Origin of the sequence: Ensifer sp. (genome assembly GCF_035999185.1) — a bacterium.
In the GTDB taxonomy this organism is placed as follows: Bacteria; Pseudomonadota; Alphaproteobacteria; order Rhizobiales; family Rhizobiaceae; genus Ensifer.
In genome coordinates this window covers 1-56944 of record NZ_DASYHB010000207.1, presented here as the reverse complement: position 1 = coordinate 56944, position 56944 = coordinate 1, and the positions used below count along the sequence as shown (strand labels likewise).

Annotated in this window: 51 protein-coding genes and 2 pseudogenes (1 of these 53 cut by a window edge); 32 read left to right on the top strand and 21 right to left on the bottom strand. The window is 62.6% G+C overall.

Annotated features, from left to right (window positions below; translation table 11 throughout):
• The 11 genes from VGO04_RS29770 to VGO04_RS29720 all read left to right on the top strand — a co-directional run.
• On the top strand, positions 1–1261 hold the 3' portion of the coding sequence (locus VGO04_RS29770) for a lipopolysaccharide biosynthesis protein (RefSeq protein ID WP_327499579.1). It extends 59 nt beyond the left edge of the window; 1261 of the gene's 1320 nt are visible here — the last part of the coding sequence; its start codon lies off the left edge, out of view; the stop codon is at positions 1259–1261.
• 46 nt (positions 1262–1307) lie between these two features.
• The gene (locus VGO04_RS29765) at positions 1308–2396 is read left to right on the top strand and encodes a GNAT family N-acetyltransferase (protein WP_327499578.1); all 1089 of its coding nucleotides are present in this window, start codon (positions 1308–1310) and stop codon (positions 2394–2396) included.
• 127 nt (positions 2397–2523) lie between these two features.
• Complete coding sequence (locus VGO04_RS29760; protein ID WP_327499577.1) at positions 2524–4140, top strand: GumC family protein; 1617 nt, start codon at positions 2524–2526, stop codon at positions 4138–4140.
• Positions 4141–4153: 13 nt separating this feature from the next.
• Positions 4154–5485 carry an O-antigen ligase gene (locus VGO04_RS29755; RefSeq protein WP_327499576.1) on the top strand — a complete coding sequence of 444 codons (1332 nt, stop codon included), beginning with the start codon at positions 4154–4156 and terminating at the stop codon, positions 5483–5485.
• A complete protein-coding gene (locus tag VGO04_RS29750; protein ID WP_414650626.1) occupies positions 5478–6248 on the top strand; it encodes a polysaccharide deacetylase family protein in 771 nt (256 codons plus the stop codon). The genes VGO04_RS29755 and VGO04_RS29750 overlap by 8 nt, the downstream gene beginning before the upstream one ends.
• A gap of 8 nt (positions 6249–6256) precedes the next feature.
• Positions 6257–7501: a glycosyltransferase family 4 protein gene (locus tag VGO04_RS29745; RefSeq protein WP_327499575.1), complete on the top strand. Its 1245-nt coding sequence runs from the start codon at positions 6257–6259 to the stop codon at positions 7499–7501.
• A gap of 339 nt (positions 7502–7840) precedes the next feature.
• Entirely contained in the window at positions 7841–8941 is a 1101-nt protein-coding gene (locus VGO04_RS29740; protein ID WP_327499653.1) for a glycosyltransferase family 4 protein, read from the top strand.
• A 190-nt stretch (positions 8942–9131) separates the two neighbouring features.
• Positions 9132–9521: a VanZ family protein gene (locus VGO04_RS29735; RefSeq protein WP_327499574.1), complete on the top strand. Its 390-nt coding sequence runs from the start codon at positions 9132–9134 to the stop codon at positions 9519–9521.
• A 49-nt stretch (positions 9522–9570) separates the two neighbouring features.
• On the top strand, positions 9571–10569 hold the full coding sequence (locus tag VGO04_RS29730; protein ID WP_327499573.1) for a glycosyltransferase: 999 nt from the start codon (positions 9571–9573) through the stop codon (positions 10567–10569).
• The gene (locus tag VGO04_RS29725; protein WP_327499572.1) at positions 10566–12734 is read left to right on the top strand and encodes a glycoside hydrolase; all 2169 of its coding nucleotides are present in this window, start codon (positions 10566–10568) and stop codon (positions 12732–12734) included. Before VGO04_RS29730 ends, VGO04_RS29725 begins: the two co-directional genes overlap by 4 nt.
• Before the next feature lie 89 nt (positions 12735–12823).
• Positions 12824–13243, top strand: a complete 420-nt coding sequence (locus VGO04_RS29720; protein WP_327499571.1) for a CBS domain-containing protein — start codon at positions 12824–12826, stop codon at positions 13241–13243.
• A gap of 84 nt (positions 13244–13327) precedes the next feature.
• On the opposite strand, the gene VGO04_RS29715 is transcribed toward VGO04_RS29720, so the two are convergent.
• The 6 genes from VGO04_RS29715 to VGO04_RS29690 form a co-directional block, all read right to left on the bottom strand.
• Entirely contained in the window at positions 13328–14035 is a 708-nt protein-coding gene (locus tag VGO04_RS29715) for an OmpW/AlkL family protein (protein ID WP_414650625.1), read from the bottom strand.
• 193 nt (positions 14036–14228) lie between these two features.
• Complete coding sequence (locus VGO04_RS29710; protein WP_327499651.1) at positions 14229–14975, bottom strand: ABC transporter ATP-binding protein; 747 nt, start codon at positions 14973–14975, stop codon at positions 14229–14231.
• Entirely contained in the window at positions 14969–15781 is an 813-nt protein-coding gene (locus VGO04_RS29705; RefSeq protein ID WP_327499570.1) for an ABC transporter ATP-binding protein, read from the bottom strand. Before VGO04_RS29705 ends, VGO04_RS29710 begins: the two co-directional genes overlap by 7 nt.
• Entirely contained in the window at positions 15778–16629 is an 852-nt protein-coding gene (locus VGO04_RS29700) for an ABC transporter permease (RefSeq protein WP_327499569.1), read from the bottom strand. The genes VGO04_RS29705 and VGO04_RS29700 overlap by 4 nt, the downstream gene beginning before the upstream one ends.
• Entirely contained in the window at positions 16626–17591 is a 966-nt protein-coding gene (locus VGO04_RS29695; protein ID WP_327499650.1) for an ABC transporter permease, read from the bottom strand. The genes VGO04_RS29700 and VGO04_RS29695 overlap by 4 nt, the downstream gene beginning before the upstream one ends.
• Before the next feature lie 215 nt (positions 17592–17806).
• The gene (locus VGO04_RS29690; RefSeq protein WP_327499568.1) at positions 17807–19351 is read right to left on the bottom strand and encodes an ABC transporter substrate-binding protein; all 1545 of its coding nucleotides are present in this window, start codon (positions 19349–19351) and stop codon (positions 17807–17809) included.
• A gap of 486 nt (positions 19352–19837) precedes the next feature.
• Here VGO04_RS29690 and VGO04_RS29685 point away from each other — a divergent pair, with 486 nt between their 5' ends.
• The 7 genes from VGO04_RS29685 (at position 19838) to VGO04_RS29655 (ending at position 27370) form a co-directional block, all read left to right on the top strand.
• A complete protein-coding gene (locus tag VGO04_RS29685) occupies positions 19838–20917 on the top strand; it encodes a LacI family DNA-binding transcriptional regulator (RefSeq protein WP_327499567.1) in 1080 nt (359 codons plus the stop codon).
• Positions 20914–21936 carry an ABC transporter substrate-binding protein gene (locus VGO04_RS29680; RefSeq protein WP_327499566.1) on the top strand — a complete coding sequence of 341 codons (1023 nt, stop codon included), beginning with the start codon at positions 20914–20916 and terminating at the stop codon, positions 21934–21936. The genes VGO04_RS29685 and VGO04_RS29680 overlap by 4 nt, the downstream gene beginning before the upstream one ends.
• A 101-nt stretch (positions 21937–22037) precedes the next feature.
• Positions 22038–22865 carry an ABC transporter permease gene (locus tag VGO04_RS29675; RefSeq protein ID WP_327499565.1) on the top strand — a complete coding sequence of 276 codons (828 nt, stop codon included), beginning with the start codon at positions 22038–22040 and terminating at the stop codon, positions 22863–22865.
• On the top strand, positions 22862–23641 hold the full coding sequence (locus VGO04_RS29670) for an ABC transporter permease (RefSeq protein WP_327499564.1): 780 nt from the start codon (positions 22862–22864) through the stop codon (positions 23639–23641). Before VGO04_RS29675 ends, VGO04_RS29670 begins: the two co-directional genes overlap by 4 nt.
• On the top strand, positions 23634–24662 hold the full coding sequence (locus VGO04_RS29665) for an ABC transporter ATP-binding protein (protein WP_327499563.1): 1029 nt from the start codon (positions 23634–23636) through the stop codon (positions 24660–24662). The genes VGO04_RS29670 and VGO04_RS29665 overlap by 8 nt, the downstream gene beginning before the upstream one ends.
• A gap of 6 nt (positions 24663–24668) precedes the next feature.
• Positions 24669–25589, top strand: coding sequence for a nucleoside hydrolase (locus tag VGO04_RS29660; RefSeq protein ID WP_327499562.1), 921 nt, complete (start codon positions 24669–24671; stop codon positions 25587–25589).
• Positions 25590–25612: 23 nt separating this feature from the next.
• Positions 25613–27370 carry an adenine deaminase gene (locus VGO04_RS29655; protein WP_327499649.1) on the top strand — a complete coding sequence of 586 codons (1758 nt, stop codon included), beginning with the start codon at positions 25613–25615 and terminating at the stop codon, positions 27368–27370.
• Between the two features lie 139 nt (positions 27371–27509).
• Here VGO04_RS29655 and VGO04_RS29650 read toward each other — a convergent pair whose 3' ends face one another.
• Positions 27510–28685, bottom strand: coding sequence for a M20 aminoacylase family protein (locus VGO04_RS29650; protein WP_327499560.1), 1176 nt, complete (start codon positions 28683–28685; stop codon positions 27510–27512).
• Positions 28686–28862: 177 nt separating this feature from the next.
• Here VGO04_RS29650 and VGO04_RS29645 point away from each other — a divergent pair.
• Positions 28863–29558 (top strand): annotated as a pseudogene (locus VGO04_RS29645) (phosphoribosyltransferase); the annotation flags it as partial.
• A 142-nt stretch (positions 29559–29700) separates the two neighbouring features.
• Positions 29701–30096: pseudogene (locus tag VGO04_RS29640) on the top strand (VOC family protein).
• Between the two features lie 138 nt (positions 30097–30234).
• On the opposite strand, the gene VGO04_RS29635 reads toward VGO04_RS29640, so the two are convergent.
• From VGO04_RS29635 to VGO04_RS29585, 11 genes are all read right to left on the bottom strand, one after another.
• Positions 30235–30696, bottom strand: coding sequence for a DUF411 domain-containing protein (locus tag VGO04_RS29635; protein WP_327499559.1), 462 nt, complete (start codon positions 30694–30696; stop codon positions 30235–30237).
• Between the two features lie 81 nt (positions 30697–30777).
• Entirely contained in the window at positions 30778–31071 is a 294-nt protein-coding gene (locus VGO04_RS29630) for a copper-binding protein (RefSeq protein ID WP_327499558.1), read from the bottom strand.
• Positions 31072–31099: 28 nt separating this feature from the next.
• The gene (locus tag VGO04_RS29625) at positions 31100–31585 is read right to left on the bottom strand and encodes a cupredoxin domain-containing protein (protein WP_327499557.1); all 486 of its coding nucleotides are present in this window, start codon (positions 31583–31585) and stop codon (positions 31100–31102) included.
• A gap of 50 nt (positions 31586–31635) precedes the next feature.
• Complete coding sequence (locus tag VGO04_RS29620) at positions 31636–32973, bottom strand: copper oxidase (protein WP_327499556.1); 1338 nt, start codon at positions 32971–32973, stop codon at positions 31636–31638.
• Positions 32974–32987: 14 nt separating this feature from the next.
• Positions 32988–34454, bottom strand: coding sequence for a TolC family protein (locus tag VGO04_RS29615; protein ID WP_327499555.1), 1467 nt, complete (start codon positions 34452–34454; stop codon positions 32988–32990).
• A complete protein-coding gene (locus tag VGO04_RS29610; RefSeq protein WP_327499554.1) occupies positions 34451–34681 on the bottom strand; it encodes a hypothetical protein in 231 nt (76 codons plus the stop codon). Before VGO04_RS29610 ends, VGO04_RS29615 begins: the two co-directional genes overlap by 4 nt.
• 194 nt (positions 34682–34875) lie before the next feature.
• Entirely contained in the window at positions 34876–35268 is a 393-nt protein-coding gene (locus tag VGO04_RS29605) for a hypothetical protein (protein WP_327499553.1), read from the bottom strand.
• Between the two features lie 96 nt (positions 35269–35364).
• Complete coding sequence (gene cueR, locus VGO04_RS29600; protein ID WP_327499552.1) at positions 35365–35835, bottom strand: Cu(I)-responsive transcriptional regulator; 471 nt, start codon at positions 35833–35835, stop codon at positions 35365–35367.
• A 100-nt stretch (positions 35836–35935) separates the two neighbouring features.
• Positions 35936–38368 carry a heavy metal translocating P-type ATPase gene (locus VGO04_RS29595; RefSeq protein ID WP_414650627.1) on the bottom strand — a complete coding sequence of 811 codons (2433 nt, stop codon included), beginning with the start codon at positions 38366–38368 and terminating at the stop codon, positions 35936–35938.
• A 243-nt stretch (positions 38369–38611) separates the two neighbouring features.
• Positions 38612–39568, bottom strand: a complete 957-nt coding sequence (locus tag VGO04_RS29590; protein ID WP_327499550.1) for a TIGR03571 family LLM class oxidoreductase — start codon at positions 39566–39568, stop codon at positions 38612–38614.
• A 109-nt stretch (positions 39569–39677) separates the two neighbouring features.
• Positions 39678–39884 (bottom strand): hypothetical protein, encoded by a 207-nt coding sequence (locus tag VGO04_RS29585; protein WP_327499549.1) that lies wholly within the window; start codon positions 39882–39884, stop codon positions 39678–39680.
• Between the two features lie 140 nt (positions 39885–40024).
• Here VGO04_RS29585 and VGO04_RS29580 point away from each other — a divergent pair, with 140 nt between their 5' ends.
• Positions 40025–41560: a L,D-transpeptidase family protein gene (locus tag VGO04_RS29580; RefSeq protein WP_327499548.1), complete on the top strand. Its 1536-nt coding sequence runs from the start codon at positions 40025–40027 to the stop codon at positions 41558–41560.
• Positions 41561–41613: 53 nt separating this feature from the next.
• Here the strand turns inward: VGO04_RS29580 and VGO04_RS29575 are convergent, their stop codons facing one another.
• Positions 41614–43683 carry an ATP-dependent helicase gene (locus VGO04_RS29575; RefSeq protein ID WP_327499547.1) on the bottom strand — a complete coding sequence of 690 codons (2070 nt, stop codon included), beginning with the start codon at positions 43681–43683 and terminating at the stop codon, positions 41614–41616.
• Between the two features lie 261 nt (positions 43684–43944).
• Here VGO04_RS29575 and VGO04_RS29570 point away from each other — a divergent pair, with 261 nt between their 5' ends.
• From VGO04_RS29570 to VGO04_RS29555, 4 genes are all read left to right on the top strand, one after another.
• Positions 43945–44880 carry an MYG1 family protein gene (locus tag VGO04_RS29570; RefSeq protein ID WP_327499546.1) on the top strand — a complete coding sequence of 312 codons (936 nt, stop codon included), beginning with the start codon at positions 43945–43947 and terminating at the stop codon, positions 44878–44880.
• Between the two features lie 169 nt (positions 44881–45049).
• Positions 45050–45856 (top strand): phosphate/phosphite/phosphonate ABC transporter substrate-binding protein, encoded by an 807-nt coding sequence (locus VGO04_RS29565; protein ID WP_327499545.1) that lies wholly within the window; start codon positions 45050–45052, stop codon positions 45854–45856.
• Between the two features lie 287 nt (positions 45857–46143).
• Positions 46144–47157: a fatty acid desaturase gene (locus tag VGO04_RS29560; protein WP_327499544.1), complete on the top strand. Its 1014-nt coding sequence runs from the start codon at positions 46144–46146 to the stop codon at positions 47155–47157.
• Between the two features lie 130 nt (positions 47158–47287).
• Entirely contained in the window at positions 47288–47500 is a 213-nt protein-coding gene (locus VGO04_RS29555) for a hypothetical protein (protein WP_327499543.1), read from the top strand.
• Positions 47501–47581: 81 nt separating this feature from the next.
• On the opposite strand, the gene VGO04_RS29550 is transcribed toward VGO04_RS29555, so the two are convergent.
• On the bottom strand, positions 47582–48604 hold the full coding sequence (locus VGO04_RS29550) for a LacI family DNA-binding transcriptional regulator (protein WP_327499542.1): 1023 nt from the start codon (positions 48602–48604) through the stop codon (positions 47582–47584).
• 257 nt (positions 48605–48861) lie between these two features.
• Between VGO04_RS29550 and VGO04_RS29545 the strand changes: the two genes are divergently transcribed.
• The 7 genes from VGO04_RS29545 (at position 48862) to VGO04_RS29515 (ending at position 56142) form a co-directional block, all read left to right on the top strand.
• A complete protein-coding gene (locus VGO04_RS29545) occupies positions 48862–50196 on the top strand; it encodes an ABC transporter substrate-binding protein (protein WP_327499648.1) in 1335 nt (444 codons plus the stop codon).
• A gap of 103 nt (positions 50197–50299) precedes the next feature.
• Complete coding sequence (locus VGO04_RS29540; RefSeq protein WP_327499541.1) at positions 50300–51247, top strand: sugar ABC transporter permease; 948 nt, start codon at positions 50300–50302, stop codon at positions 51245–51247.
• Positions 51244–52185: a carbohydrate ABC transporter permease gene (locus tag VGO04_RS29535; protein ID WP_327499539.1), complete on the top strand. Its 942-nt coding sequence runs from the start codon at positions 51244–51246 to the stop codon at positions 52183–52185. Before VGO04_RS29540 ends, VGO04_RS29535 begins: the two co-directional genes overlap by 4 nt.
• The gene (locus VGO04_RS29530) at positions 52182–52370 is read left to right on the top strand and encodes a hypothetical protein (RefSeq protein WP_327499538.1); all 189 of its coding nucleotides are present in this window, start codon (positions 52182–52184) and stop codon (positions 52368–52370) included. Before VGO04_RS29535 ends, VGO04_RS29530 begins: the two co-directional genes overlap by 4 nt.
• Positions 52371–52375: 5 nt before the next feature.
• On the top strand, positions 52376–53473 hold the full coding sequence (locus tag VGO04_RS29525) for an ABC transporter ATP-binding protein (RefSeq protein ID WP_327499537.1): 1098 nt from the start codon (positions 52376–52378) through the stop codon (positions 53471–53473).
• Positions 53466–54461, top strand: coding sequence for an ABC transporter ATP-binding protein (locus VGO04_RS29520; protein WP_327499536.1), 996 nt, complete (start codon positions 53466–53468; stop codon positions 54459–54461). The genes VGO04_RS29525 and VGO04_RS29520 overlap by 8 nt, the downstream gene beginning before the upstream one ends.
• Positions 54462–54471: 10 nt before the next feature.
• Positions 54472–56142, top strand: a complete 1671-nt coding sequence (locus VGO04_RS29515) for a dihydroxyacetone kinase subunit DhaK (protein ID WP_327499535.1) — start codon at positions 54472–54474, stop codon at positions 56140–56142.
• Positions 56143–56226: 84 nt separating this feature from the next.
• On the opposite strand, the gene VGO04_RS29510 is transcribed toward VGO04_RS29515, so the two are convergent.
• Positions 56227–56424: a heavy-metal-associated domain-containing protein gene (locus VGO04_RS29510; protein WP_327499534.1), complete on the bottom strand. Its 198-nt coding sequence runs from the start codon at positions 56422–56424 to the stop codon at positions 56227–56229.
• Between the last annotated feature and the right edge of the window lie 520 nt (positions 56425–56944).

The window sequence follows — 56944 nt, the reverse complement described above, 5'->3', positions numbered from 1 at the left end:
CTATGCAGCATCCGGCGGCAGCCTTGTCATCGGATCCGCCGCCCAGCTCTTGACCTTTGCGATCCTTGCGCGCTGGCTCGGCGTGCACGAATTCAGCGTCTTCGTCGCCATCACCGCCGTCGCCAATATTGCCGTGCACCTGTGTGGCCTGGGCGCCATGGAGTGCCTTGTGCGTCGGGTCGCGCGCGATCGCAGCATGTATTCGCGCATGCTCGGCCACAATGTCATTCTGACGGCCATTAGCGGCGTGCTTCTGGTCTTGCTCGGCGCCGTGGTGCTGCCGTTCTTCTTCACGCTGTCGCCCGATCCCGTGACCAATGTCGCCATGATCACCCTGATGCTGATTACCAACGTGATCTTCGTCCGGGTCATCGTGCTTTGCGAGCAGATCTTCCTGGCTCACTCCAATTTTGCCTCGGCAAACAAGGTTGTCGTCGGGTTTGCACTGGCGCGCACGATCGCCGCCGCTCTCGCCTGCATCGTCTTTGGCGTCGCGACCGTCGCGTCCTGGGCGGTGTGGCAGTTCGTGTGCCACGTGCTGGTGGCGATGGGCTGCTGGCGGGCCGTCAAGGGGTTGGGGCGGCCGACCTATGGCATTGTGCGGGAGGAACTGCCGCAGGGCCTCTATTTCAGCGTGCCGTTCATCCTGCGCGCCGTCAGGCAGAATGCTGACCTGCTCGTGCTGAGCCTCGTGGCGACCGCCGAAGTGATGTCGAGCTATTCTGTTGCGCGCCGGATGCTCGAGAGCAGCTATCTGTCCGTCGAAGCCCTGAACCGGCTGATCTACCCGGGTTCGGCAAAGGCGACGGCAGCCGGTCTGCATCATGCGTTCGAGCGTGTCCGCAAGGTGCTTTTCGCGGCGACTTCGATCAGCATTGCCGCGGCCGCGGCCGTCTATCTGCTGGCTCCGGTCCTGCCCTATCTCTTCGGCAAGGACTACGTTTCTCTCGTTTCCTTTGTCCGCACCTTGTGTTGGGTTGTCGTGCCGCTTGCCATGTGGTCGGTGGCGATGGAGGCGCTCGGCGCGTCCGGCCACCATCCGGCGCGTGCGTCGGTGATGGGGCTTGGAAGCGTGCTCGGCGCCGCGCTGACGGCCTGGGCCACCTGGTACGCGCCGCCGACCGGAACGTTCATCTCCTTCTATGCCATCGAAATTGCGATGGTCATCGTTTCCTGGGCGGTTTTCCTGCGGTTTGTGCGTCGCGACAGGGCGCAGGCGAGCCATGCACCATTGCCGACGGGGATGGCCCATGAAGGCTGAGGGCAACATTCAGGCTGCAAGGCCGATTGGGCGGGAAATGCCCCGCATGAGCAACGTGCGGGCGATGGAGCCACGGGATATCCCGGCCGTCAGCGGCATGTTCAACCGGATCTTTCGCAAGCGCACGCATGAGGCGAGCGAGGAGCTTCGGCAGTACATAGAGACAACCTTCTTCGGCAGCCCGCTTTATTCTCCGGAGAACGGCAGCATCGTCTACGATGACGGGGCGGGCAGTATCGGCAGCGCCATCCTGGCACTTCCGATGGAGTTCACGGTCAACGGTCGCCGAACCGTGGCGAAACTGCTGTGTGCCTTCATGTCGGAGGGCAAGGCCGGCGCAGTGGGCGCGGCGTGCCTTGCCCGCGCCATGCGCGCCACAAGACAGGACATGTGCTTTTCGGACAATTCCTCACCGGTGAGTGCGGATCACTGGGTTGCCGGCGGCGGCATCGTGCTTCCGATACAGAGCCTCGACTGGCGGCGATCCTTCCGACCGTTTAAGGCCTGGGCGCTGACGGTCGGGCGGCACGCGCGAATCCTTCGATCGCCTGTGGTGACCGGGCCGCTTGCGCTTTTCGACGGGTTCCTGCGGCAGCGTCGCCCCAAGACCAAGCCGGGCGCGGCGGCCGGTTGCACAACACATGCCATCGACCCCGCAGCTTTTGTGGGCCTCGCCGAGCCCATGCTGCAGCGCTTTTCAGTCAGGCCCGTCTGGTCCCCGGCCGAATTCGAGTGGCTGTTGTCGGTTGCGGCTCTGAACAAGCCGCTGGGGGACCTCCTGTGCCGTGAGGTGCGCGAGGAAAGCGGGCGGGTAATCGGCGCATATCTCTATTTCGGCAAGGCCCGCGAGACGGCGACAGTACTCAACATCGTTTGCGCGGCGGGTCGCGAATTCGACGTCACAAAGCAGATGTTTCATGCACTCGATGCCGAGGGCTATGCGCTTGCCGTCGGCAGCGCGCAGCCGTTCCTGATGAACGCGATCTCGCGTCAAAGGTGGCTTTCCTTCCATCATCGCGGCTACTTTTGCATGGTGACCCGCCATGGTGATCTGAAGGAAGCGGCGTTGCGCAACGATATCTACGTCGGTGGCCTTGCCTCGGAAAGCTGGAGCCGGTTGCTGACCGACTTCTGATTGTCAAGCGTTAATCTGCTATCCTGCCGTTTAACGGAATATTCACCTTACAACCTTAATTCTGCGCTAGAGGCAGCTCGCGAGGTCACGATCTTCGCGTCTTGATGGGCGTGCGTGAGGGATGCTTATGTATAGGCCGGACGAGGCCGGAAAACAGAAGCCCAGTCAGCCGGTGCGCGATCAGCGTGTTCCGGTGGAGCGCGGCTCGTTGCTCGATCTGCTGTCACCGGACCTTCTCGAGACGGAGCGCCCAGGCGAACAGCCCGAATCTGCCCGCAAGCAAGCTGACGACCTCCCGAAAGCCTCGGAGCGCAGGCCCGATGTTGCGCCGCCGCTGGTGCATGCGCAACGCGGCCGATACGTTCCCGGTCTGAGCGACCTTAGCAAAGTCGGTGTCGACGATATCATCGGTTGGCTGCGTGACGGACTGCTGTGGATCATCGCAGCGGTGATCCTCTGTGTTGCGGCCGCGCTCCTTTATGCGATGACGGCGACGCCGCGCTATGCGGTCTACACCGACATCGTCGTTGACCCCTCCAACCTCAATGTCGTCAGCGATGACGTGTTCACGAGCAATCCGCAGCGCGACGCGCAATTGCTCGAGGTCGAAAGCAAGCTGCGCATCCTGACGTCGCGCAACGTGTTGTCGCGCGTGATCGCAGAACTGCGCCTCACCGAAGATCCGGAGTTCGTGAAACCTTCGGCTTTCGGCTCACTGAAAAGCCTGTTTTCGACAAAGGCCGAGCAGCGCACGGGCGACGAGCTTGCCGCAATGCGGGCTCTTTCGGAGCGGGTGGAGGCTCGGCGCGAGGAACGGTCCTTTGTCGTTGTGATGAAGGTCTGGAGCGAGGACGCGGCCAAGGCCGTCAAGTTGTCCGACGCCATCGTCGCGGCCTTCGAACAGGAGTTGTTCCAGTCCGCCGCCGAGAGCGCGGGTCGCGTTGCCCAGAACCTCAACGCACGCCTTGACGAGTTGCGCCACAACGTCACCGAGGCCGAGCGGGCCGTCGAGGACTTCCGCCGCAAGAACGGCTTGCAGGCGACGAACGACGGACAGCTCGTCAGCAACCAACTTTCGACGGAGCTGAACACGCAGGTGCTCGATGCCCAACAGCGCTTCATCCAGGCGGAGACGCGCTACAGGCAGATGAGCGACGCAATCCAGCAAGGACGGACCGCGAGCGCGTCAGAATTTGAATCCGTCAACATGACGAACCTGCGCGAACAGTACAATCTGCTGCAACAGCAGATCGCATCGATGCAGCGGACCTATGGCGAGCGCCACCCGCGCCTCGTCAATGCCCGTTCCGAGCGCACGACGCTCGAAGGCGCAATGGCCGACGAGGCGCGCCGGATCCTCGATCGCGCCAAGGCCGATACGGATCGTGAGCAGCAGGCCTTTGCCGCCTTGCGCGCCAAGGCGAGCGACGAGAAGTCGAATGTGTTTTCGGATAACGAGGCCCAGGTTCAGCTTCGCGACCTCGAACGCGATGCGCGCGCCAAGGCTGCCATCTACGAGACGCATCTGGCACGTGCGCAGCAGATCACCGAGCGCCAGCAGATCGATACCACCAATGTCCGCGTGATCTCGCGCGCCCTGCCGCCGAACGCGCGCAGTTGGCCGCCGCGGACAGTGGTTCTCCTGGCCGGCGGCGCCGCCCTGGGGCTCATGCTCGGTATCTCCCTTGCGCTGGCACTCGGTCTGTGGAGGTACATTCGTCATCCGCAGCCTTCGGCCCCTTGAGTGGGCCGCGACCGTGCCCGACGTCAGCGGTAAAGCGTCCACGTCTGCCGAAACCTTGAGGATCCGTATCGGAACCTTCCTGTTTCTGGCCATAGCCATTTATTACTGGGTTCCCTTCCATTCCTTCGTCGACCTGACCACGGAAAGCCTGCTGGAACCCGGCAATGATAACTCCAGCCGTCTGAACCAGATCGTCGCCCTCCTCCTGTTCGCAGGCGCCTCCTGTTATGGTCTGCTGCACCCGATGCGAAGCGGGCTCTTGCAGCCGCGCGCGCTGCTGGCGGTCCTGCTTTTGTGGGTTCTGTTTGTCTGCCTGGTCTCGGCCCATCCCGCCAACGGCGTGAAGGCGATCATCCTGACGACGATGGTGGCGGTAAATGCCAACGTCTATCTGCTGTTGCCGGCGAACGAACGGCACTTCGCCAAGATGCTCGCCATATCGACCCTGGTCATGCTCGCGGTTGCCTATTATGGGGTTCTGTTCAAGCCGCTGCTGTCCATTCACCAGGCCAACGAAGTGCTCGAGCCGATGCATGCCGGCCTGTGGCGCGGTCACTTCCGGCACAAGAACGAAGCGGCCGTCGGCATGGTGCTTGCCTCGTTCTTTGGGCTCTTCGTCCTGCGCAGATGGTCAAGGCTCGTCGGCCTGACGATCGTCGGCCTCTCCTTCTTCTTCCTCATCCATACGGGCGGCAAGACGTCGACGGCGATGCTGCCCGGCATCCTGATATTGGCGTGGCTCTTCGAGCGTGTGCGTCTCTTGCGCATTCCGATTGCCGTCGGCGGCGTCGCCTTGTTCAACCTGTTCGCAGTCGGCTCCGCCGTCATCCGGCCGCTCGGAGAATTTGTCTCCTCGCTCGGCATCGATGCAACGTTCACAAACCGCGCCGATGTCTGGCGTTTTGCTTTCACTGTCATAGCCGAGCAGCCGTTTATCGGGCGTGGCCTCAAGGCGTTCTGGCAGACCGAAGAAGTGGTTTTCAGTGGCGGCAATATCGAGACCTGGGCCGTGCGTGCGGCCCATGCACACAATTCCTATCTCGAAACCCTCCTGGTCATCGGCATTCCCGGACTGCTGCTCACGCTTTTGTGGCTGGTGGTGCTGCCCCTCTATCATATCTCGCGCATTCCGCCGGCCAGGGAACACAGCGATCTCACGCGGTTGTTTTTGCGGATCTGGCTCTACGCCATTTATAGCGCCAGCCTCGAGGCCTTCTTTTTCGATGGCCCGAATGTGCTTTGGTTTTCTCTGCTCTTTGCGATTTGCGGTTTGCGCCTGCAGTCATCGGCAGCGCTTGCAACGGAACCACGCCAGCTTGAACAAAGGATGGTGGCGCATGCCTAGCATTTCTCAGGCTCTGTCGAAGGTCGACGGCCTTGTTGACCGTGTCGCCAACCGGCTGATCTGGCGCTTTGCCGCAAAACCGCGCGATGTCACGACCGATGTGCCGCTCGTTTCCTTCACGTTCGACGATGTTCCCGATAGCGCGCTCCTGAACGGCGCTGCAATCCTCGAAAGCCATGGCGTGCGCGGGACTTTCTATATCGCCGGCGGGCTGTCGGGACGGGTCGAGAGCGACCGAACGCTGATCTCGCCTGAGGGCTGTGCCGAGCTTGCCGGCCGCGGTCACGAGATCGGCTGCCATACCTATGCGCACGAAAAGATCCGGCGCCTGGGCAGTGCGGGACTTGCCGCAGACCTCGACCGCAACGCCGGCTATCTGAAGCAGAGCGGCGTCGATGCGACCACGACGAACTTCGCCTTCCCCTACAATGCCGCCTGGCCGTTGGCGCGCCGTGAACTGGGGCGGCGCTATCGCACCTGTCGCGCCGCCGGCGAGAGCATCAATCGCACGTCTGTCGATCCGCTGATGCTGAAGGCGGTGGAGATCCGGCAGCCCGAGGCGGAGGCGAAGGCGCTGACCGGTTGGATCGACGATGTGGTCGGTCGGCCGGGCTGGCTGGTGTTCTTCACCCATGACATCGCCGCTCGCCCGACGCCCTATGGCTGCACGCCAGAGACGTTCGAGCACCTGGTCGGATATGCGGTCGCCAAGGGTTGCGTCGTTCTGCCGGTCGAGCGGGTCCTCGACAGGCTTGGCTGGTAGGAGGGGGCATGGCGGGGCAAGGGAGCGGCAACAGCAGGCTGCTGGCAATCAACAATTACTTCTACCGCCGTGGCGGCGCGGAGGCGGTCTTCTTCGATCACATGAAGATGTTCGGGGACATCGGCTGGGATGTCGTGCCATTTGCCATGCAACATGAGGACAACGAGCCGTCGCCGTGGTCCGACTATTTCGTATCCGAGATCGAGTACGGCCGGCGCACCAGCCCGTTGCGCAAGGTCGTGCAGGCGGCAAGCGTCATCTATTCGCGGGAGGCGCAGCGTAGCGTCGGCCGGCTGATCCAGCGCGTGCGGCCCTCGATCGCCCATGCGCACAACGTCTACCATCACCTGTCGCCGGCAATATTCTCGACGTTGAAGTCGGCCGGCATTCCCGTTGTCATGACGGCGCATGATCTGAAACTCGCCTGCCCGTCCTACAAGATGCTGCGCGATGGCGCGGTCTGCGAGGACTGTCGCGGCGGTCACGTCTACAATGTGCTGCGGCATCGCTGCATCAAAGGGGAACTGGCGCTCAGCGCCGTCGTCCTGGCGGAAACTGTAGTCCACCGCGCACTTGGCCTTTACCGCAACCAGGTGGATCGCGTCGTCGTCCCGAGCAAATTCTACGTCGAGAAGCTCGTCGAATGGGGGTGGCCGCGCGAGCGGATGGCCCATATTCCGAACTTCGTCGACGTCGAAGCCTATTCTGACAAATGGAGCGAGGGCGACTATTTCGTCTTTGCCGGCCGGCTGGCACCGGAGAAGGGACTGGCAACGCTGGTGAGAGCCGCCAAAGCGTCCAACCAGCGCCTGGTGATCGCCGGAACCGGCCCCGAAGAGGCGGGGCTTCGCCAACTCGTGGCCGAGACCGGCGCCGATGTCACATTTGCCGGTTACCTCTCAGGCCAGGCCCTGCATCGCCTGATCGGAGAATCGCGCGCCCTGATCCTGCCGTCGGAATGGTACGAGAACGCGCCGATCAGCGTGCTCGAAGCCTACGCCCTGGGGCGACCCGTGATCGGCGCGGCGATTGGCGGTATTCCGGAGATGATCCGCGAGGGCGAGACCGGGATGACCGCCATATCCGGTGACGTCGAGGATCTGGCGCGGGCGCTCGCAAGGATGGCGGCGCTGCCGGTTGCCGCGCGTGCATCGATGGGCGCTCAGGGCAGGCGCTGGATTGCCAGCGAGTTCTCGGCTGCCGCCTATCGCGAACGCACGCTCCAGCTCTATGCCGCACTGGGTGCCACCTGACCGCTTGCGCATTAACGTTACGATGCAATTTGTAGTAATGTGGGCTCGCGCTATGGTATTGGGTCATTTATATAAGTGGTCAATGAAATATCCGGGCAGTTGGTAAGCATTTCGTCGTGAGGCCGGGACGGACAACCTTCGAGGCGACGCATGAGCAGGAAGTCTGATGTTTCGCGAGATCATCGCACGCGACAGCCGGTGATTGCGCAGGAAATGGCCGGGCTGTCGGAGGGAAGTGGCCACTTGCCGCGCAGCCGTGGCGCGACCTTCTCGACCCAGCAGCGCGGCCTGTCCGCTCAAGGCGCAGCCATCGCCGCTAGAGGCGAGCGCAAGCGTGTGATGATGCTGGGTCTGCGCGGCATCCCGAATGTTCAAGGCGGGGTCGAAAAGCACGTTGAGATGCTCGCCGGTAAACTGCTGGCCAATGGTTGGGACGTTGAGGTCGTCGGGCGCCGGGGTTACCTCGAAAGCGGCGATCGCTTTGCCTGGAACGGCGTCGAGGTCCTTCCTCTTTGGGCACCGAGACGGATGGCCCTCGAGGCGATCGTTCATACCTTCCTCGGTGTCTGCCTTGCAGCCTGGCGGCGTCCCGACGTGCTGCACATTCACGCCATTGGCCCGGCACTGATGACGCCCCTTGCCCGCATGCTCGGGCTCAAGGTTGTCGTCACCCATCATGGCTACGACTACGATCGGCAAAAATGGGGCGGGTTTGCGCGCCGGACACTGAAGCTCGGCGAGTTCCTGGGTATGCGGTTTTCCAACGGGCGTGTTGCGATCTCGAGGGATATCGCCCAGACGATGCGCGCTCGGCATCATGTCTCCATGACGCTGGTGCCGAACGGTGTCGGGATCACGCCACCGAGCGGCAATACCGGAATCCTTGCAGAGTTCGGCCTGGAGCGCCGGCACTACATCCTGCTTGCCGCACGGATCGTTCCGGAGAAGCGTCAGCTCGATCTCATCCGCGCCTTTGCGAAATGCAATCTTGCCGGCACCAAGCTCGTTCTTGCCGGCGGGGCGGAATTCGAGAGCCCATATGTTGCCGAGGTAAAGGCGCTGGCGCGCGAGACACCCGGCGTGGTGCTCACCGATTTCCAGTCGGGCGATCGGCTGGCGGAACTCTTCGCCAATGCGGCGCTGTTCGTGCTGCCGTCAAGCCACGAGGGCATGCCGATCGCGCTGCTTGAGGCGATGGCCTATGGCCTGCCGGTGCTTGCAAGTGACATCGTCGCCAACCAGGAGCTGGATCTCGCGCCGGACGAGTATTTTCACCTGGGTGACATCGATGCGCTGGCCGCCGGTATCACCCAAAAATTGGCAGCGCCACTGAGCGACGAGGAGATGCGCGAGCGTGCGGCCCACGCTGAAGCCACCTACAGTTGGACAAACGTGGCGCAAAAGACCGCAGCGGTGTATAGCGCACTGCTGGCGAAATAGGGTGCGCGTCGACTGTGTCGCCGTCATCCGATGCCGCCATTCAAACTGCTACAGCGATCTTTGCGCGCCTGAAAAGACGCGCGGCGCAGTGGTCAAATTACGACGGCGTCCGCGCACCTCGAACGATGCGCGGTCGCGGATCGCCCAATGATTGCCGTGCCTTGCACGCCGCCTGGAAGATAAGCCGACAATGAACCTCAAACGCGCCGCCGGCCTGCTCGCATGGGTCCTGTTTGCCGTGATTGCCTATTCGACGATGTCTCCGCTCGATCTGCGTCCCCGCATAGGGCACCTCGTCCACATCGAGCGGTTCGGGGCTTTCGGCCTGCTTGGACTTCTCTTCGCGCTCGCCTATCCGAAGCGGCTCGGCCGCGTGCTGGTTCTCGTGCTTGCGACCGCGATCGGCTTTGAGTTGCTTCAGATGATTTCGGCGGACCGCCACGCGCGGGTAACGGATGTCGCGGTCAAGCTTATGGGCGGTGCCTGCGGTGTCTTTTCCGGCTGGATCATCGCCCGCTACCGTTCGCAGTTTGTGGCCTGGCTCGGACGGATAAACGAAAACGCAAAATGTCGCAGCTAGGATTGGCGCCAACGCGGTAGCGAACGCTCCGCTGATATTGGGGGATCGCGTGGCAGTATCCGTCATCATCAAGACGCTGAACGAAGAAAAGCGTATTGCCGCCACCATCGAGAGCGCGCTCAAGGCGCTCGAAATCGTGGGTGGCGAGGTCATCGTTGCCGACAGCGGCTCCTCCGACAGGACCGTGGAGGTTGCCTCGGGCTATCCTATTGTCATTGCCCAGATCCGTGCGCCGGCACTGCCGAGTTGCGGGATCGGCCCTCAGCTCGGTTTTCAGTATTCCCGCCACGACCATATCTGTCTGCTGGACGGAGACATGCTGCTCGACGGCGATTTCCTCGAGGTTGCATCGGCGTTTCTGGCCGACAATCCCGAGGTCGCCGGCGTGACCGGGCATGTCCAGGAGATGCTCACCTCCAATCTCGAATTTTCCCGACGGGTCACGCGCAATGCGCCGGAAAACAGGATCGGCGCGATCGATCGCATGAATGGCGGTGGCCTCTATCGTCGCTCGGCCATCGAGGCGGTCGGCTATCTCTCTGACCGCAATCTGCATGGCTATGAAGAGTTCGATCTCGGCATCAGGCTCAGAAGCGCCGGCTGGAAGCTGCACCGCCTCGACCGCCGTTTCGTCCAGCACTTTGGTCACACAGACAATTCCTACCGGCTGCTGGTGAGGCGCTGGAAGAGCAAGTATCTGTTCGGTATCGGCGAGTTGCTGCGCGCTTCGATCGGGCAGCCCTATTTTTTCCAGCTCATCCGGGAGCTGCCGGAGCTCAAGCTTTGGGCACTGGTCTATCTCTGGTGGGTGATCTCCCTCGGTCTGCTGCTGTTCATGCCCGACACGCTGCTTGCCCTTGGCATCGTCCTTGCGGTCCTCGTTGGCGTCGTCGGGCTGATGAGCCTGCGCAAGGGCGGCTTCAGCATGGGCCTCTATACTGTCGTCGCCTGGTTCTTCCATGCGGCGGCCCTGCCGGTCGGCTTCTTCAGGACGCGTCGCAAGCCCGACGCTCCGATCGAGAGCAAGCTTCTCGGAGCACCGGCATGACACGGCGGATTGGGCTTGCAGCGGTCGCGGCGCTTCTGAGCCTCTGCCCGACCGCCAAGGCAGCGGATCAATGGTTGCCGGTGCGCGAAATTTCGCTCGAGCTTCAGCCGGGCAGTCCGCTCGACTTTTCGTCGCTCCTGCCCAATGCGACGATCGACGCCGATCACCGTCTGGTCGCTGGCGCCAACGGGCGCCTTGCCTTCGCGGCGGCGCCGGAGAAGCCCTTGAGGATGCTGTGCGCGTCCCTGGCCTGGAGCCCGGCCTCTGGTGGTTTTCCGGACCACGCGACGGCGGACCGGTACGCGCGGCAGGTTGCGATGCACGGGTACAACATCGCACGCCTGCACTTTGTCGATGCCAGCCTGATGTATGCCCGCGACAAGGACTTCGACTACGATCCTGAAACGCTCGATCGCGTCTACTACCTGCTGGCCGCGCTGAAGCGCAACGGCATCTACTGGATGATCGACGGTCTGTCGTCGCAGCGCGGCGCCTATGGCGGTTTCGACGACCGCTGGGATAGCGGCGGCAATCTGAAGCTGGCGCTCTACCTGGACGACGAAGCCTTCGACCACTGGACGCGCATGCAGGAAACGATCCTTGGGCGGGTGAATCCCTATACGGGCGTGGCGCCGATCCGCGACGACGCCCTGGCGTTGGTCATCCTCGCCAACGAAAACAGCATCGAATTTGACGGCGTCGTGCACGACCAGCCGGGAAAGGCACCTTACGACCCGGCGCTTGCTAAACCCTTCAATGACTGGCTGGCGAAACGGTATGGCTCGACCGAAGCGCTGGCAGGGGCCTGGCCAGACCTGCGCGCCGATGAAACGATCGAGGCGCGATCGATCGACCTGCCTTCCGATCGCTACGTCGACAGCGCGCGCCTGCGCGACCTCCAGGCGTTTTTCATCGACACGGAACGCACCACGGCGACGCGCATGAGCGACGTGCTGCGTGGACTTGGCTATCGCGGGCTCATCAGCACCTACAACAACTGGCCGACGGTCCAGGCGGCCCTGAGCCGGCGCGATCTCGAAGCGGTGACGATGAACACCTATCACGACTGGGTCAGCGGCTACGCGCCGGGGAGCAAAACCACCCAGACCAGTTCGATCGCCGATGGCGTGAACTATATCCGCATGAACGCCGCCACCCGCTGGCTCGGCAAGCCGTTCGTGGTCAGCGAATATGATCACCTGTTCTGGAACCGTTACCGATACGAGGCAGGACTGGCCATGCCCGCCTATGCGGCGCTGCAGGGGTGGGACGCGCTGTGCCGCCACGGCCATGGGCCGATCGCGCTGGCCTATGGCGAGCCGTTTCCACACAAGAGGGCGATGTTGCCCTACGCCATCGCGCTGGACCCGATCGCCCGTGCTGGAGAGACACTCTCAGCCCTTCTCTATCGGCGCGGAGATGTCGCGACATCCGGCATGACGGTTCCATTCGCCGTGCGTGGTGAGGAGGACCTGTCCGAGGACATGCAGGCGCGTGAGCCCGAATACCTCACGGATCTCGCACTGATCGGCCGGATCGGCCTTGAAGACGCAAACCAGCCCGGTGACACGCTCGCGGTTGTCGAGCCGCGACATGAAAACACCGAGGAGATCCTCAACCGGCTGCGCGCGCAAAGGACCGTTCCGAGCGAAAACCGCACGGACATCGATACCGGTCTTTACCAGAGCAGCACGGGTGAAATCCTGCTCAACCGGTTTTCCGGGCAATTGCGCGTATCGACTGTTGCAACGGAGGCTGCCGCCTTCTCGTCGCTACGCGAGCCTGTCGACCTCGGCGTCATGCGTGTCGAGAGGGCCGACGGTGACGGGCTTGTCGCGCTCTCGGCACTCGATGCCGACGCGTCACTCAAAAAAAGCCGTCGCCTGCTGCTGATCTTTGCGACCGATGCGCAAAACACCAACATGACCTTTCGCGACAGCGAGGAGAAGGTGATCGAGGATTTCGGAGAGTTGCCGGTCCGGATCCGCAAGGGCTATGTCGATCTTTCGATTGCGCGAACCGTGAAGTCATGGAGGTTGTCGCCGGTCGGCCTGGATGGCACGGTCGGACCGCCTGTTGTCAAGGGCAAGGGCCCCGTCGGCTTCCGCCTCAGCAACGACACCCCATCGGGACCAACCACCTACTTCCTCCTCGAACTCCTCTAGGAGCGGCCGATAGCGGCCCATACGACGAGATCAATGAATGGCCATGATCCAGGCCTATTCTCGCGCGCATCCGTTCAAGGGAGGATGCCATGAGAATCTCCGAAGCCATGCACCCCGGCGCGCGCTGGATATCCCCGGATACCGACCTCAAGACGATCGCGCGCATCATGAGGGACGAGGACATCGGTGCCTTGCCAGTCGGCGAAAACGATCGCCTGATCGGCATGGTCACGGACCGTGACCTCGCCCTACGTGCCTTTGCCAACGGGCGCGATCCTGCCACGATGACGGCACGCGACGTGATGACGAGGGATATCGTCTATTGCCGCACGGACGAGACGATCGAGCATGCGGCGCATCTGATGGAAGCAAAGCAGGTCCGACGGTTGCCGGTCATCGACCAAGCCAAGCGCATGGTCGGCATGCTGTCGCTCGGCGACGTATCGCATGCGACCAGCCGGGAGCTGTCGGGCGAGCTTGCCAGAGCCGTCACGGCGCATCACGCCTGAGACGACCAGCCATTGAGCTGAGCTGTTGCGGCGCCGTCAGGCGGCGCCGCAGTACAAGTCCAGTCGCCCTGGGCGAGGTGCGGATCAGAAGCGGTAGCTGATGCCGGTGCCGATCAGCCACGGGTCGAGCTTGACCTTGCCGCTGACGGCGCCTGCACCGGGCAGCGTCGCGTTGACCTCCGGCTCCAGAAACAGCTTCTTCACGTCGAAGTTCAAGCCCCAGTGTTCGTCGAGCTTGATGTCGACGCCCGCCTGTAGTGCCACGCCGAAGGTGTTCTTCATGTTGAAGCTCGAGAAATCGCCGCGCGGCTTCTCGTTGTAGAACATCGTGTAGTTCACACCGGCGCCGACATAGGGCTTGATCGTCTCCGTCGCGTTGAAATGGTATTGCAGCGTCAGCGTTGGCGGCAGCAGCCAGGCCTTGCCGATTTCGCCGAGGCCGGCGATCGAGCCGCTGCCGCGCGCCGTGTGCGGCGTCGTTCCGAGGATGAGTTCTGCGGCGATGTTGTCGGTGAAGAAGTAGGTGATATCGAGTTCCGGCACGACGGAATTGCTGACGCCAACCTTTTCGCCGTCAAGTGCCGTACCGTTCAGATAGAGCGAACCTTTGTCGTCAGGCAGGACGGCGAGCGCGCGGGCGCGGATCATCCACGGGCCGGGCTCGCTGGCGAGTGGCATTTCCGGTGCTGCCATGGTGCTCGGTTCGGAAAGATCCGCCGCCGTCGCGATCGCGAGCGGCGCCGCAAGGGCGGCGAGGAAGACGGCAGATGGCAGAATAGCGCGCGTAGGCATGATGATCGGGACCCCGAGAAGACGTTGAGCACCGCCCGTCGGGGCGTGCGGCCACGGAACTCCGTGGCCGGCGGCACCATGCTCAAGGCAGGCGTCTTTAGGGTTGTCCTGGATCAATGCGCTGACGAATCGCCAAGTCCTTGTGGACGAATGCGGATTCGCCTGTCCCGGAAGTTTCCTCCCGAGCGCCTGCCTACGCGGGCATACGCGGGATACTGGCAAGCAGGCGCTGCGTATAAGGATGCGTAGGGGATGCCAATATGTCGCGGGTCTTGCCGCTCTCGACCACCTGTCCGCGCTCCAGGATGACCATCTCTTCGCAAAGGGCTGCGACGACGCCGAGGTCGTGGGAGACGAAAACCAGCGTCAGCTTTTCCGAAAGCGTCTTGAAGAGTTCGACGATGCGAATGCGGGTCGAAAGGTCCAGTGCGCTGACCGCCTCGTCCGCAAGCACGATCTGCGGGCCGGCGACGATGGCGCGGGCAATGGCGATGCGCTGGCGCTGGCCACCGGAAAACTCGTGCGGATAGCGGCGCATCGCATCAAGCGGCAGGCCGACCGCTTCAAGTGCATCTGCGACCGCCTGGGTGCGATCGCCGGGGATGCGCAGCGACCTGAGCGGTTCGGCGATGATGTCGACGACCCGCTGGCGCGGATCGAGGGACGAATAGGGATCCTGGAAGACCGGCTGCACGGAACGGCGATAGCGCTGCATGAAGGTGCCATTGCCGGGGTCGAGGTTCTGGTCGCCGAAGCGAATGGTGCCGCTGGTCGGGCGAACGAGACCGAGCATCAGCCTGAGGAGCGTCGTCTTGCCGGAGCCGGACTCGCCGACGAGGCCGACGCTGACGCCGGGGCGCACCGAGAGCGAGACGTTGTTGAGCGTGGTCTGTTGGCGGGAATAGCCGAAGCTGACATTTTGAAGATCGAGGATCATGATCCGGTTGCCCCCAGCGCTTCATCGAACAGGCGGGCGGCCTCGACCAGGGATCTTGTGTAGACGTGTTGCGGGTTGCCGAAGACCGTGTTGACGGCCCCCTCTTCGACGGCAACGCCGTTCTTCAGTACGATCACGCGCTCGACCACTTGGGAAACGACGGGCAGGTCGTGGCTGATGAACAGGAGCGCCATGCCGGTCTCACGCACCAACTGGTCCAGCAGCTTGAGGATTTCCGCCTGCGTCGTCACGTCGAGTGCGGTCGTCGGTTCGTCCGCGATGAGCAGTTTCGGGCGGCAGGCGAGCGCCATGGCGATGGCGACGCGCTGGCGTTGGCCGCCGGACACTTCGTGCGGATAGGAATTGATGATGCGCTCCGGCTGCGGCAGCGCCACCTTGTCGATGAGGTCGCGGACTTCGCGGCTGATGGCGTCCTTCGAGACCTTGCCACCCTCACGCTCCAGCCGCCGGCGAACCGGTTCGGCGATCTGCCGACCAATCTTCATCAGCGGGTCGAGCGCGGTCAGCGGCTCCTGGAAGACGACGGCAGCGGCAGCGCCGCGCAATCGGTTCATCGTCTTGTCCGGCGCGCCGACGACCTGCTGGCCGTCGAGTTCGATCGAACCGGTTACGCGGATCGAGGTCGGCAGCAGGCCGGTCGCCGCCATGGCGGTCATCGACTTGCCCGAGCCGGATTCGCCGATCAGGCCGATGCGCTCGCCGGGACGGATCGACAAGGAAAGGCCGGATACCAGCGGCTTGTCGCCGGCGCGGATATCGAGGCCCTGGATGGTAAGAAGCGCTGTCATCGCGATCTCCCGTGTGTCGGGTCGGCAATGTCACGCAAGCCGTCGGCCAGAAGGTTCATGCCGATGACAAGCGCGACGAGGGCGATGCCGGGCGCGATCGCGCCGATCGGCGCCGTGTAGACGGTCCCTTGGGCTTCCTGCAGCAGCCGGCCCCAGGAGGCGTTCGGGGGTGGCGCGCCAAGGCCGAGATAGGAGAGCGACGCTTCGGCGATGACGGCGAGGCCGAACTGCAGCGCGAAGTTGACGGAGAGCGTCGGCCAGATGTTGGGCAGCACGTGGCGGAAGACCACGCCCGGCCAGGACGTTCCCGACGTGCGCGAGGCGACGATATAGTCCAGCCGCAGCACCCGCTTGGCAAGGATACGCGTCAACCGCGCGACGATGGCGGAAATAGCAAGCCCGAGCGCAAGGATTGCCGTCCAGAGGCTGGCACTATCGCTTGCGGCCACCACCAGCATCGCCAGAAGTAGCGTCGGGAAGGCGATCAGGATATCGAGCGTGGCGGCCATCACGTCGTCGGCAAGCCGGGTGGCAAACGCAGCGAGGATACCGAGGCTGACGCCGATGGCGGCGCCGATCGCCACCGCGCCGGTGCCGACGAGGAGCGCCGTGCGGGCGCCGATCATCAGTTGGGTGAGCAGGTCACGCCCGAGCCGGTCGGTTCCAAGCCAGTGCAGGAGGGATGGTGCTTCCAGCCGTCCGCCTGATGCGTTCAGCGGATCATAAGGTGTCCAGAATAGCGTCAGGACCGCGACGGCGAGATTGAGGGCGACGAGAGCAAGGCCAACGGTGAGGGCGAGCGAATGCCGGCGCTCTCGCGTAGACGCGGACGTTTCGATCGGGCTCATGTGTTGCCTCCAACTGCCCGTTCGCGCAGGCGCGGATCGATCAGCCGCTGGGTGAGATCGGCGGCAAAACCGATCAATAGCACCAGCAGCGTCGAGATGAACAACACGCCCTGGACATTCGGATAATCGCGCTGCTCGATTGCAAGCAGCAGCATCGAGCCGAGCCCCGGCAGCGCGAAGACGCGCTCGATGACGACGGCGCCGAGCAACGTTGTCGCGAGTTCGATGCCGAGGATGGAGACGATCGGCACGGCGCCGTTGCGGATACCGTGGCGGACGAGCGCTTGCGGGAAGCTGGCGCCAAGGGCGCGCGCGGTGCGCAGGTAGTCGCTGCCGAGAACATCCTGGGTGGCGGAGCGGACATAGCGCAAGAGCGATGCGCCCATGACGAGCCCGATGGTCAGCACGGGCAGCGCCAGCGCATAGAGCGCCTGTCCCTCGTTCTGCCAGCCGCGGCGCGGAAATCCGCCTGACGGGAAGAGCCGGAACGTGACGGCAAAGACGGTGACGAGCAGGATGCCGACCCAGAAGACCGGAATGGCGATGCCGAGCTGCGAGACCGTCGAAATCAACCCGCCATACCAGCGGTCGGCCTTGACGGCCGAGAGGATGCCGAGCGGCACGGCGATCAGAATGGACAGCAGGAAGCCCATCAGCGCCAGCGGCACTGTGACGGTCAGTCGCGCGGCGATCTCCTCGATCACCGGCTTGCCGCTGACAAAGGAGGTGCCGAGATCGAAGCTTGCAAGGCTGCCGGCAAAACGAAGGAACTGCTGCCAGAGAGGCAGGTTCGAGCCGACCTGTTCGCGGGCCTTTTCGATCTGCTGGGCATCGGCGCCGACGGACAGAAGCGCATTGGCGGGGTCGCCGGGGAGCAGGCGCAGGAGAACAAACAGCACCACTGCGGCGATCAGCAGCGACAGGATGAGAATGGCAAAGCGGCGAAGGAGATAGGTGAGAATGGCTGCATTCCTTTCTTCTCACGGGGCGCCGCGATCAGAGAAGTTGGCTTTTGCATCAAAACGGGGAGGGAGGCTAGAGCGGAGGGGCTACTTTAGCACGTCCTTAGTCGCGCCGGCCGAAACGGCTCGGTCGCAACCAGGCCATGATCGTGGAACGCGGAAGCCCCTGGATCCGATCCAGGGGCTTCTGTTGCTGCGAAACGAGGTCGTTTCGCTTACTGCTCGCTCTTCTTGATGCCATAGGCGAAGAATTGTGAGTTCAGTCCGTTGACCGGGTAGCCGGTCACAGCGGAGCTCGAAACGACGATCTGCGGGTAGAGGTAGAGCCAGTTGCTGGCAGCATCCTCGGCGATGATCGTGTTGGCTTCCTTGAGCTTGGCGGTCTGCTCGTCGGTATTGGCGGCCGCTTCCGAGGCCTTGATCAGGTCAACGACCTCAGGGTTGTTGTAGCCCCAGTAGAAGTCCGGGTTGCCGTAGAAGACGATATCGCGGTGATTGACGTGCTCCTGCAGCGTCGCCTGGAAGTCATGCGCCTTGTAGACCTTGGTGTACCACTCGTTGGCGGTGATCACGTTGATCTCGACCTTGATATTGACCTTGGCAAGCTCGCTCTGGATGAACTGCGCGACGATCGGGTGCGGATCATAGTTCGGCGTGTCGAGCTTGAAGGTGAAGCCGTCGGCAAAGCCCGCTTCCTTCAAAAGTGCCTTGGCGCTCTCGACGTCATAGGCGTCGACGGCGGTGAGGTCCACGTACCACGGATCGGTCGGCGGCACGAAGGAGCCGATAAGCGTGCCATACTCGCCCCAGATCGAGGTCAAGAGCTTCTTGTCGTCGATGGCCCGAGCGATCGCCTTGCGAACCTTCACGTTGTCGAAGGGGGCGACGCGATCGTTGAAGGCGAGCAGCTCCTTGGTGGTCGACTGGCCGGCAGTGACGGTGAAGTCCGGATTGTCCTTGAACTGGGCGATCGAATCCGGGCTCTGGACGCTGGTGATGATATCGACGGCGCCGGTCAGAAGCGCATTGTTGAGCGCGGTCGCATCGGTGAAGTACTGGAAGACCACTTCGCCGTTGGTCGGTGCAGTGCCCCAGTACTTGTCATTGCGGGTCAACGCCAGCGACGAGCCGCGACGCCATTCGTCGAGACGATAGGGGCCGGTGCCGTCTTCGCCGGCGTTCAGATCCTTTGCCGCATCATTGACGATCCAGACGTAGCTCAGATTGTAGGGAAGAGAAATCGAGCGGGCGGAGAGCTTGACGACGACGGTCTGGTCGTCCGGGGCCTCGATCGCGGCAATCGTGGCGAGGCTCTTCTTGCGCGAGCTCTTGGATTGCTCCGCCGTTACGCGCTCGATGCTGTACTTGACGTCGGCAGCCTTCAGCGGGTCGCCGGAGTGGAAGGTAACGCCCGAACGAAGCTTGAAGGTGTAGGTGAGGCCGTCTTCGCTGACGTTCTGTTCGGCAACGAGGCCCGGCTGGACGTCGCCCGCATCGGTCAGCGTGAACAGCGCCTCATAGACATTGCCGTTGAAGGCTTCGTTGATGCCCTGGCCGGCGCCGGCGGTGTTGTCGAGGTTCTGCGGCTCATAGAGCGAACCGATGGTGATCGAGGCGTTGGGGTCGAACTTGGCGTCCTCGGCGAATGCGGCCGTGCTTGTCGACAGCGCGAGCGCCAGTGTGGCGGCGGCGAGGATTGGGCGCGATGCCGTCAGGCTGCGTCCCTTTGATTTGCCAAAGCCGATGATAGTGCCGTTCATTTCCCAAACTCCTGCATGAAACCTGTCACGCGTGTGTCGCGTCACTGCGCCGTCCGATGTATCCCCCGGAGGCTTGCGATGCATCATACTTATTCCCTAGTAATTTAGTGGGAAAATTGGTTTCTTTTGTCAGCCGAAGTTGAAAATTGTACCCCGGCATTGGCCAAGCCGGCGAAGGCGATTTCGGTTTTCAGCGAGATGCGGGTTGCCGAGATATATCAGAGGCCGCAGATGGAGCCGATGGCTCCGTAGGGAAATGCCGTCATCTGACCGAAGACCTTCGCACTCGCGGCAGGTTGCATTCGGCAACCAACCAGCCTGCTCCATCGCGCGCGCTTCAATACCATCCAGCGTGATTGTCTACCGCTAAGAACTTCGCTCGAAAATTGTAAAATGCAACACGTCGACAAAAGGATTCGACAGTCAACGGATTCTGATATATCGCATGATTAATCGTTTAATCACGCGATAGCGGAAACCACTGACTTGGCGCGTTCCGGACCAAAACTGACGAGGATTGCCAGAACGCTGGGCGTCTCCGCGGCGACGGTGTCGAACGCGCTCTCGGGCAAGGGCCGCGTCTCGGCCGAGATGGTCGAAAAGATCCGCGCGACGGCTGCCGAACTTGGCTACGTGCCAAGCCAGGCGGGCAGGGCACTTCGAACCGGGCGCACCGGTGTCCTTGGCCTCGTCCTTCCCGATATCGCCAATCCGCTTTTCCCGCAGATTGCCCAGGCGATCGAGCTTGCCGCGTCGTCATCCGGCTACGGCGTGCTGATCGCGGACTCGCGCGGCGACGTCTCGACCCAGACCAAGGCGATCGAACGGCTGATCGATCGTGACGTCGACGGCCTGGTGATCGTGCCGCGGCGCGGCACACGCATCGCCGATGTCGGCTGTCCCGTCGCCGTTATCGACACACCCTCGACGCCCGGCAACACGGTTGCCGCCGACCATTGGGATGGTGGTCGACAGATTGCCGAACACCTGAAGGCGCTCGGCCACCGCCGCGTGTTGATCATCGGCAACAACCCCGCCTCGAACGTGCAGAACGACCGCGCTGGCGGCATCCGCTCGGTTTTTGGCGAGGGGTGTCATACGGATACGCTCTGGATCGAGCCGCTGGAGAAGGTCGCCGGCAAGGGTTGTCCACTCGGTCTCGCCGAGAAGGTGGCCGAAGGCTACACCGCCTTTGCCTGCATCTCCGATCTGCATGCGCTTCGGGCGCTGACCGAATTGCAGCGCGCGGGCATCAACGTGCCTGAAAAGGCGAGCGTCACCGGTTTCGACGATCTGATCTGGGCGCCGGTCATCACGCCGGCGCTGACCACGGCGCGCATGGACATGACCGAGATCGCGGCGATTGCCGTCGCCGCGCTTGTCAGGGCGATCAGCGAACGCGACCCTTCCGATCCTCAGATCGGCGCCCCCGTTACGGCCGAGACATCCAAGGTGCCGATGCATCTGGTCGTCAGGCAATCGGCCGCCGCACCACCTGCAGCTCATCCCATTCATACCCCCATCACCGCAGCCACATCCGTCACCGAAGGAGGACACCAGCCATGAAGAAGTTCCTGCTTGCCTCGAGCGCGCTCTTGCTCGTCGCCGCCCCTGCCGCATCTGCGCAGGAAAAGACCCTCACCATTTCCGTCTACGGCTTTGCCCAGGACGCCTTCAAGGAACTGGTTTACACGCCGTTCGAACAGAAATGCGGCTGCAAGCTCGTCGTCGAGACCGGCAACAGCGTCGAGCGCCTGGCGAAGATGGAAGCCAACAAGGCAAGCCCGGTCGTCGACATGGCCGTTGTTTCGATGGCCGACGCGCTCTCCGCCACGCGCGCCGATCTGATCGAGAAGATCGACACGTCCAAGCTTTCCAACTTCAACAAGCTCTATGATCTCGCCAAGGACCCGAATGGCGACGGCATGAGCGTCGGCTACACCTTCTATGCGACCTCGATCGTCTATCGCTCGGACAAGATGGAAGTGAATTCCTGGGCCGATCTCTTGAGCGACGAGAACGCCAGCCACGTCGCGTTCCCGAACGTCACCACCAACCAGGGCCCGCCGGCGCTCTACATGGTCGGCGAAGCGCTCGGCAAGAACACGCCGGACCTCAAGGAAGCGATCGCTGCCGTCGGCGCCAAGAAGGACGATATCGTCACCTTCTACGTCAAGTCTTCGCAACTCGTGCAACTGATGCAGCAGGAAGAGATCTGGGCCGCTCCGATCGGCCGCTTCTCCTGGGAAGGTTTCACCAAGCTCGGCCTGCCGATCAAGTGGGCAACGCCCAAGGAAGGCCAGACCGGCGGCATGAACGTCATGGTGCTGACCAAGGGCGGCAAGAACCAGGATCTGGCGCTTCAGTTCATGGACTTCTGGCTCTCGACCGAAATCCAGACGGCACTCGCTGAAAAGCTCGTCGACAGCCCGGCCAACAAGGACGTCAAGGTTTCGCCCGAGATCGCCGAAAACCTCACCTACGGCGAAGAGACGGTGAAGAACCTGAAGCTCATCCCGTCTGCTGTCGCCCTCGACAACCGCGAAGCGTGGCTGTCGGAGTGGAACGCGCAGGTCGGCCAGTAAGCCAAGAGACCGAATGCCACCGGCCGGCTCTGTCGGCCGGTGGACGCTGCGGCGCCTATGACGGGTAGGCCGCGCCAACGAATGCCTTGAAAGGAAGAAGGATGTTCCAGAACCGCGCCGAAGCCCTGGCGCTCGCTCTGCCCGCAGCGGTCTTTGCGGCGATCGTCTTTCTTGTGCCGGTGGTGATCCTGCTGGCGGAAGGCTTTCGCAGTGCCGACAGCTGGTCGTTGTCGGCCTATACGACCTTTTTCTCGGATCCGCTGAACCGCACCGTCTTCCTGCGCACGTTCCGGCTCGGCCTGATGGTCACCGCCGTCTCGGCGGTTATCGGCTACGCCGCGGCCTTTGCCATCGTCAATCTTTCGCCGCGCAACAAGGGGCAGATGATCGGCCTCGTCGTGCTGCCCTTGATGATTTCGTCGGTCGCCCGCACCTATGCCTGGATCGTCATTCTCGGCCGTACCGGCATCGTCAACCAGGCGCTCCAGCTCGTCGGCCTCTCGGATGAGCCGATCCGTTTTCTCTTCACCGAAACGGCCGTGTTCATCGGCCTGTTGCAGCTGTTCCTGCCGCTGATGATCCTGTCGCTGATCAGTGCGCTCGAAAACATGCCGAAGGATGCCATTCCCGCGGCCCGAGTTCTTGGCGCCAACTGGTTCCAGGTGTTCTTCAAGGTGATCCTGCCGCTGACCAAAGAAGGTCTCGTGATCGGCGGAACGCTGGTCTTCACCGGCTCGCTGACGGCCTACATCACGCCGGCGATCCTCGGCGGTTCCAAGGTGCTGATGCTCGAGACGCTGCTCTACCAGCGCGTCACCGTCGCTAATGATTTCGTTGCAGCCAGCGTCATCGCCTTCATCCTGATCGTCATGAGCTTTGCCGCCAATCTTCTCCTGAAACGGCTTGCCACCGCGAGGAACAAGCGATGACCCCGCGCGTCTTTACCCCTCTCGTTCTTTTCCTGGTGATCGGCTTCCTGATCGGGCCGTTCTTCATCATCGTCGCCGCCTCGCTTTCGGGCGGCGAGACGCTGGCCTTCCCGCCGCAGGGCTTCTCGCTCAAGTGGGTCGCCAAGGTCTTCACGGTCGAAAGCTTCCAGGAAAGCTTCGCGATCTCGATGCTGCTGGCGATCGGCGGCACGGCCGCTGCCCTCGTGCTCGGCGTTCCCGCCTCCTACGCCCTGTCGCGCTACAAACTGCCCTTCAGCGAAACCATCCGCACGATCGTCTCGCTTCCGATCATCGTGCCCGGCATCATCGTTGGCCTCGCGCTCCTGCGCTATATCGTCGTGCCTTTCGGCCTCAACATCACGCTGACGCTGTTCCTCGCCCACACGGCGCTGGTTCTGCCCTATGCGGTGCGCGTCGTCTCGGCGAGCCTCAACAACCTGCGCTCCGATATCGAGGAGGCGGCGGTGCTGCTCGGCTCCTCGCGCGCCGGCGCCTTCTTCCGGGTGGTGATGCCGAACATCCGCAGCGGCATTCTCGCCGCCTTCATCCTCGGCTTCGTCACGAGCTTCAACCAGGTGCCGGTGTCGCTCTTCCTTTCCGGTCCCGGCGTGCGCACGCTGCCGATCGACATGCTCTCCTACATGGAGATCACCTACGATCCATCGGTCGCTGCCCTCTCCGCGCTGCTCGCCTTCATGTCCATCGGCATCGTCTTCCTTGCCGAACGCTTCCTGGGATTTTCTCGCTATGTCTGACGCCGCTTTCCTCAACCTTGAAAAACTGACGCTCGCCTATGGCGACACCGTTGCGGTGAAGGATCTCGACCTGTCGATCCGCAAGGGCGAACTGGTGGCGTTCCTCGGTCCGTCCGGTTGCGGCAAGACCACGACGATGCGTTCGATCGCCGGTCTGCTGTCGCCGGCTTCCGGGGCGATCAAGCTCGACGGCGCCGATATCACCCGCGTTTCCGCCAACAAGCGCTCGGTCGGCCTGGTCTTCCAGTCCTATGCGCTGTTCCCGCACTTGACCGTGTTCGAAAACGTCGCCTTCGGCCTGCGGCTGAAGAAGCTGCCGGCATCCGAGATCGAGAGCAAGGTCACGGCCGGGCTGAAGTCGGTCGGTCTTTCGAAGTTCTCCGCCCGCAAGCCGGGCGAACTCTCCGGCGGCCAGCAGCAGCGTGTGGCGCTGGCGCGCTCCATGGTGATGGAGCCGAAGGTGCTGCTTCTCGACGAGCCGCTGTCGAACCTCGACGCCCGCCTTCGCCTCGAAATGCGCACGGAACTGCAGCGGGTGCAGAAGGAAACCGGCGTGACGATGATCTTCGTCACCCACGATCAGGGCGAAGCGCTGTCGCTTGCCGACCGCATCGTCGTCATGCTCAACGGCGCGATCGAGCAGATCGGCACGCCCGAGGATATTTATAACCGCCCGATCTCGCGTTTCGTCGCCGACTTCGTCGGTTTCGAAAACATCTTTGCCGTCGAGGGCGGTAAGCTGAAGGCCGGCAACGGCCCAATCGATCTTTCCGGATCCCTGCCGCCTGACACGGCGGGGCTTGCGTGGCGTCCGCGCATGGTGACCCTTGGTTCAGGTCCTTTCCAAGGCACTGTGCGCGGAGCCTCTTTCTCCGGCAGCACGCGCGAGTATCTGCTCGATACCCCGCTCGGTGCGATCAAGGCCGAGGAAGACGCTGCATTGGCGGCGCGCGAAACCGGTTCTACGATTGCCTTCGACCTGCCGGTCGAAAAGGCCGCGTGCCTCAAGAAGTTCGGTTGACGTCAGATGGGTGTCTGGATCGATACGGACATGGGCTTCGACGACATCGCTGCGGTGCTCGTCGTGCTTCATGCCGGTGAAAAGATCGACGGCGTTTCGCTCGTCTTCGGCAACACGCCGATCGACCAGGTGAAACGCAATGCCGCCAGCGCGGTGCTTTCCTTCGGTTGGGATTTCCCAATCCACGAGGGGCGCGCCTTGCCGGTGCTTGGCAAGCTCGAAACCGCCGAACGCATCCTTGGTGAAGCTGGCATGCCGACCGCCGGGCTGACGCTTCCGGAGGCAGAGGCCCTGCCGGCAAGCGATGCTTTTGCAGCACTTTGCGCCTGGCTCGAAGAGGAAGGGCCGAAGCGCATCCTCGCGCTCGGGCCGCTCACCAACCTTGCCGCCCTTTGCCTTGCGCGCCCGGATCTGGCCGCCCGGATTACCGATCTCACCTGGATGGGCGGCGGCGTCACCAGCGGCAACCACACGGCCTCCGCCGAGTTCAACGCCTTTGCCGACCCCGAGGCGCTTGCGATCGTGCTTGCGCACGGGCTGCCGCTGCGCATGGTCGATCTCGATCTCTGCCGCAAGGTCTTTGCCTATCCGGACGACATTGCGCCAATCCGCTCGGCCGGGGGCGCCAACGCGGTCCTCATCGCCGATCTGCTCGCGGGCTACATCTCGATCGGCACCAGCCGCGGCCGCCCGGGCATGGCGATCTATGACCCTTGCGCTGCCGTTGCCTTCGTCAACCCCGGTGCCATCTCCTTCAAGAATGCCCGCATCGACGTCGAGCTTGGCGGCGCGCTGACCCGCGGCCGCACGGTCGTGGAGACCCGCGCCAGCCATGCGACCTTCAATGCCGAATATGCCGTCGACGTCCATGCCGAGACGACGCGGGCGCAGATCCTTGGCGCGCTGATGAGGGAAGCGCAGAAGTGAGCATCGTGCAGCCTCAAGACCTGATGGATGCGGTCCTTCGCAACCGCGCTGTGGCGGCCGCCCGCGGCGCCGAACCCTTCGACGTATTGATCTCTGGTGGCACGCTGGTCGACGTGGTAACCGGCGAGCTTCGCCCCGCCGATGTTGGTATTGTTGGTCCGTTGATTGCAAGCGTCCACGAACCGGGCACGCGGGCCGATGCGCTTGATGTCATCGACGCAACCGGTGCCTTCATTTCGCCCGGCCTGATCGACACCCATATGCATGTCGAGAGCTCGATGGTGACACCGGCGACCTACGCCAACGCGGTGTTGCCGCGCGGCGTGACGACGGTCGTCTGGGACCCACACGAGTTCGGCAATGTCAGTGGCGTTGCCGGTGTGCGCTGGGCTGCGGATGCCATCGCCGGCTCGCCCTTGCGCACCGTCCTTCTGGCACCCTCCAGCGTGCCTTCCGCGCCGGGGCTGGAACTGGCGGGGGCGGACTTTGACGCGAACGTCCTTGCCGACATGCTGCTCTGGCCGGAAATCGGTGGCATCGCCGAGATGATGAACATGCGTGGCGTCATCGACGGTGAGGCACGCATCAGCGCCATCGTTCAGGCGGGGCTTGCCGCTGGCAAGCCGGTCAATGGTCATGCCCGCAGCCTTGCCGGCGCCGACCTTCAGGCTTTCGTCACGGCCGGAGTCAGCTCCGATCATGAGCTTGTCTCCGGTGAAGATCTGATAGAAAAGCTAAGGGCAGGGCTTTCGATCGAGCTGCGCGGTTCGCACGATCACCTGCTGCCGGAGTTCGTCAAGACGATCAACGCCCTGGGGCATCTTCCTCAGACGATCACTCTGTGCACGGATGACGTCTTCCCCGACGATCTCGCCCGTGCCGGCGGCCTTGATGATGTCGTCCGGCGGCTGGTCGGCTACGGCCTGCCGGCCGAATGGGCACTTCGGGCCGCAACGCTGAACGGCGCTGTCCGGCTGGGCCGGCATGATCTCGGGCTCGTGGCCCCGGGCCGCCGGGCCGATATCGTGGTCTTCGAGGACCTCGTCGCGTTTCGTGCACGTACGGTCATGGTTGACGGCAGGCGCATCGCGGGTGCTGGAGGCATGATCGAGCCGGTGGTCGACATCGATGTCGCGCCGCTGCATGGAACGATGAAGATCGCTGCGCTTTCGGAGAATGACTTCCGCGTTGCTGCCGATGGCAAGAAGGTGCGCGTCGCAACCATCGACCGCCCACGCTTCACCCAGTGGGGGGAGGCCGTGGCCGAAGTGGAGAGCGGCTTCGTCGTGCCGCCCGATGGCACGACCCTGATTGCGGTCGCGCACCGTCATGGACGCGCCGATAGTCGGCCGCGCGTTGGGCTTTTGTCGGGCTGGGGCACCTGGCGTGGCGCGTTCGCGACCACGGTCTCGCATGACAGCCACAACCTCACCGTCTTCGGTGGCAATGCGGCGGATATGGCAGTCGCCGCCAATGCGGTAATAGCCGCCGGGGGTGGCATGGCCGCTGCATCAGGCGGCAAGGTCGATGCGCTCCTGCCGCTTCCGCTTGCAGGGTTGGTCTCCGAAGAGCCGCTTGACGTGGTCGCTTCCGGTTTTGCCGAACTGCGGGATGCCGTTGGGCGCATCGTCGACTGGCAACCGCCCTATCTCGTGTTCAAGGCCTGCTTCGGCGCGACACTGGCCTGCAACGCCGGCCCGCATCAGACCGACCGCGGCATCGCCGACGTTGCCACCGGCAAGCTGTTGGAAAGTCCTGTCCTGGACGTGCTCGAGACGTAACCAAGACTAGCCGCCATCCTGGGCGGCTAGTTCGACAGCATCACGCTAACGCGCGGGCCCACGATGTGTCGGCTCAGCCTCGCCCCCTAAATCGCCAAGTTGCGCGGCGCTGGCGGCCGGCTGCGGTGGAGCCCGCGTTTTACTCGGCGCGCGCCAGCTCCTGTTCCACCAGCGTCGACCAGAAGGCGACGCCCGGGCCGATCGCCGCGTCGTTGAAGTCGTAGGCGGTGTTGTGGTGGAGCGCGCCGTCGATGGCGGGGCCGTTGCCGAGCCAGACATAGCAGCCGGGAGCCTCCAGCCCGAAAAATGCGAAGTCGTCACCGGCCGTCGATGGGGGAAACGCCGTGCGGGTCTTTTCGCCGAAGACCGCCTGCGCCGCCTTCAGCGCCCGGGCGGTCGCATCGGCATCGTTGACGACAGGTGGGATGCGACGTTCGAATTCGTAGTCGACGGCAATCCCGTACATCTCCGCCGTGCCGCGCGCGAGGCGACCGATTTCGGTTTCAAGCTGGTCACGGACCTCGGGCGTGTAGGCGCGCGCCGTGCCGCCGATTTCCACCAGGTCGGGAATGACATTGAGCGCCTTGGGATCCCCGGCGCGCACCGAGCAGGCGCTGACGACGGCCGGCTGCAACGGATCGACGACGCGGCCGACGATCGATTGCAGCGAGGCAAGGAAGGTGCCGGCAGCCGTTACCGGGTCTCGGCCGAGATGCGGCTTGGCGCCGTGGGTGCCGACACCGCGGAAGGTGAGCCGCCAACTGTCCGACGAGGCGAGCTGCGGCCCGGCGACGACGGCGATTTCGTCCGGGTCGAGACCGGGCATGTTGTGCAGGCCGTAGACCGCGTCGCAAGGGAAAAGCTGAAACAGCCCGTCCTCGACCATGCGCTTCGCGCCGCCGCGGCCCTCTTCGGCCGGCTGGAAGATGAAATGAACGGTGCCTGAGAAATTGCGGGTCTTTGCCAGATGGCGAGCGGCGCCGAGCAGCAACGTGGTGTGGCCGTCATGGCCGCAAGCGTGCATCTTGCCGGCTTCGCGCGACTTGTAGGGACGGTCGGCGATCTCAGGCATGGCGAGCGCATCCATGTCGGCGCGAAGGCCGATCGAACGTGTGCCGTTGCCCACCTGCAGGGTGCCGACGACGCCGGTTTTTCCAAGGCCACGGTGGACCTTTAGCCCGGCTTCCTCGAGTTCCTTTGCAACGAGGTCGCTGGTGCGCACTTCCTCAAAGCCGAGCTCGGGATGGGCATGCAGATCTCGACGGAAGTCGGTGAGAAAGGCGAGGTCGTCGGCAATTCCGTCTGGCAGGCGCATGTTCAGGCATTCCCGTGGTTCATTTGGCGAAGGGCTTGTGAATTCTGCGAGCATCGCTCGCTGCGCAGCGCCCTTTCGGTTTGATCGAAGTCGCAAACGGTATAGACGAAAACGGCCGGAACCAGAACAGCTCGCCGGTCTTTTTGATCGCCTTCATCCCCGGCGAAACGACGCGAAACGAGGACGCAACCGATGCAGCCCCACGATTTCTGGCAGGAGATCTACCCGCCGAAAAGTTTCGACATTCAGGCGGGCTATCGCGATTTCTTTCCGGCGACACTGCGGGACGGCCGCCAGATCCTTTTGCCGATCCGTCCGCTCAGCGACGGCAAACACGCGCTCGCCTCGCTGATCGTCAACCAGGCGAGTTTTGCCGTGGAAGATGTGCTGGCGAGCGAACTCGCGGCAAAGCTTGAAGCCTTTAAACCCGATGTCGTCGCCGGCCTGCCGACATTGGGCCTGACGCTCGCTGCGGCCGTCGCTCGCAAGCTCGGCCACACTCGCTATGTGCCGCTCGGGACATCGAGAAAATTCTGGTATGTCGACGACCTGTCGGTGCCGCTTTCGTCGATCACGACGCCGGACCAGAAGAAGCGGCTCTATGTCGATCCGCGCATGTTGCCGTTGTTCGAAGGGCGGCGGGTAGCCCTGATCGACGACGTGATTTCCAGCGGCACATCGATCGTGGCGGGGCTTACTTTGATGCAAGCCTGTGGCATCGAGCCGGTCGCGATCGGCGCCGCCATGCTGCAGACCGAGCGCTGGCGACAGCCGCTTGCAACCCTCGCGCCGCATTGGCCGGAACGGGTCGTCGGTGTCTTTCGGACCCCAATGCTTGCGCGCACCGACGATGACGCCTGGCGGGCGGTCTGACCGCGCCGAGATCATCGGCAGCGCCACAAGAAGGGCGGGGCGGCAAAGCCCCGCGAGGGACTTGCGAACGGAATTCTCTTTGCCATCGTGAAAGCTTCGGTCATGCTCGAATCCGAGCGACCGTCTTCACGAAAGGCAGCCCATGCGCTTCGTCAATCCGATCCCTTTCGTCCGCGACATCGTTCGCTCGCGGGAATTCTACGAGAAGACGCTTGGCCTCCCAGTGCGTGAGGACTTCGGCAACTTCGTCTTGTTCGAAGGCGGATTTGCCATCCATGAGGGCCGCTCGCTCGAGCGGACCGTCTGGCGACAGGAGCTTGCTTCGGCGGAAGCCTAAGGGCGGGGAAACCTACTCCTCTATTTCGAGCACGATGATGTCGACGCAGCTTTCGAATGTATCGCGCCTCATGTGGAGCTGATCCATCCGGTCGAACGGCAGGAATGGGGGCAGCGCGTGTTTCGCTTCTATGATCCGGACGGGCACGCCGTCGAGGTTGGAGAGCCTCAGGAGTTTGGGTCGCCGGGCACGTCAGCATAGCTCCGGTTTGCTCGATGCCCGTCGCGAGCCGGACGCCTCCATTAGCACGTAGGCGTCCGGCTTAATGCTGCAAGGTGTTCGTGCGTCGCGCCGCCGGGAGTTGTTCTGGAACTTTGCGCGTTCCGGAAACATCCTACGCTAATTCGCTGGCCGAACCTGATAGTAGACCGTCGATTGGGCGCCGGCCTTGGCGATCGTTACGACGTCGTAGGACGCCTTTGGATCGTTGCCCATGCCGAGCGAGCCGGCGGGCATGCCGGGTACGGCGATGCCGGCGATATCGGGCCGCTCAGCCAGCAGCTTCCTGACCGCTTCGAGCGGCACGTGTCCCTCGATGACATAACCATCGACGACTGCCGTGTGGCAGCCTTCCACATCGGCGGGCACCGAAAAGCGCGCCTTGATCACCGACATGTCGGCCTCATCGCGGACCTCTACCTTGTAGCCGGCGGCTTCCATCGCGTCGGCCCATTGTTCGCAGCAGCCGCATTGCGGGTCCTTGTAGATCGCCATAGTGCCGGTTGCGGCCGCCGCACCTGTCGCCAAGAGGGTGATGCCCGCGATCGTGCCGGCCACGAAATGCCTGCGAAATACGTTCATCGAACACTCCTTTCGTTTCTTCCTGATGTCTGGATTGTGGCGCCCGGGCCGCCAGAAGTCGACCCGGGCCTGTTGTCGCAGTTATTTGACCTCGGTCACCGTGAGCTTGCCGTTGACCCGGTCGGCGACGAACTCGATCGATGCACCTTCCTTGAGTTTTTCCTGCACGACGTCATCGCCGATCCGGAACACCATGGTCATGGCCGGCATGTCCAAGTTCTTCAGTTCCTCATGGTCGATCGTCACCTTGTTCGCCTTGGCGTCGATCTTCTTGACGATGCCCTTGGTGAACTCGGCCGCCTGCGCGGGAAGCGCGACGATGACGGTGGAAACGGCGAGCGCGAAGGCTGCGAACAGTTTGCCTGCGATGTTCATGATTTTGATCCTTTCCTCTTGGTCGGGGTTACTTCTTCACGACGTCGAGCGGGCCGTGCATGCCGGCGTCGTAGTGGCCGGGCACCAGGCAGGCGAACTCGAAGGTGCCGTCATTGGTGAAGGTCCAGTAGATGTCGCCGGACTTGCCGGGTTCGAGCCGGATGGCGTTCGGATCGTCGTGCTCCATGTCCGGGAACTTCTCCATGGTGATCTTGTGTTCCTGGATCGTCGCCTTGTCGTCGAGCACGAACTCGTGCGCGAGTTCGCCGGCGTTCTTGATGGCGAAGTGAACCGTCTGGCCCTGGCGAACCTTGATGGTCGAGGGCGTGAAGATCATCTTGCCGTCGTCGGTTTCCTTCATGGTGACGCGGATCGTCTGGGTCGCCTTCTTCTTATCGCCGGCTTCGCCGACCGACACCTTGCCATGGCCGCCTTCGTGGGTGCCTGAAGCAAGTGCTTGGGTGGAAAGGGCGGAGGCGACAACGAGCGCCAGAGCGAATGCTGATTTCTTCATCTTATGGTTCCTGATGGATTTGAAAGAGGTCATTGCAGTCAGCCGTCCTTTCACGGTTTCGGCGCGATCACGGTCTTGGCATCGTTTGCCCGCGTCGCGTCCGGCACGGCGCCGGTCCACTCGAAGGCTTGCGTTCCCGGCGGGTTTTTGTACCAGCCGGGGTCGCTGTAATCGCCGGCGGAGATGCCTTCGCGCACCTTCACCACCGAGAACATGCCGCCCATTTCCAGCGCGCCGTGTGGACCCCAGCCGGTCATCATCGGGATCGTGTTTTCGGGGAGCGGCATTTCCATTTCACCCATGTCGGCCATGCCGGCCGTGCCCATGGGCATGTAGTCGGGCGCGACCTTGCGGATCTTCTGCGTGACCGACTTCTTGTCGACGCCGATGAAGGTGGGGATGTCGTGGCCCATCGCGTTCATCGTGTGGTGCGACTTGTGGCAATGGATCGCCCAGTCGCCCTCGTATTTGGCGTCGAACTCGTAGGCGCGCATGGCGCCGACAGGAATGTCGATCGTCACTTCCGGCCAGCGCGCCTCCGGCCGCACCCAGCCGCCATCGGTGCAAGTCACTTCGAAATCGTAGCCGTGCATGTGGATCGGGTGGTTGGTCATGGTGAGGTTTCCGACCCTGACCCGCACGCGGTCGTTCTTGGAAACGACCAGCGGATCGATGTCCGGGAAGATCCGGCTGTTCCAGCACCACATGTTGAAGTCGGTCATTTCCATGATGCGCGGAACATAGGTGCCGGGATCGATGTCATAGGCATTGAGCAGGAACACGAAGTCGCGATCGACGCGCATGAAGGCCGGGTCCTTCGGGTGGACCACGAAGAAGCCCATCATGCCCATGGCCATCTGCACCATCTCGTCGGCGTGCGGGTGGTACATGAAGGTGCCAGACTTCACGAGATCGAACTCGTAGACATAGGTCTTGCCGACGGGAATATGCGGTTGCGACAGGCCGCCGACGCCATCCATGCCCGAAGGCAGGATCATGCCATGCCAATGGATGGTGGTGTGCTCCGGCAGCTTGTTGGTGACGAAGATCCGCACCCGGTCGCCTTCCACCGCCTCGATCGTCGGGCCCGGCGACTGGCCGTTATAGCCCCAGAGATAGGCGGTCATACCGTCGGCCATCTCTCGCTCCACTGGCTCGGCGACAAGGTGGAACTCCTTGACGCCGTTGTTGATGCGGTGCGGCAACGTCCAGCCGTTCAAGGTGACGACCGGATTATAGTCGGGGCCGCTTGTCGGCACGAGCGGCTTCTGGGTCTTGGCATTGTCCATGCTTGCCGCTTCGGGCAGGCCGGAGTTGGAGGTTTGCGCCCAGGCGGCAGTTGAAACCAGGGCTGCGCCAGCGCCGAGAAAGTGTCTTCTGTTGAACATGATCTTATTCCTTCTCAATGCCCGGCAGCGCCGGCTTCCGCTGCGGCGGGTGCAGCTTCTGCTCCGCCGGATCCACCCGAGCCGCCGCCGTTGATCGCGGTCACGAGATCGGCGTCGGCGAGCCAGAAATCGCGCTTGGCGTTGACGGAGAGAACAGTCGAGTTGACCTTCGCCTGCACATCAGCCAGGAGCTCGAAAGTGCTGGTGATCATGCCGTTGTAGCTGAGCGTCGCCTCCTCCTCGATCTTGGTGCGCAGCGGTACGACGCTGTTGCGGTAGTGGCGGGCAATCTCGTAGCGCGAGCGATAGGCCTCATAGGCAGAGCGGGCCTCCGAGCGGATGTTGACCGCCTTTTCCGCCAGAAGGTTTGCCGAGCGCATGTGCGCAAGCTCGGCCTTGCGCATGCGCGCGTTGCCGCTGTCGAAGATCGGGATGACGAATTCGAGCTCGAACTGGCCCGTGGTCTCGACCTCGGTGCCATGATCCTCCTTCTCCCGCTCCGCTTCCGCTCCGGCGACAAGCTGAAGGTCCGTGACGAGGCGCGTTGCCTCGGTGAGCTTAAAGGATTTCGCCACAGCCTCCAGATCGAGACGGGCGATCTGCAGGTCGACGCGGCGTTTCAGCGCCTCCGCCTCGATGCTGTCCTTGCGCACGAGCGTTTTCGGCAGGTCCGGCAAGCGGTTCGGGACCTGGTAATCAACGTCGGTGCCCCAGAGACCCATCAGCCGTGTGAGGTTCTCCTTGGCAAGCCGTGCGGCGAGCCGCGCCTCGGCCGCTTGCCCTGCGAGTTCGGCATTGAAGACGTGCTCGCGCGCCTGTGTGCCCTTGCCCATGGCACCGGTTTCGCCGAGCTTGGCGGCAAGTTCCGAGGACGCGTCGGCCGCGACCTGCGCCCGACTGAGTTGGGCAACCGTTTCCCATGCCGCGACCGCTTCAATCCAGGCCCGGCGGGTTTCCGCCGCAAGCTCCAGCGTGCTGAGTGCTGCTGCGAGCTGCGCCTGGCGGAAGCGCGTGTCGGCAATTGCGATATTTCGATCGCGTGTCAGGAGCGCCAGGATGTTGGTCGTGACCAGACCTTCGATCGCGCGATAGGCGCGAAGTTCGGGCGTGCCGATACCGGTGGTGCCGATCGAGACGGTGGGGTTGAGGAAGAGCGTCGCCTGCCAGGCATCCGCCGATGCGTCGCCGAGATCGGCATAGGCAGCCTGCAGGCCCTTGTTGTTGAGAAGGGCGACCTGGACGGCGGTATCTGCGTCGACAGTCTTGCGCTTCAGGAGCGCCTTGACCTCGGCGTTGACCTTGTCGGCCTGTTCGCGGTTCTGGATCCAGACGCTTCTTTTCGTCGTTGCGGTCGCGACCTTGGCGTCAACAGTCGTAAAGCCCGCATCCTTGGCCGAATATTCAGCATTGGTCGCGCAGCCGGCGAGCACGAGCGGCAGGCCGATGAGGGCCGCGAACTTGATCTTGCGGGTCACCGTCATGACGCGTCTCCCTTCTTGGGTGACTGGGCGTCGTTCAAGGGGACCCAAGGCTTCGGGCCGGTCGGCTCGCGATGGGTGTAGCCGACGACGGGACTTCGATACTGGATGCTCCTTATCCCGCTCGTGCTGTCTGCGGGATCGCCAAGGCTTGAAACCTCGGCAGGCAAGGTGGCAGCGCATCCGCCCAGAACGATGGGCAGGAGCGCCATGGAAAACAATCGTTTCATGGTTCAACCTGAAATGTGAATGACTGGAAATCGACGGCCGTCCGGTCAAAACCGGGCGGACTTGAATGCTGCGCGTCTCATAGGGCGCGCGCGTCGTCGCGACAGGGCGATCGTCTGCACGTCGCATCAGGCCGCTTCCGGCCCATGAGAGGCAGCGTCGTCTTGACCGCGAGACCGGTCAGAATGTCACGAGATCAGGATCTTGGAGGGCGATGCAGTCCGGCAAGCTCACCGGGCGTAAGCTGTGATTGCGGACCGAAATAGCGAATGGAGTGCGGGAAGTATGGTTGGCGCTCGCCGGCGTCCGCTAGCACTGCGACCGCGGCGCAAAAGGCTTTGCAGCAGTCCTTCTTGTCGACCTTGCCGTTGTCCGACGAGGTCTTCATCTTGCCCTTGTCGGCGCTGAGGCAATGCTCGCTCATGGCTTGCATGCCGTCGCCGGAGGCTTGTTCGAGCTGCATGGCGCCGTGCGCTGCGGCGTGCGTCATGCCGGACGCCGTGGAAAGGGGCAGCAGCGCCAGCGACAGCATGACCGCCAGCTTCAGCACAATCAGCAAACGCAGATATGTGGTTCGCACCTTTTCCATGATCGATCCGTAGAAACGCTCGTGATTCCTGTCAATGCAACTTGAACCTGGCGGCGTCACGAATGCGTGAGACTTTGCCAAGCGCATGAAATTCCCTCAGGCCTGCCGCCGGCTGCGTACCGGATCGATGCCACCTGCACCAAAACGTGCAGGCTCGGCCTGCTTCGCCGGGGCGTTCCCCGCATCGGCGAGATCGTCGAGAATGGGACAGTCCGGGCGTCCGTCGCCGTGGCAGTTGGCGGCGAGGTGCTTCAGCGTCCGGCTCATCGCCTTCAGTTCCTCCGCTTTGCGCTCGAGGATCTCGACATGTTCGAGCGCGATCTTCTTGACCTCGCCGCTGGCGCGCCCGCGGTCGCGCCAAAGCGCCAGGAGGTCGGTCATCTGCTCGACTGTGAAACCGAGATCGCGCGAGCGGCGGATGAAGCGCAGCGTATGGACGTCGTTGTCGCCGTAGTTGCGGTAACCGGCATCGCTGCGATCGGCCGGTGGGATCAGTCCGATCGTCTCGTAGTAGCGGATCATCTTGGTTGAGACGCCGGAGGCGCGTGAGGCTTCGCCGATGTTCATGATTTCCAATCCCTTGGCCGCATTGATCTTTTCTTTGAAGATATAGGCACTCTCCCCGGTTTTCGCTACGGCGTAGCGCCGACCGGGGAGAGGCTTGGTGTTACGCCGCCTGGCTGGCGGCGACCGGACGAAACGCTCTGAGGCGCAGCGCGTTGCCGAGCACGAAGACGCTCGACAAGGCCATGGCGCCAGCCGCAAAGATCGGCGACAGCAAGAGACCATAGGCCGGGTAGAGCGCGCCGGCTGCAACCGGGATCAGCACCGCATTGTAGGCAAAGGCCCAGAACAGGTTCTCCTTGATGTTTCGGATCGTCGCCTTGGACAGAGCGATCGCGTTCGGCACGCCGAGCAGATCGCCCGACATCAGCACCACGTCGGCGCTTTCGATTGCGACGTCCGTGCCGGTGCCGATCGCCAGCCCGACATCGGCTTCGGCGAGTGCCGGAGCGTCGTTGATGCCGTCGCCGACGAAGGCAACGGCGCGCCCGCCCTGCTTCAGCGTCTTCAGCGCTGCGACCTTACCGTCGGGCAGGACCTCGGCGATGACCTCGTCGATGCCGAGCTTGGCGGCAATGGCTTCAGCGGTGCGACGGTTGTCGCCGGTGATCATCGCGACCTTGAGGCCGAGATCATGCAACATGCGGATTGCCTGCGGCGTCGTTTCCTTGATCGGGTCGGCAACGGCGATGATGGCTGCGAGCTTGCCGTCGATCGCCGCATAGAGCGGGCTCTTGCCTTCCGAACCGAGGCGGGCCGCCTGTTCGGCAAAGGCCGAGACGTCGAGCTTCAGTTGTGCCATCAGCCTGTCTGCGCCGACATGAACGGTGCGGCCCGATACCTCGGCGCTGGCGCCGAAGCCGGGAATGGCCTCGAACTTTGCCGGCTCGGCGATTGCAATGCCCTTCGCCTTGGCCGCCTCGACGATCGCTTCGGCGATCGGGTGCTCTGAGCGGGTTTCGACCGAGGCGACCAGTGCCAGAACGGTGTCGCGATCGAAACCTTCGGCGGTGTCGAGGTCTGTCAGTTCCGGCCGTCCCTTGGTCAAGGTACCGGTCTTGTCGACGGCGATGACCGCGGCATTGCGCAGCGTCTGCAGCGCCTCGCCCTTGCGGAAGAGTACACCCATCTCGGCAGCACGACCGGTGCCGACCATGATCGACGTCGGGGTGGCAAGGCCCATGGCGCAGGGGCAGGCGATGATCAGCACTGCGACGCCGTTGACGAGCGCGAAGGTCAGCGCCGGATCCGGGCCGAAAACCAGCCAGATGCCGAAGGTGATCAGTGCAACGGCGATGACGGCGGGCACGAACCAGGCGGTGACACGATCGACCAGCGACTGGATCGGCAGCTTTGCCCCTTGCGCCTGCTCCACCATGCGGATGATCTGTGCCAGCACCGTGTCTGCGCCGACCTTGGTGGCGCGGAAGGTGAAGGAGCCGGTCTTGTTGATGGTGCCGCCAACCACTTCGCTGCCGGCTATCTTTTCGACCGGCACCGGTTCGCCCGTGATCATCGATTCATCGACGTAGGAATTGCCGTCGATGACGCTGCCATCGACCGGGACACGGTCGCCGGGGCGCACGACAACGGTGTCGCCGGACTGCACGTCCGACAGCGGCACTTCGACGGTTTCGCCGTTGCGAACGACGCGGGCAGTTTTTGCCTGCAGGCCCATCAGGTGCTTGATCGCCTCGGAGGTCCGGCCCTTGGCGCGCGCCTCAAGAAAGCGGCCAAGAAGGATCAGCGTGACGATGACCGCAGCCGCTTCGTAATAGACGTTGGCCGTGCCGTCCGGCAGAAGGTCTGGTGCAAAGGTGGCGACCACCGAGTAGATCCACGCGGCTGACGTACCGATCGCGACCAGCGAATTCATATCCGGTGCGAGGCGGAAGAGGGCAGGCACGCCCTTCTGGTAGAAGCGCAACCCGGGGCCGAAGAGCACAAGCGTCGTCAAGACGAACTGCAGATACCAGCTTTCCTGCATGCCGATATTTGTCATAACGAAGTCGTGCACGGCCGGGATGAAGTGCGAGCCCATTTCGAGCACGAAGATCGGCAGCGTCAAGGCGCCGGCGATGAGCAGAGAACGTGCGAGGTTTCGGGTCTCCTGTTCGCGCTTTTCGCCTTCGCGGTCGACGCTTTCGTCACCGGTGATGTGCTTGGCGGCGTAGCCTGCAACACGAACTGCCTCTTCCAATGCGGCGGCTGTCGCGATCCCCTTCGTCACGCGGACGGAGGCGCGTTCGGTCGCCAGATTGACATTGGCTTCCGTGACGCCTGGAACTGCCTTCAGCGCCTTCTCGATGCGGGCAACGCAGGAGGCGCAGGTCATGCCTTCGATGGTCAGTTCAATCGTGTCTTCGGCGGCGCCATATCCGGCGTTCTCGATCGCCTTGACGATGTCGGCCGATTTCGTGCTCGCGTCGAAGCGCACGTCGGCGCGTTCGGTTGCGAGATTGACCGAAGCCGAAGTGACGCCGGGCACCGCCTTAATCGCCTTTTCGACGCGTGACACGCACGATGCGCAGGTCATGCCTTCGACGGGGATACTGGCGCTCAGCACAGCCACCGAAAGTTCCTCGGTGTTGTTTGTTCTGATGGGGGTCACAGATCCCATGGTTGCGCTCCTTTCACATGCATTTATCGCAAGATGGGGCTTCCAACGATGGGAAGGTCAAGAGCGTTGTTGTATTTTCCGTTCGACGGCGAACGGTGGCGGTAAACAGGACGATGAAGCGGCCACGGCGCCCCTTTCGTCTGTCGCGCGATGAAGTGTCTACGGCGCGTGGAAAACGGGCAAGACTTCGCTACCAAGCTCGGTCATGACGTCGCGCAGGTCGCGTCCGGTGGCAGACAGGGCGAACGAAACGTGGTGCGTGCCGCTGTCGCGCATGGACTTCAGGAGATCGAGAAGGGCGCGCCTGCCGACGCGATAGCCGAGCGGCAACACAGTCGCTCCCTCATTCGGATCGGCGCTCAGATCGAGTTTGGTCGTCACGCCAAAGGCGCGGAATGCGCCGGCTGCATCCCGCGCGACCGCTTCACGCCACATGGCGTAGCGTGCCCTCTGGCCCTCCGGTTCGCGGTGGTAGGTCATCCATCCCAGCGCGTGGCGGGCGATCCAGTTGACGCTTTGGCTGCCGGAGCCGACCGCGAGCAATGGAATGTCGGATGTTGTCACGGGCAACAGCAAGAAATCGGGCGCCCCGGGTGTGGCGAGATCGGGCAAAACTTGCGATGGCAGACCGACGGCCGCGGCGACCGTTTGCCAATTCCGTTGGAAGAGTGCGCGCCGTTCTTCTGTGTTCTTGCCGAATGCCGCATATTCGCCCGGGCGGTCGCCGGAGCCGAGCCCGAGAAGAAGTCGGCCCTGCGACAGGGCGCTCACGGATACGGCCGCCTTGGCGATGTGCAGAGGGTGGCGCAAGGTCAGCACGATGGCCCCCGTTCCGAGCGCGATCCGCTCGGTCTGCGTCGAGAGCGCGCCGAGGAACGCCCAGGGATCGAGATGCCCGACCGGATCGGGGTAGTCGACGCTGTTGAGCGGAACGTCGCGCACCCAGAGCGCCCGAAATCCGAGCGCGTCGGCAAGCTTGGCGAGATCGAGCTGCTGGCGGACGTTGGCCACGGTTTCATCCGCCTTCATCAGAGGCAGTGAAAGCCCGATCGAAAGTGCGCCATCGCTAAACACGCGCCCAGCCACGTCAGGGCTCGTGTAGCTGGTCTCGGCCATTTCCGTTTCCCTGATTGTTTTGGCAGATGGGTTTCAGCTCACTGCGAGACTGGCTGGCCCTGCAAGCGTCCCGGGTTTGCCTCGGACCTCTTTTGAAAATGGGTGAGGTCTACTCGGCAATCAAGCCGTCGAAGACTTCGAGCATCGCGTCGCTGATTGCTTTTCCAAGGGCTGCTGCGGTTTCTGCCAGCTGCTGTTCGTTCATGTCACGCACGGCGACAGCGAAGGCCGCGCCTTCGATCGTCATGATTTCCTGTGCTCGCTCGATAGCCCAGAGGGCGAAATCGCTGCGGCCGTTGATTTCCACGGTGTCCATGTCATCTCCTGTTTGTTTGAGCGGCTGTCTTATCGCGGAAGCACTGGATGCGATATGCCGAAGTTGGTGACGAATCGACTGGCCGCAGCCTGGCGTCCTTGTTCCTGCCTCGGATACCGATGTAGGTTCTCGACCCAAGAATGCTTGAAAGGTTCCAGATGGTCACCGTGCCGGTCGTCAAAGTCAGGGTTCCCGCGTCCGCTGACCCTTGCCACAAAGGGACACTCACGATCGGGGACTGGGTCGTTCCCTGCGTCGTCGGACGTGCCGGCCTCGTTTCAGCCGGTCTCAAGCGAGAGGGCGACGGTCGAACCCCGATCGGCGTTTTTCCGTTGCGCTACGGTTTTTTCAACCCGTCGTCCCGACCGCATTTTCCAGGCGATCTCGCCTTTCCGTTCGTTCCCGCATCCGGCGACATGATCTGGGAGGAGGCCGAGCCGAACTACAACCGGTTGGTCTACGCGGACGACGGCGAACGCATGGGCGATCGGCTGACGCGCGAGCGCACAGAGCCGCTGTTCGACGTCATCGTTCCCATCGGATTTAACGATTCCGTCGCCAGGATGAATGGCGGCAGTGCCCTCTTCATCCACGCGGCAAGGGCAGACTTCACGGGCACGGCAGGGTGCGTGGCGGTCGCCGCCGGCGATGTCATGGGCCTGGTCCGGCGACTGAGGCCCGGCATGCTCATCGACATTGATTTTGAACCCGGTTGCAACGTGTCTGAGCCGGCCGACGAACAAGCTCCAATCGAGCTCGTCCGGTTCTCCGCGCTGCAGCCCGGGCCCAAATTGCTCGTCACAGGCGCGGTCCACGGCAACGAAACCTGCGGGCCGGATGCCATCGCGCGGGCGATCATGGCGTGCCGGATTGGCGCACTTTCCGTGCGTCGCGGCGAGGTGACGTTCGTCCGCGTGGTCAACGGCAAGGCCTATCGGCAGGGAACGCGCGAGGGCGATCGAAACCTGAACCGCGACCTGCGCGAAGCAACGATCGAACGGGATAACGAGGATCGGATCGCAAACAGGCTCTGCCCCTTGCTGCGCGAACATGATGTCCTGCTCGATATCCATTCCTATCGCTCGGCCGGGGAGCCTTTCGTGTTCCTCGGGCCTGAAAACAGCGCGACAGGAAACCAGCCCTTCACCAAGGCGGAGCCGGAGACGAGCCTCGCCTTAAGGCTTGGCCCCTCCCTGATCCTTCACGGTTGGCTCGACGCCTACGCCAAGTCGATTGCCGAACAGGCGCGACACGGCGGAACCGGAAACGCGTTGTCGCATGCCGTCGGGACGACGGAATACATGCGCTTCAGTGGAGGCTACGGGGTTACGCTGGAGTGTGGCCAGCATGACGATCCGGAAGCGGTCGAGGTCGCCTACCAGGCAATTGTGAGCGCCATGGCCCATCTCGGGATCATCGAAGCGCCAGCGCCGGAACCGGTTCGCCCCAGGGGCATTCACCTCGTTGACGTCGTTCTCTGCCTGTCACCGGGGGACCGTCTCGAGAGGGACTGGCGCACAGGCGACCCCGTCGCTACGGGGCAAACCATCGCGCGTCGGGCGTCCGGCGAGGCTGTTGTCGCGCCGAGAGACGGGTTTGTTATCTTTCCCGACGCTGCTGCCAAACCGCTTCAGGAGTTGTTCTACTTCGGCGTTGCGAGCGACCGATTCAGCTGATCACGCGGTGCGTCCACGGGCATCGTCAAGCAGGCGGAAGAGGGCTGCGGCCTTCACTTCCACATGGTTCGCATGCGGGCGCCGACATCGATGCGGATCTGCCGGGCGCTGCGTTCGCCGGCGGCCGCCGAGACTTTCGGCCAGGTGGTCGACACGAAAAACTGCAGGAGCGTTGCTGGGATGAACCGCGTCCGGGAGGCATAGACGTGACGGTCGCCCTGTGCATTCTGCCCGTGGGTGAAGAACCTTTGCGGCGTGATCAGCGAGAGATTGTCACGCGCCCTGGTCATGCCGACATAGAGCAGCCGGCGCTCCTCCTCCAACTCCGCGGTCGTTCCCACGCCGAGATCGGAGGGAATGCAGCCATCGACGACGTTGAGCATGAAGACCGAGCGCCATTCCTGGCCCTTGGCCGAGTGGATGGTCGAGAGGATCAGATAATCCTCGTCGAGAAGCGGAACCCCCGCCTGGTCGCTGGTCGCATCCGGCGGATCGAGGGTCAGTTCCGTCAGGAAGCGCTCGCGGCTCGGGTATCCCGCGGCGATCTGCTCCAGTTGGATGAGATCGGCCTTGCGGGTCTCCGGGTCTTCGTGGATGCGATCGAGGTGCGGCTCGTACCAGGCGCGGGCCGTGCCGATTTCGCTCGGCCAGCCGGACCCGGATTTCCGGAGTCCTGAAATGAGCGTGACAAAACCCGACCAGTCGTCCCCGGTCTTGGGAGGGGCGGGGATTTCTGCAAGGGCTGCCAGCGGTTCCGGATCGGCGGCAATGGCGTCGAGGATCTTGCCCGCCGTTTGCGGACCGATGCCCGGTAGCATCTGCAGCAGACGGAAACCGGCCACACGGTCGCGCGGGTTCTGGGCAAACCGCAAGACCGCCAGGAGATCCTTGACGTGGGCGCTGTCGAGGAATTTCAGCCCGCCGAATTTGACGAACGGAATGTTGCGCCGGGTCAACTCAACCTCCAGCGTGCCGCTGTGGTTGGACGATCGAAACAGCACCGCCTGCTGTTTGAGAGCGATTCCGACCTCCCGATTGGCGAGCACCTGATCGACGATGTAGCCAGCCTGATCGGCTTCGTCCTTGACCGAAACGAGGAATGGACGCTGTTCGGATTGCCGGTCGGTCCAGAGGTTTTTCGTGAACCGCTCCCGCGCAAGCTCGATCACGCCATTGGCGGCAGCCAGGATGGGCTGCGTCGAGCGATAGTTGCGGTCGAGCGTGATGACATCGGCCGGGTCCGGCGAAAAGCCCTTCGGGAAATCGAGGATGTTGCGAACCGTCGCCGCCCGAAACGAATAGATCGATTGCGCGTCGTCTCCGACGACAGTCAGCCCGCTGCCATCCGGTTTCAGCGACATCAGGATGGAGGACTGGAGGCGGTTCGTATCCTGGTACTCGTCGACGAGAACATGATCGAAGCGGCCGCCGATATCTTCGGCAAGCTCCGGGGCCGAAACCATCTGCGCCCAGTAGAGAAGCAGGTCATCGTAGTCGAGCACGTTCTGTGCCTGCTTGGCTTCGACGTAGCCGGAAAACAGTTCTTTGAGTTGCGGCTCCCAGTTGGCAACCCAGGGGAAGGCCGACTTCAGCACGTCGGCGAGCGGGGTTTCGGAATTGACCGCGCGCGAATAGATGGCCAGGCACGTGCCTTTCGTCGGAAAACGGCTTTCGGTCTTGGAAAACCCGAGTTCGTGGCGAACGAGGTTCATCAGATCGGCGCTGTCTTCGCGATCATGGATGGTAAAGTCGACATTGAGGCCGATCTGTTCTGCGTAGATGCGCAACAGCCTCGCGCCGATCCCGTGAAAGGTGCCCGCCCAGGCAAGGGCGTCTGTCATCAGGGCAGCGTTGCTGCCGAGCACCTGACGACAGATCCGCTCGACCCGGCGCGACATCTCCGAGGCGGCCCGTCGTGAAAAGGTCATCAGCAGAATGCGCCTGGGGTCGGCGCCGTTGACGATCAGGTGCGCGACGCGATGGGCAAGCGTATTGGTCTTGCCCGAACCTGCGCCGGCGATGATGAGTAGCGGGCCCCCGACCTGGCCTTCAGGCAATCCGACGCCATGGACCACCGCTTCGCGCTGGCGATCATTGAGCTTTTCCAGATAGGCGGCACCCATAAATTCCTCGAATTCCGACAGCTTCCTGTTGCGATGGCGCCCGGTCCTTTTCAGTTGGGGCGTATGACCGTCGCCGGTGTTCGCGACCGCGTTGTAAGACGAAGCGGAACATAGTGGGAACTTATCAAGTCAAGGCGACACTGAAAACCCGCAAAGTGGTCTCGATCGACGCGCAGAGGGAGCGATGGTGGGTTGAGGTGGGGCCAGGACATGGCTATGTCGTGCGCCACGCACCCTCCAAGAAGCATAAGGCCAATCGGGATGATCCCAGACTTTCTTGTTACGCATTCCGGTGGTTTCCACGCCGACGAACTTTTGTCCTCCGTCATTCTCACCAAGCTGTTTCCGCAGGCGCGTCTTGTCCGCAGCCGTGCGGCGGAATGGATCAAGCCCGGCGCCGACCGCATCATTTACGATGTCGGCGGGCAATATGACGCCGCAGCCGGGATATTCGACCACCACCAGCGTGGCGCGCCCGTGCGAGAGGACGGGCAGCCCTACAGCTCGTTCGGACTGATCTGGAAGCACTTTGGCCGCGACTATCTCGCCGCATCGGGCGTTCCTGAAGACCATATCGACCCGGTGCATGCCGCCTTCGATGCCCGCTTCGTGTTGCCGATCGATCTGGTGGACAATGGTGCGCTTGACCCTTCCGTTGCAGGGCCGCTCGCCGGCGTCACGCTGCCCGTTCTTTTGGAAACCTTGAAACCCGTTTTCGACGAGGCTGGTCCGGAAGCTGATGACCGCGGCTTCCACGCCGCCCTGGCGATCGCCCGCGCGCTCGTCGAGGCGAGTGTGTCGCAGCGCGCCGCAAAGCTGCGCGCCGAGGCGCTCGTGCTCAAGCAAATCGCCCTTGCCGGCGAGGGGCGGATCCTCGAACTGCCGAGAGGAATGCCCTTTCGTCCTGCCATTGTGAAAGCTGGCGCCGATCACTTGCTGTTCGTCGTTCATCCGCGTGAGAATGACTGGTGTCTGACGGGAATTCGCAAGGCCGACGAGGGCTTTGAGCTGCGCGCAGACCTGCCGGCGGCCTGGGCTGGCCTGACCAATGGCGCGTTGGAGGTGGCTTGCGGCGTAGCGGGCGCGAGCTTCTGCCACAATGGCCGCTTTATCGCGGCTGCCGCGACGCGCGAGGCAGCGCTCGCCATGGCCGAGTTGGCCGTAGCAGAAGCCGTTTCGGTTGCGGCCGGTTCGTGATGTAAGCTGGCGTGCCGGGCGGTGTCCGGCGGGCGGCAGGATGAATTCCGCCGCTCTCCTCCACGGAGGAGGGCGAGGCTGGCCCATACCCTGTCGATGCAGAAATGCCGTTGCGATTTAAATCTATGCACTGCATAGATTTTTGTGTCGATTTTGCCGGAGAGCGCCGATGTCTTTCGCAAGCCTTGCCATGTATGTCAGTCCGCCGCCCGTCCGGGAGGCAACACGGCAATTCTGGGAGGGCCTGGGTGAGCGGCTTCGCGCAAGCGGCCTTGATGCACCGAGCGCGCTCGACGAGGACGTGCCCTATAACGAGGCGTGGTTTCGCTCGGACCTGCTGTTTGGCCAGACCTGCGGCTATCCCTATGTCCAGCACCTTCGGGGCAAGGTGCAATTGGTGGCGACGCCAGCCTACCAATTGCCCGGTTGCGACGGTCCGCTTAAGTGCAGCTTTGTCGTTGTCAGGGTCGGCGCGTCGATAGCCTCGATCGAGGACCTGCGGGGTGCGCGCGCGGCAATCAACGAGCCGGGCAGCAACTCCGGCTACAACCTGTTCAGGGCCTTTGTGGCACCGCATGCGATCGACGGGCGCTTCTTCTCGTCGGTCATCGAGACCGGCGGGCATCTGGCAAGCATCGATGCCGTTTCGAGCGGGACGGCCGACGTTGCGGCCATCGACTGCGTCACCTACGGCAACATCGCCCGCTTCGATCCTGAGCGCGTGGCCGGCATACGAATTCTGGCGAAGACGGCGAAGGGGCCCGGTCTGCCGTTCATTACTGCCGCTTCGACCCCGGCAAGGGACCTTATGATCCTGCGCCGTGCCCTGGCAGAGACGATCGCAGATCCAGCAACCGCCCACATCTGCGACACCCTTTCGCTTGGCGGCATCAGCCTGCTCGGCGACACCGATTACGAGGCGCTGGCCGCGTTGGATCGGCAGGCGGCGGGGCAGGGATATCCAGAGATCGCCTGAGATCGGCGGGTTCGGCAAGAGGCATGTGACCTGAACGGCAGCCGGCCCGGTTGCCCTAACACCCTCGCTTGCCGTGTATCCTCAGAACTTTCGGGCGCACCAATGCGAATTCGGCAAAGTAGACTACAAAAAACATAGAATAAATATTTCAACTTTGCGTCGTGTCTCGCTACCGGTTTTCCGGTGTTCGGCCCTTTCTCGCAAAGCCATGCGGCGCGGCTGCAAGCAAGGTGCCGCTATGTTGGTGGTTGAAATCTATCGCTTTTTCGCTTTCTGGGAATCCCCTTATGCCCAACCGCTCGTCGGCCGACGCTCTTCCTCCGCAAACAGCCTTGTCCGCCATTGCCCGCATCGAATGGCAGACCCTGACACTTGCCATTGTCATCTATGCCAGCTTCCTGGCGCTCACCTGGTTCTGGCAATCTCTTCCGATCGCAGTCGTCGTCGGCCTCGGCGGTTGGCTGATCGCATGGCACGGCTCCCTCCAGCACGAGGTCATTCATGGGCACCCCACCAGAAGCCAGCTCATCAACGATGCCATCGGCTGGCCGCCTTTGTCGCTGTGGCTGCCCTATGCGATCTATCGCGAAGGTCACCTGACGCATCACCGCGACGAACACCTGACCGATCCGATCGAAGACCCGGAGTCTTCCTACTTCACTCAGGCGGCCTGGGATAAGATGGGGCGCGTAGGTCGTGGCCTTGCGGCCTGGAACACCACCCTCTTCGGTCGGCTGACGCTTGGTCCACTGGTGATGATCATCAGCTTCCTGGCGCAGGAGGCGGCGGTGCTCAGGAAGGGTGACCGCGCGCGGGCGACCCTTTGGATCCGTCACGCCCTTGGCGTTTCCGCCATCCTGGTCTGGGTCATCGGCGTGTGCGACATGCCGCTCTGGCTCTATCTTCTCGGCTTCGTCTATCTTGGAGCGGCGCTAACCAGATTGCGCTCCTATGCGGAGCACCGTTACGCCGAAAATCACGACGAACGCACGGCCATCGTCGAAAACAGCGCGTTGTTCGGCTTGCTGTTTCTCTACAACAACCTGCATGTGCTGCACCACCAGCGTCCGGGCCTGCCTTGGTACCGGATACCGCTGCTCTATCGCAAGCACCGGGGCTCGCTGCTTTCGATCAATGGCGGCCTGATCTACGATGGCTACCTGGACGTTGCGCGCCGCTACCTCTTCAAGCCGCATGACGACCCGCGCCACCCCCGACATCGACAGCCCGTTCGCGTTGGAACTCCAACCGACCGTGCCAACGAGCAACCGATACCGGAGTGGCACGCAGTCGTGGAGTGATGACCTTAAGGTCACTTACTCGTGAACGAATGAGGTCGCGCCTATTTGCCAAACCCCGCAGTTGTGCGGGGCCTCTCGTTTTGCCGTTGTGGTAGTTTCCCCGCATGAGAACTCAAAGGGGAGGCTGAAAATGCCGGGCACGTTTTCTACCGCCGACATGGACGCCATAAGGCACGAGCACGAGGAATGGTGTCTCGCGAACGGTGTCGATCCGAACAGCGCTGCAGGCATAGGCAAGGCGATGCACATGCTCGCGGACTATAAAGGCAGTGCGAGCAAAGGCAGTGGCAGCCGGCAATCACCGCACCAATCGAACACAAAGCGTGTAAAGGCCCACGCCTGAGCGCAGGGCCCCCACACGCGGACCGCGCTCCGGTGACCGCGTCGGCACCGCGTTCGCCGCGGGTTTCATGCGCGATGCGGCTCAGAGATTTTCCTTCAGCAGGACTTCGATACGGATCTTGTCCTGTCCGGAGTGCGGTTCGCGCGCGTCGGCGCGGGCGCGCATGATGCGGATCGCGCTTCTGACCGCATGTCCGGGATCCTGCGCAATCACCGCATCGATATGCTCGTCGCGCAAGCCGCTTTCGCTGAACGGCGTGCGCTCGTGGACCACCACCGTCAGCGGCCGCAGATCCGTGTAGGAGGCAGCACCCTCCAGGGGTATCCGCGCCTCCGAACTCAAAACGTAAATCGAGACAACATCCCGGTTTCTTTGCAGAATGCGGCTGAGCACCTGCGCGGCCCTCCGCTCGTCGCCATGGGTCTCGACCGAGGGAAGACACTGAAGATTGGGAAATTGCGAATTGATGACGTTGTCGAAACCGAAGCGGCGCTGAATGCTGTCCAGCGACTGCATCGTCTCGGCGACGATCAGCACCTTTCCGGCTTTTCCGCCGACGAAGCGGCCGATAATTTTTGCGGCGGTTGCACCGGCGGCGAAGTTGTCGACGCCGACGAAATCGGCCGTCGGGAGTTTCTCCTGGCCGGACAAGAACTGCACGAATTTGATGCCGCGTTCGATCAGTCGGCCGATCGCGTCGCGGACCTGTGGCGATTCAGGAGCCATCAGGGCAACGCCGTCGATCTCGTTTTCGTCCACTTCCGACAGGTACTTCGCAACCTTGTGCGGATCGTCGATGGGGATCTGGACGACATCGAGATCGACGAGGTCGCCTTTCATGATGCCGCGCGCGTCTTCCACCCGATGGATCAGTTCCGCAAGATAAAGATCACCGGTCGTGGGCAGAATGAAGCGGAACCGGTAGCTCTTGTTCCGGGCAAGGCTGACTGCGGCCGGATTCCGAATGAATCCTATTTTTTCAATGGTTTCGTTCACCTTGCGAACGGCCTTTTGGCTCACGTTCGGGCGATCGTTGAGGACGCGGTCCACGGTTGCGAGGCTTAACCCCGCCGCCTCAGCAAGATCTTTGGCTGTCGGCCGCATGCGGAACTCCTGATGTCATTACCTCACAATCTACTCCATCAAAACCGATCTGAAATCAAGAATTGATGTGCGCACCTCAGAAATCGCTTGCACTGAGGTGCGCACCTCAGTTATGAATCATTCAGCGAAGGACGCAGGCTCTGAGTGAGGCCGTGCGCACCGCTAGTGCCAAGAGGATTTCAGGTACGCCAACCGCCCGGCTCGGGCGTTTTCCTTCTGATGGAGGTCGGAAGGTACAAGGGGAGGAGAACCCAATGATGAAGCAGATTCTATTGAGCTCCACAGTTGCGATCGGAGCGTATTTCGCCGTTTCGGGTGCGGTCGGCACCCATGCTCAGGCCGCGGAACTGACCCTTTGCTGGGCCGCCTGGGATCCGGCCAACGCGCTGGTCGAATTGAGCAAGGACTTCGAGGCCAAGAGCGGCAACACGATGAAGTTCGAATTCGTGCCGTGGCCCAACTTCGCCGACCGGATGCTCAACGAGCTGAACTCCGGCGGCAAGCTCTGCGACCTGATGATCGGTGACAGCCAGTGGATCGGCGGTGCCGCAGAGAACGGCCAGTACATCAAGCTGAATGATTTCTTCGACAAGGAAGGAATCAAGATGGACGACTTCATTCCGGCAACTGTGGTCGGTTACGCCGAGTGGCCGAAAAACACGCCGAACTACTGGGCGCTGCCGGCCTTTGGCGACGTGGTCGGCTGGACCTACCGCAAGGACTGGTTCTCCCGCCCCGAGCTGCAGGCGGAGTTCAAGCAGAAATACGGCCGTGATCTGGCCGTGCCGAAGACTTTTGCCGAGCTCAAGGACATTGCCGAATTCTTCCAGGGCCGCAACATCGACGGCAAGACGGTTTATGGCGCCGCCATCTATACCGAGCGCGGATCGGAAGGCATCACCATGGGCGTGATGGACGTGCTCTACAGCTTCGGGTTCGAATACGGCAACCCGAAGAAGGCTTATGAACTCGATGGCTTCGTCAATTCGCCAGACGCGGTCAAGGGTCTGGAATACTACAAGGCGCTCTACGACTGCTGCACGCCTCCCGGCCATTCCGACGCCTACATGTCGGAGGACATCGACGCCTACAAATCCGGCCAGGTCGCCCTGCAGATGAACTTCGCCTTCACATGGCCGGGCATCCACGTCGATGCCAATGTCGGCGGCGACAAGTCAGGCTATTTCCCGAACCCCGCCGGACCGACCGGTATCCAGTTCGCACAACTCGGCGGGCAAGGGATTTCGGTCGTCGCTGCGTCCGACAAGCAGAAGGAAGCGCTTGATTACATCAAGTGGTTCGCGCAGCCCGAAATCCAGAAGAAATGGTGGTCGCTCGGCGGCTACTCGGCTTTGCGATCGGTCGTCGAGGACCCGGGCTTCGCCACGAGCCAGCCCTATGCGCAAACCTTCCTCGATTCGATGGCGATCGTGAAGGATTTCTGGGCCGAACCGTCCTATGCGTCCCTGCTTCAGGCTTCCCAAAAGCGTTTCCACGACTATGTGGTTGCCAAACAGGGCACGGCGCAGGATGCGCTTAACGGTCTCTCCGAGGACTGGAAGGCCATCTTCGAGGACGAAGGCAAGTACTGACGCATAAAGGCCGCCGCCTCCCGGCGGACAGCGTCCGTGCAGGACCGGTCCTAAACCGGCTCCGGCCCTGCATGCCATCGTCGCAATGCCCAAGGGGAATAGCATGCTCCATTCTTCGATCGATCGCGCTGCGCACGCGACGCCGCCGGCGGTTGCGCAACGGATCAAAGGCCTGTCGGACCGCGCAATCGCCTGGATCTTCGTGGCCCCGTCCATTGTGCTTCTGCTCGCCATCAACATTTTTCCGCTGATCTGGACGATCCGGCTGAGCTTCACCAACTTTCGGGTCAATCGCCCCAATGCCGAGGTCACGTTTGTCGGGCTGAAGAATTATATCAGCATCCTGACCGACGCAGACATCTGGCAGACGATGCAGGCGACAGCGCATTTTCTGATCTGGACGATCGTCCTTCAGGTCGTGATCGGTTTCTCTCTGGCCTACCTGATCAACAAAAAGTTCCGCGGCAACGACCTGTGGACGACGATCATCGTGCTGCCGATGATGCTGAGCCCCGCGGTCGTCGGCAACTTCTGGACATTTCTTTATCAGCCGCAGATCGGTCTCTTCAATTATGCCGTCGGCTTCCTGACAGGAGCGGACCCCTCCAGCTTCTCGATGATCGGCGACACCTCGCTGGCGCCCTGGGCGATCATCATCGTCGACACCTGGATGTGGACGCCGTTCGTGATGCTGATCTGCCTGGCCGGTCTGCGTTCCATTCCAAGCAGCATCTATGAGGCGGCGGAATGTGACCGCGCCAGCAACTGGCGCCAGTTCTGGACGATCACCATTCCGATGGTGCTGCCGTTCCTGATGCTCGCCATCCTTTTCCGCGGCATCGAGAACTTCAAGATGTTCGACCTGGTCGTGCAGCTGACAGGTGGCGGACCCGGCTCGATCACCGAGCTGACGTCGATCAACCTGAAGCGTGAAGCCTTCGAGAAATGGCGGACCGGATACGCTTCCGCCTACGCCGTGATCCTCTTCGTGACCGTCTTCGGCCTGGCGTCGATCTATGTCAAAGCGCTCAACAAGGTGAAGCAGAGATGAGCAGCTATTCCGTAACTGAGCCATCCGCGCGACAGAAATGGTTCGCAGGCTCCCTCGTGGTGCTCTACGCGGTGATCACCATCCTGCCGCTTCTCTGGATCATCGGGACGAGCTTCAAGTCGCCATCGGATGCGATCGCCTATCCGCCGAAGACATTCTTCCAGCCGACGCTTGAAGGCTATGTGAACCTGTTCACGACCCGCACCCGCGTCACGGAAGAACAATTGAAGGAAATGGGCGAGCCGACGACCTGGTATGATCGGCTGGTGCGCAAGGATGGGTTGATCATCGCAGGCCCGTCACGGTTCTCCGAACGCTTCTACAATTCCGTCATCATCGGCTTCGGCTCGACGGTGCTGTGCATCGTGCTGGGAACGGCGGCGGCCTACGCCTTCTCGCGCTTCAAGGTGCCACTGAAGGACGACCTGCTGTTCTTCATCCTTTCGACTCGCATGATGCCGCCGATCGCAGTTGCGATCCCGATCTTCCTGATGTTCCGCTCGCTCGGGCTCAACGACACCCATGCCGGCATGATCCTGCTCTACACGGCGGTGAACCTGTCCTTGTCGGTCTGGCTGCTCAAGGGCTTCATCGATGAAATACCGATCGAGTATGAAGAGGCAGCGCTGATCGACGGCTATACCCGCTTCCAGGCCTTCTACAAGGTGGTGCTGCCACAGGCTGCGACCGGTATCGCGTCGACCGCGATCTTCTGCCTGATCTTTGCCTGGAACGAATACGCCTTTGCCGTGCTTCTGACATCAGGCACCGCGCAGACGGCGCCGCCCTTCATCCCGACGATCATCGGCGTTGGCGGCCAGGATTGGCCGGCGGTCGCTGCCGGCGCCACCCTCTTCCTCGTCCCTGTCATGGTGTTCACGATCCTTCTTCGCAAGCACCTGTTGCGCGGCATTACCTTCGGAGCGGTTCGAAAATGACAGCATTCCTCAACCAGTTGCTTCGCCTTCGCCGCGGGGCGTGGGAGATGGTGGCATCGGTCCTCATCGCGCTCGGCGTGGTCATGCTTATGCAGCCGCTGTCCCTCACGCTCTATTCCTTCTCGTTTCTCGTGACGCTGACCGGAACCGTGATGTTCATCATCGTCAGCCATTTCCCGGAGTAGGCCAAATGGCACAGATCAGAATTGAGAATGTGCGCAAGGAATTCGGGGCGTTCACCGCCGTCCAGTCTTCGACGTTCACCGTGGAAGACGGCGAGTTCTTCATGCTGCTCGGCCCCTCCGGCTGCGGCAAGACGACGACATTGCGCATGATGGCGGGGCTCGAACTGCCCACCAGCGGCCGCATCTATATCGGCGGCGAAGAAGTCGGCATGAAGCGCGCAAGCGAGCGCGACATCGCCTTCGTCTTCCAGATGTTCGCGCTTTATCCGCACATGAACGTGCGCAAGAACATTTCCTATCCGCTGGTCAGCCAGGGGATGAAGAAGGCAGACGTCACTGCGCGCGTTGCCGAGGTCGCAAAGATCCTGAGGATCGAGAGCATTCTCGACAAGCCGGTCGGCGGGCTCTCGGGTGGCGACCGCCAGCGCGTTGCGCTCGGTCGCGCGATCGTCCGCAATCCCAAGGCCTTCTTCATGGACGAGCCGTTGGGCGCGCTCGACGCGGAGTTCCGCGAACATATGGCGGGGGAGCTGCGGGCGCTGCACGACCGCATGGGCGCCACTACGGTCTACGTCACCCATGACCAATTGGAAGCCATGCAGATGGGCGACAAGATCGTCGTCATGAACCACGGTGTGACCGAACAGTTCGGCCGCCCGCAGCAAATCTACGACTGGCCGGCAACGAAGTTCGTCGCCAAGTTCATAGGCTCTCCGCCGATGAACTTTCTCGAGTTCGACGGCATGATCGGTATCGGCGGCGAAAGCATCGATCTCTCGGGCAAGACGGTCAGGGTGCCGGCGTCGCGCGAAGGCAGGGCCGGCGCCCTGACACTCGGCGTTCGGCCGGAGCACATTCGTTTCGACGATCACTCCACCTATCGGGGGCGCGTCATCGCCGCCGAATATCTCGGAACGACCCAGATTGTCACGCTCGATACGCCCAATGGTGAGCTTAAGGCGCGCACGCCGTCGAGCCAGGCCGCCCGCACCGACGAACTCATCGGTCTCGATTTCGACGACAGGACACTGACGCTCTTCAATGCCGAAACGGGCCGTGCTCTCGTTTCGCAAGCCAACGAGGGAGTGCTTCGCCGTGGCTGAAGTCATCCTGCGAAATGTAACGAAAACCTTCGGCGGGCATGCGGCGCTCGACGATGTGTCGATGACGGTACCGGACGGGTCGTTCGTCGTGCTCCTGGGACCGACAGGGGCCGGAAAAACGACGACGTTGCGCATGGTTTCGGGTCTGGACACGCCTGATCGTGGCGAGATCTATATCGGCGGAATGTCGATGCAGGGAATGACGCCGGCCCAGCGCAACGTCGCGATGGTGTTTCAGCAGTATTCGCTCTATCCGCATCTGTCGGTTCGCCAGAACCTGGAGTTTCCGCTGAAATCGCCGCTCTTGAAAACGCCGCAGAAGGTGATTGACGAGAAGGTCAACGCGATTGCCGAGGTGCTGCAGATTTCGCACAAGCTCGACAACAAGGCGACGGCCCTGTCCGGCGGCGAAATGCAGCGCGTGTCGATCGGGCGGGCGCTCGTGCGGAACCCGCAAATTTACCTGATGGACGAGCCGCTGAGTTCGCTCGATGCGAAGCTTCGGGCCGATCTGCGTATCGAACTGAAGAACATCCAGGCAAAGTCCGGCGCAACGCTGCTCTATGTCACGCACGACCAGATCGAGGCGATGACCATGGCGACGCATATCGGCGTGCTGGAGGAGGGCAGGCTGGTGCAGTTCGGCTCGCCGAGGGAAATATACGAGCAGCCGGTCAGTGTCTACGTGGCGAGCCGTCTCGGCCAGCCGCGCATCAACGTCCTGCCTGCCAACCTGTTTGCGGGTGCCCCTCAGAAGGCAAAGTCAATCGGCCTGCGTCCCGAGCACATCGTTCAGGGCAGCGGCGAGGACGCGCTCGTCACCCGGGTCGAGCATCTCGGCGACCAGACGCGTCTTCATCTCTCCTTCAAGCACCACGATCTCGTGACGGTGACGGACCCCCAGACCGGGTTCCGCGGCGGAGAGACCATCAAGATCCAACCAAACAACCCGCTGTTCTTCGACGCAGCGGGAATGCGTATCGTTTAGGGAGGCGAGCATGAATCAATTCATCAACCGCAAGGAAAATGCGGTGACCGAGGCCATCGACGGGGTTCTTGCCGCATCCGGCGGTGCACTCACGCGCCTCGACGGATATCCGCACATTCGCGTCGTCCTGCGTTCCGATTGGGACAAGGGCGAGGGCAAGGTTGCTCTCGTCTCCGGTGGCGGCTCGGGTCACGAGCCTGCGCATATCGGTTTCGTCGGCAAAGGCATGCTGACGGCAGCGGTCTGCGGCGATGTCTTTGCGTCGCCGAGCGTTGACGCGATCCTTGCGGGCATTCTGGCGGTCACGGGGCCGGCCGGTTGCCTGCTCATCGTCAAGAATTACACGGGCGACCGGCTGAACTTCGGCCTCGCAGCCGAACGCGCTCGCGCCTACGGTCTCAATGTGAGTATGGTGGTCGTCGACGACGACATCGCGTTGCCCGACCTGCCACAGCCGCGCGGCGTTGCTGGCACCCTGTTCGTTCACAAGATTGCAGGCGCCCTGGCCCAGCGCGGCGCCGATCTGGACACGATCGCCAGCGCTGCGCGCAAGGTCATCTCCAATACGAGCACCATCGGCATGTCGCTCGATACCTGCACGGTCCCGGGGTCTCCGAAGGAGCACCGCATCCCGGAAGGACATGCAGAGCTCGGGCTTGGAATTCACGGCGAGGCCGGCGTCGAGCAGGTCGAGTATACCGACGCTAAACAGGCCGTTGGCGCCATGGTCGGGCGGCTCCGGGCTGCGATGGACGAGAGGCCACATGTCGCGCTCGTCAACAATCTCGGCGGCACGTCGGTGCTTGAGATGTCGGTTCTTGTCCATGAACTCGCCCTCTCCGCAATCGGCAACAGCATCGCGCATCTGGTCGGGCCGGCTGCGATGATGACATCCCTCGACATGCGCGGCTTCTCGATATCCGTCTATCCGGCCGACAAGCTCGAGTTGGAACTTCTGTCGGCGCCCGTCTCCCTTCCGGCCTGGCCGGGTGTAACGGCGGTCAAGCCGGTTTCGGTGATTGCCCTTCCGGACGGACTGACCCCGATCGCGCCGTTGCCGTCTAGGCACGAACCGACGCGGCAGTTTCTTGTTTCATGCTGCAACCTGCTGATCGGTGCCGAAAAGGAACTGAACGCGCTCGATGCCAAATCCGGGGACGGCGACACCGGGTCGACGCTGGCCGGTGCCGCACGGGCGCTGATCGACGCTCTCGACCGTCTGCCGCTTTCCGACCATACGCAGCTCTTCCGCGCCATTGGACAGGAATTGAGCCAGACCATGGGCGGGTCCTCAGGCGTGCTTCTCGCAATATTTTTCGCGGCCGCCGGAGACGGCGCGTCCAGCGGGCTCTCCATCGGGGAGGCGTTGAAGGCGGGTCTCGCGCGCATGCAGGAAATCGGCGGCGCGCGGATCGGCGACCGCACCATGGTCGACGCACTTTCTCCGGCATTGGACGCGCTCGATGAGAGCGTTTCAGCCGCCGCAGAGGCGGCCCGTGCCGGGGCGAACCTGACGGCGACGCTGGTGCGGGCCAAGGCGGGACGAGCAGCCTACATCAATGCCAAGCAACTCGAGGGGCATATCGATCCGGGGGCTGAGGCCGTGGCACTTCTGTTCGAGCACCTGGCGGACCGCCCGGCGCCCGTCGCAAACCGACCGGTAACTGCTACCGCCGGATGAACCGACGTTCGCGCGTCAAAAACGAAACGCCCCGGCGTCGCCGGGGCGTTCTGCTTGGGAGGTCGGTAGATTGCGCCGTTGGCGTCAGGCCGGGCGGCTATCGTAGCCAGCAGCTTTCAGAGCGTCAGCGATCGGGCCGGAGAGCGCGGCCGAATCGACGCTGACTTCGCGATTGCCGAGATCGACCTTGATCGTCGCCTGCGGGTCGACGCTCAGGATTGCCTTTTGCACGGCACCGGCGCAGTGGCCACAGGTCATGTTGTCGATCTTCAGGTTCTGCATGCTTGTCTCCTTCGTTTCGTTGTGAGAGAAATATGGCGTTTCCCACCGTTGGAAGGTCAATAGGCCATTTCAACATATTTTTTGCCGGTTTTCTCGCTGCCGCGCATGGCAGCGAACACGCAAAACGCACCGTTTCGGCACCGGCTAATGCTCCGAAAAATTTGAAAGTCTTTCATCATCGATCCCGGGAATGGACGGCTAGCGGACGGGCTCGGGAAGTCGCACAATCCGAAGGCTGTGCAAAAGGCACTCGCGTCGTCTGAAAGAGGGCGGACGATCGCCAGCCGGCACGAAGCCTTAAACGTAGCGATCGCTCCGGATAATTCCGGGCGTTCGAAATGCACTGGTCGGGAACTGGAGGAGACGGTTTCCCGGTCACTGTCGTTCGGCTGCGTCGTGGTGACGCCGCCAAGGGAGGAAAGATGTTTGAACGACTATTCAAGCTGAAAGAGCATCAGACGACGGCGCGCACCGAGGTGATCGCCGGTATCACGACATTCCTGACGATGTCCTACATCAT

Bases quoted from the DNA above. Each gene is read 5' to 3' on its own strand.
- VGO04_RS29765 (WP_327499578.1), top strand. From the start codon at position 1,308: ATGAGCAACGTGCGGGCGATGGAGCCACGGGATATCCCGGCCGTCAGC.
- VGO04_RS29760 (WP_327499577.1), top strand. From the start codon at position 2,524: ATGTATAGGCCGGACGAGGCCGGAAAACAGAAGCCCAGTCAGCCGGTG.
- VGO04_RS29750 (WP_414650626.1), top strand. From the start codon at position 5,478: ATGCCTAGCATTTCTCAGGCTCTGTCGAAGGTCGACGGCCTTGTTGAC.
- VGO04_RS29745 (WP_327499575.1), top strand. From the start codon at position 6,257: ATGGCGGGGCAAGGGAGCGGCAACAGCAGGCTGCTGGCAATCAACAAT.
- VGO04_RS29740 (WP_327499653.1), top strand. From the start codon at position 7,841: ATGATGCTGGGTCTGCGCGGCATCCCGAATGTTCAAGGCGGGGTCGAA.
- VGO04_RS29735 (WP_327499574.1), top strand. From the start codon at position 9,132: ATGAACCTCAAACGCGCCGCCGGCCTGCTCGCATGGGTCCTGTTTGCC.
- VGO04_RS29725 (WP_327499572.1), top strand. From the start codon at position 10,566: ATGACACGGCGGATTGGGCTTGCAGCGGTCGCGGCGCTTCTGAGCCTC.
- VGO04_RS29720 (WP_327499571.1), top strand. From the start codon at position 12,824: ATGAGAATCTCCGAAGCCATGCACCCCGGCGCGCGCTGGATATCCCCG.
- VGO04_RS29715 (WP_414650625.1), bottom strand. From the start codon at position 14,035: ATGCCTACGCGCGCTATTCTGCCATCTGCCGTCTTCCTCGCCGCCCTT.
- VGO04_RS29705 (WP_327499570.1), bottom strand. From the start codon at position 15,781: ATGACAGCGCTTCTTACCATCCAGGGCCTCGATATCCGCGCCGGCGAC.
- VGO04_RS29700 (WP_327499569.1), bottom strand. From the start codon at position 16,629: ATGAGCCCGATCGAAACGTCCGCGTCTACGCGAGAGCGCCGGCATTCG.
- VGO04_RS29690 (WP_327499568.1), bottom strand. From the start codon at position 19,351: ATGAACGGCACTATCATCGGCTTTGGCAAATCAAAGGGACGCAGCCTG.
- VGO04_RS29680 (WP_327499566.1), top strand. From the start codon at position 20,914: ATGAAGAAGTTCCTGCTTGCCTCGAGCGCGCTCTTGCTCGTCGCCGCC.
- VGO04_RS29675 (WP_327499565.1), top strand. From the start codon at position 22,038: ATGTTCCAGAACCGCGCCGAAGCCCTGGCGCTCGCTCTGCCCGCAGCG.
- VGO04_RS29670 (WP_327499564.1), top strand. From the start codon at position 22,862: ATGACCCCGCGCGTCTTTACCCCTCTCGTTCTTTTCCTGGTGATCGGC.
- VGO04_RS29665 (WP_327499563.1), top strand. From the start codon at position 23,634: ATGTCTGACGCCGCTTTCCTCAACCTTGAAAAACTGACGCTCGCCTAT.
- VGO04_RS29660 (WP_327499562.1), top strand. From the start codon at position 24,669: ATGGGTGTCTGGATCGATACGGACATGGGCTTCGACGACATCGCTGCG.
- VGO04_RS29655 (WP_327499649.1), top strand. From the start codon at position 25,613: ATGGATGCGGTCCTTCGCAACCGCGCTGTGGCGGCCGCCCGCGGCGCC.
- VGO04_RS29650 (WP_327499560.1), bottom strand. From the start codon at position 28,685: ATGCGCCTGCCAGACGGAATTGCCGACGACCTCGCCTTTCTCACCGAC.
- VGO04_RS29635 (WP_327499559.1), bottom strand. From the start codon at position 30,696: ATGAACGTATTTCGCAGGCATTTCGTGGCCGGCACGATCGCGGGCATC.
- VGO04_RS29630 (WP_327499558.1), bottom strand. From the start codon at position 31,071: ATGAACATCGCAGGCAAACTGTTCGCAGCCTTCGCGCTCGCCGTTTCC.
- VGO04_RS29625 (WP_327499557.1), bottom strand. From the start codon at position 31,585: ATGAAGAAATCAGCATTCGCTCTGGCGCTCGTTGTCGCCTCCGCCCTT.
- VGO04_RS29620 (WP_327499556.1), bottom strand. From the start codon at position 32,973: ATGTTCAACAGAAGACACTTTCTCGGCGCTGGCGCAGCCCTGGTTTCA.
- VGO04_RS29615 (WP_327499555.1), bottom strand. From the start codon at position 34,454: ATGACGGTGACCCGCAAGATCAAGTTCGCGGCCCTCATCGGCCTGCCG.
- VGO04_RS29610 (WP_327499554.1), bottom strand. From the start codon at position 34,681: ATGAAACGATTGTTTTCCATGGCGCTCCTGCCCATCGTTCTGGGCGGA.
- VGO04_RS29605 (WP_327499553.1), bottom strand. From the start codon at position 35,268: ATGGAAAAGGTGCGAACCACATATCTGCGTTTGCTGATTGTGCTGAAG.
- cueR (WP_327499552.1), bottom strand. From the start codon at position 35,835: ATGAACATCGGCGAAGCCTCACGCGCCTCCGGCGTCTCAACCAAGATG.
- VGO04_RS29595 (WP_414650627.1), bottom strand. From the start codon at position 38,368: ATGACCTGCGCATCGTGCGTGTCACGCGTCGAAAAGGCGATTAAGGCG.
- VGO04_RS29590 (WP_327499550.1), bottom strand. From the start codon at position 39,568: ATGGCCGAGACCAGCTACACGAGCCCTGACGTGGCTGGGCGCGTGTTT.
- VGO04_RS29585 (WP_327499549.1), bottom strand. From the start codon at position 39,884: ATGGACACCGTGGAAATCAACGGCCGCAGCGATTTCGCCCTCTGGGCT.
- VGO04_RS29580 (WP_327499548.1), top strand. From the start codon at position 40,025: ATGCTTGAAAGGTTCCAGATGGTCACCGTGCCGGTCGTCAAAGTCAGG.
- VGO04_RS29575 (WP_327499547.1), bottom strand. From the start codon at position 43,683: ATGGGTGCCGCCTATCTGGAAAAGCTCAATGATCGCCAGCGCGAAGCG.
- VGO04_RS29570 (WP_327499546.1), top strand. From the start codon at position 43,945: ATGATCCCAGACTTTCTTGTTACGCATTCCGGTGGTTTCCACGCCGAC.
- VGO04_RS29565 (WP_327499545.1), top strand. From the start codon at position 45,050: ATGTCTTTCGCAAGCCTTGCCATGTATGTCAGTCCGCCGCCCGTCCGG.
- VGO04_RS29560 (WP_327499544.1), top strand. From the start codon at position 46,144: ATGCCCAACCGCTCGTCGGCCGACGCTCTTCCTCCGCAAACAGCCTTG.
- VGO04_RS29555 (WP_327499543.1), top strand. From the start codon at position 47,288: ATGCCGGGCACGTTTTCTACCGCCGACATGGACGCCATAAGGCACGAG.
- VGO04_RS29550 (WP_327499542.1), bottom strand. From the start codon at position 48,604: ATGCGGCCGACAGCCAAAGATCTTGCTGAGGCGGCGGGGTTAAGCCTC.
- VGO04_RS29545 (WP_327499648.1), top strand. From the start codon at position 48,862: ATGAAGCAGATTCTATTGAGCTCCACAGTTGCGATCGGAGCGTATTTC.
- VGO04_RS29540 (WP_327499541.1), top strand. From the start codon at position 50,300: ATGCTCCATTCTTCGATCGATCGCGCTGCGCACGCGACGCCGCCGGCG.
- VGO04_RS29535 (WP_327499539.1), top strand. From the start codon at position 51,244: ATGAGCAGCTATTCCGTAACTGAGCCATCCGCGCGACAGAAATGGTTC.
- VGO04_RS29530 (WP_327499538.1), top strand. From the start codon at position 52,182: ATGACAGCATTCCTCAACCAGTTGCTTCGCCTTCGCCGCGGGGCGTGG.
- VGO04_RS29525 (WP_327499537.1), top strand. From the start codon at position 52,376: ATGGCACAGATCAGAATTGAGAATGTGCGCAAGGAATTCGGGGCGTTC.
- VGO04_RS29515 (WP_327499535.1), top strand. From the start codon at position 54,472: ATGAATCAATTCATCAACCGCAAGGAAAATGCGGTGACCGAGGCCATC.
- VGO04_RS29510 (WP_327499534.1), bottom strand. From the start codon at position 56,424: ATGCAGAACCTGAAGATCGACAACATGACCTGTGGCCACTGCGCCGGT.